The 57,671-nt window shown below is 52.0% G+C and carries 49 protein-coding genes and 2 pseudogenes (1 of these 51 cut by a window edge); 21 read left to right on the forward strand and 30 right to left on the reverse strand.

What is annotated here, in order from left to right; translation table 11 throughout:
• The 3 genes in view from ACGHM3_RS00520 to imuA are tightly spaced (at most 15 nt apart) and all read right to left on the reverse strand, a layout consistent with a single transcriptional unit that may run on beyond the window.
• Nucleotides 1–1,068: the 5' end (the start) of an error-prone DNA polymerase gene (locus tag ACGHM3_RS00520; protein WP_345416237.1), read on the reverse strand. It extends 2,418 nt beyond the left edge of the window; the window shows 1,068 of its 3,486 coding nt (coding positions 1–1,068); the start codon lies at nt 1,066–1,068; the stop codon falls past the left edge of the window.
• A gap of 15 nt (nt 1,069–1,083) precedes the next feature.
• The gene (locus ACGHM3_RS00525; RefSeq protein ID WP_345416234.1) at nt 1,084–2,892 is read right to left on the reverse strand and encodes a hypothetical protein; all 1,809 of its coding nucleotides are present in this window, start codon (nt 2,890–2,892) and stop codon (nt 1,084–1,086) included.
• A complete protein-coding gene (gene imuA / locus ACGHM3_RS00530; protein ID WP_345416231.1) occupies nt 2,892–3,761 on the reverse strand; it encodes a translesion DNA synthesis-associated protein ImuA in 870 nt (289 codons plus the stop codon). The genes ACGHM3_RS00525 and imuA overlap by 1 nt, the downstream gene beginning before the upstream one ends.
• A 605-nt stretch (nt 3,762–4,366) precedes the next feature.
• Between imuA and ACGHM3_RS00535 the strand changes: the two genes are divergently transcribed.
• A complete protein-coding gene (locus ACGHM3_RS00535) occupies nt 4,367–5,173 on the forward strand; it encodes an SIMPL domain-containing protein (protein ID WP_345416228.1) in 807 nt (268 codons plus the stop codon).
• A 125-nt stretch (nt 5,174–5,298) separates the two neighbouring features.
• Here the strand turns inward: ACGHM3_RS00535 and ACGHM3_RS00540 are convergent, their stop codons facing one another.
• Nucleotides 5,299–6,498 (reverse strand): type III PLP-dependent enzyme, encoded by a 1,200-nt coding sequence (locus ACGHM3_RS00540; protein WP_345416225.1) that lies wholly within the window; start codon nt 6,496–6,498, stop codon nt 5,299–5,301.
• A 253-nt stretch (nt 6,499–6,751) separates the two neighbouring features.
• On the reverse strand, nt 6,752–7,543 hold the full coding sequence (locus ACGHM3_RS00545; protein WP_345416222.1) for a metallophosphoesterase family protein: 792 nt from the start codon (nt 7,541–7,543) through the stop codon (nt 6,752–6,754).
• A gap of 55 nt (nt 7,544–7,598) precedes the next feature.
• Here ACGHM3_RS00545 and ACGHM3_RS00550 point away from each other — a divergent pair, with 55 nt between their 5' ends.
• A complete protein-coding gene (locus ACGHM3_RS00550) occupies nt 7,599–8,225 on the forward strand; it encodes a hypothetical protein (RefSeq protein WP_345416219.1) in 627 nt (208 codons plus the stop codon).
• Between the two features lie 71 nt (nt 8,226–8,296).
• Here the strand turns inward: ACGHM3_RS00550 and ACGHM3_RS00555 are convergent, their stop codons facing one another.
• The 4 genes from ACGHM3_RS00555 to ACGHM3_RS00570 form a co-directional block, all read right to left on the reverse strand.
• Complete coding sequence (locus ACGHM3_RS00555; protein WP_345416216.1) at nt 8,297–9,283, reverse strand: diguanylate cyclase; 987 nt, start codon at nt 9,281–9,283, stop codon at nt 8,297–8,299.
• Nucleotides 9,284–9,309: 26 nt separating this feature from the next.
• Nucleotides 9,310–10,350: a response regulator gene (locus ACGHM3_RS00560; RefSeq protein WP_345416213.1), complete on the reverse strand. Its 1,041-nt coding sequence runs from the start codon at nt 10,348–10,350 to the stop codon at nt 9,310–9,312.
• 517 nt (nt 10,351–10,867) lie between these two features.
• Nucleotides 10,868–11,698 (reverse strand): phytanoyl-CoA dioxygenase family protein, encoded by an 831-nt coding sequence (locus ACGHM3_RS00565; RefSeq protein ID WP_345416210.1) that lies wholly within the window; start codon nt 11,696–11,698, stop codon nt 10,868–10,870.
• Nucleotides 11,699–11,779: 81 nt separating this feature from the next.
• Nucleotides 11,780–12,661 (reverse strand): AraC family transcriptional regulator, encoded by an 882-nt coding sequence (locus ACGHM3_RS00570; protein WP_345416208.1) that lies wholly within the window; start codon nt 12,659–12,661, stop codon nt 11,780–11,782.
• A 122-nt stretch (nt 12,662–12,783) separates the two neighbouring features.
• Here ACGHM3_RS00570 and ACGHM3_RS00575 point away from each other — a divergent pair, with 122 nt between their 5' ends.
• Nucleotides 12,784–13,674 carry a LysR family transcriptional regulator gene (locus ACGHM3_RS00575; RefSeq protein ID WP_345416205.1) on the forward strand — a complete coding sequence of 297 codons (891 nt, stop codon included), beginning with the start codon at nt 12,784–12,786 and terminating at the stop codon, nt 13,672–13,674.
• A 78-nt stretch (nt 13,675–13,752) separates the two neighbouring features.
• On the opposite strand, the gene ACGHM3_RS00580 is transcribed toward ACGHM3_RS00575, so the two are convergent.
• The 4 genes from ACGHM3_RS00580 to ACGHM3_RS00595 form a co-directional block, all read right to left on the reverse strand.
• On the reverse strand, nt 13,753–14,247 hold the full coding sequence (locus ACGHM3_RS00580) for an Hsp20 family protein (RefSeq protein ID WP_345416202.1): 495 nt from the start codon (nt 14,245–14,247) through the stop codon (nt 13,753–13,755).
• A gap of 776 nt (nt 14,248–15,023) precedes the next feature.
• Nucleotides 15,024–15,419, reverse strand: coding sequence for an MOSC domain-containing protein (locus ACGHM3_RS00585; RefSeq protein WP_390518207.1), 396 nt, complete (start codon nt 15,417–15,419; stop codon nt 15,024–15,026).
• A 180-nt stretch (nt 15,420–15,599) separates the two neighbouring features.
• Entirely contained in the window at nt 15,600–15,833 is a 234-nt protein-coding gene (locus tag ACGHM3_RS00590; protein WP_345416196.1) for a hypothetical protein, read from the reverse strand.
• 29 nt (nt 15,834–15,862) lie between these two features.
• The gene (locus tag ACGHM3_RS00595; RefSeq protein WP_345416193.1) at nt 15,863–17,020 is read right to left on the reverse strand and encodes a Na/Pi symporter; all 1,158 of its coding nucleotides are present in this window, start codon (nt 17,018–17,020) and stop codon (nt 15,863–15,865) included.
• A gap of 350 nt (nt 17,021–17,370) precedes the next feature.
• Between ACGHM3_RS00595 and ACGHM3_RS00600 the strand changes: the two genes are divergently transcribed.
• From ACGHM3_RS00600 to ACGHM3_RS00610, 3 genes are all read left to right on the forward strand, one after another.
• Nucleotides 17,371–17,853 (forward strand): DUF4265 domain-containing protein, encoded by a 483-nt coding sequence (locus ACGHM3_RS00600; RefSeq protein WP_345416190.1) that lies wholly within the window; start codon nt 17,371–17,373, stop codon nt 17,851–17,853.
• A gap of 82 nt (nt 17,854–17,935) precedes the next feature.
• Nucleotides 17,936–18,712, forward strand: coding sequence for a peroxide stress protein YaaA (gene yaaA / locus ACGHM3_RS00605; RefSeq protein WP_345416187.1), 777 nt, complete (start codon nt 17,936–17,938; stop codon nt 18,710–18,712).
• A 20-nt stretch (nt 18,713–18,732) separates the two neighbouring features.
• Entirely contained in the window at nt 18,733–19,323 is a 591-nt protein-coding gene (locus tag ACGHM3_RS00610) for a DUF938 domain-containing protein (protein ID WP_345416184.1), read from the forward strand.
• On the opposite strand, the gene ACGHM3_RS00615 is transcribed toward ACGHM3_RS00610, so the two are convergent.
• Both ACGHM3_RS00615 and ACGHM3_RS00620 read right to left on the reverse strand, forming a co-directional pair.
• Nucleotides 19,315–20,964: a response regulator gene (locus ACGHM3_RS00615; protein ID WP_345416181.1), complete on the reverse strand. Its 1,650-nt coding sequence runs from the start codon at nt 20,962–20,964 to the stop codon at nt 19,315–19,317. The genes ACGHM3_RS00610 and ACGHM3_RS00615 overlap by 9 nt on opposite strands.
• A 119-nt stretch (nt 20,965–21,083) precedes the next feature.
• The gene (locus ACGHM3_RS00620; protein ID WP_345416178.1) at nt 21,084–22,229 is read right to left on the reverse strand and encodes a GNAT family N-acetyltransferase; all 1,146 of its coding nucleotides are present in this window, start codon (nt 22,227–22,229) and stop codon (nt 21,084–21,086) included.
• A gap of 146 nt (nt 22,230–22,375) precedes the next feature.
• Between ACGHM3_RS00620 and ACGHM3_RS00625 the strand changes: the two genes are divergently transcribed.
• Entirely contained in the window at nt 22,376–22,774 is a 399-nt protein-coding gene (locus ACGHM3_RS00625) for a hypothetical protein (RefSeq protein WP_345416175.1), read from the forward strand.
• Nucleotides 22,775–23,089: 315 nt separating this feature from the next.
• Here the strand turns inward: ACGHM3_RS00625 and phoR are convergent, their stop codons facing one another.
• The 3 genes from phoR to ubiA all read right to left on the reverse strand — a co-directional run bounded on the left by phoR (nt 23,090) and on the right by ubiA (nt 26,222).
• The gene (phoR, locus tag ACGHM3_RS00630; RefSeq protein ID WP_345416171.1) at nt 23,090–24,439 is read right to left on the reverse strand and encodes a phosphate regulon sensor histidine kinase PhoR; all 1,350 of its coding nucleotides are present in this window, start codon (nt 24,437–24,439) and stop codon (nt 23,090–23,092) included.
• 43 nt (nt 24,440–24,482) lie between these two features.
• Nucleotides 24,483–25,187 carry a phosphate regulon transcriptional regulator PhoB gene (phoB, locus tag ACGHM3_RS00635; protein WP_345416168.1) on the reverse strand — a complete coding sequence of 235 codons (705 nt, stop codon included), beginning with the start codon at nt 25,185–25,187 and terminating at the stop codon, nt 24,483–24,485.
• A gap of 141 nt (nt 25,188–25,328) precedes the next feature.
• Nucleotides 25,329–26,222, reverse strand: a complete 894-nt coding sequence (gene ubiA / locus ACGHM3_RS00640; RefSeq protein ID WP_345416165.1) for a 4-hydroxybenzoate octaprenyltransferase — start codon at nt 26,220–26,222, stop codon at nt 25,329–25,331.
• 133 nt (nt 26,223–26,355) lie between these two features.
• Between ubiA and ACGHM3_RS00645 the strand changes: the two genes are divergently transcribed.
• Nucleotides 26,356–26,631 carry an HU family DNA-binding protein gene (locus tag ACGHM3_RS00645; protein WP_345416162.1) on the forward strand — a complete coding sequence of 92 codons (276 nt, stop codon included), beginning with the start codon at nt 26,356–26,358 and terminating at the stop codon, nt 26,629–26,631.
• A 68-nt stretch (nt 26,632–26,699) separates the two neighbouring features.
• Here ACGHM3_RS00645 and ACGHM3_RS00650 read toward each other — a convergent pair whose 3' ends face one another.
• The 3 genes from ACGHM3_RS00650 to ACGHM3_RS00660 all read right to left on the reverse strand — a co-directional run bounded on the left by ACGHM3_RS00650 (nt 26,700) and on the right by ACGHM3_RS00660 (nt 31,435).
• The gene (locus ACGHM3_RS00650; protein WP_390517732.1) at nt 26,700–28,052 is read right to left on the reverse strand and encodes an HDOD domain-containing protein; all 1,353 of its coding nucleotides are present in this window, start codon (nt 28,050–28,052) and stop codon (nt 26,700–26,702) included.
• Nucleotides 28,053–28,357: 305 nt separating this feature from the next.
• Complete coding sequence (gene recG / locus ACGHM3_RS00655; RefSeq protein WP_345416158.1) at nt 28,358–30,439, reverse strand: ATP-dependent DNA helicase RecG; 2,082 nt, start codon at nt 30,437–30,439, stop codon at nt 28,358–28,360.
• 69 nt (nt 30,440–30,508) lie between these two features.
• Nucleotides 30,509–31,435: a hydrogen peroxide-inducible genes activator gene (locus tag ACGHM3_RS00660; protein ID WP_345416155.1), complete on the reverse strand. Its 927-nt coding sequence runs from the start codon at nt 31,433–31,435 to the stop codon at nt 30,509–30,511.
• A gap of 142 nt (nt 31,436–31,577) precedes the next feature.
• On the opposite strand from ACGHM3_RS00660, the gene ACGHM3_RS00665 reads away from it, so the two are divergent.
• The gene (locus tag ACGHM3_RS00665; RefSeq protein ID WP_345416152.1) at nt 31,578–32,456 is read left to right on the forward strand and encodes an NAD-dependent epimerase/dehydratase family protein; all 879 of its coding nucleotides are present in this window, start codon (nt 31,578–31,580) and stop codon (nt 32,454–32,456) included.
• Nucleotides 32,457–32,471: 15 nt separating this feature from the next.
• Here ACGHM3_RS00665 and ACGHM3_RS00670 read toward each other — a convergent pair whose 3' ends face one another.
• From ACGHM3_RS00670 to gmk, 4 genes are all read right to left on the reverse strand, one after another.
• Nucleotides 32,472–32,855: a RidA family protein gene (locus ACGHM3_RS00670; RefSeq protein ID WP_345416149.1), complete on the reverse strand. Its 384-nt coding sequence runs from the start codon at nt 32,853–32,855 to the stop codon at nt 32,472–32,474.
• Nucleotides 32,856–32,969: 114 nt separating this feature from the next.
• Nucleotides 32,970–35,096: a RelA/SpoT family protein gene (locus ACGHM3_RS00675; protein ID WP_390517733.1), complete on the reverse strand. Its 2,127-nt coding sequence runs from the start codon at nt 35,094–35,096 to the stop codon at nt 32,970–32,972.
• Between the two features lie 488 nt (nt 35,097–35,584).
• Nucleotides 35,585–35,839, reverse strand: a complete 255-nt coding sequence (rpoZ, locus tag ACGHM3_RS00680) for a DNA-directed RNA polymerase subunit omega (protein WP_345416147.1) — start codon at nt 35,837–35,839, stop codon at nt 35,585–35,587.
• 73 nt (nt 35,840–35,912) lie between these two features.
• A complete protein-coding gene (gmk, locus tag ACGHM3_RS00685) occupies nt 35,913–36,530 on the reverse strand; it encodes a guanylate kinase (RefSeq protein WP_345416145.1) in 618 nt (205 codons plus the stop codon).
• 289 nt (nt 36,531–36,819) lie between these two features.
• Between gmk and ACGHM3_RS00690 the strand changes: the two genes are divergently transcribed.
• From ACGHM3_RS00690 to ACGHM3_RS00710, 5 genes and pseudogenes are all read left to right on the forward strand, one after another.
• On the forward strand, nt 36,820–37,455 hold the full coding sequence (locus ACGHM3_RS00690) for a DUF502 domain-containing protein (protein ID WP_345416143.1): 636 nt from the start codon (nt 36,820–36,822) through the stop codon (nt 37,453–37,455).
• A gap of 180 nt (nt 37,456–37,635) precedes the next feature.
• Nucleotides 37,636–39,975: a TonB-dependent receptor domain-containing protein gene (locus tag ACGHM3_RS00695; RefSeq protein WP_345416141.1), complete on the forward strand. Its 2,340-nt coding sequence runs from the start codon at nt 37,636–37,638 to the stop codon at nt 39,973–39,975.
• 334 nt (nt 39,976–40,309) lie between these two features.
• Nucleotides 40,310–41,434 (forward strand): alkaline phosphatase family protein, encoded by a 1,125-nt coding sequence (locus tag ACGHM3_RS00700; protein ID WP_345416138.1) that lies wholly within the window; start codon nt 40,310–40,312, stop codon nt 41,432–41,434.
• Nucleotides 41,435–41,652: 218 nt separating this feature from the next.
• Nucleotides 41,653–44,157: an EAL domain-containing protein gene (locus tag ACGHM3_RS00705; RefSeq protein WP_345416135.1), complete on the forward strand. Its 2,505-nt coding sequence runs from the start codon at nt 41,653–41,655 to the stop codon at nt 44,155–44,157.
• A gap of 612 nt (nt 44,158–44,769) precedes the next feature.
• A pseudogene (locus ACGHM3_RS00710) lies at nt 44,770–45,246 on the forward strand (type II toxin-antitoxin system HipA family toxin); the annotation flags it as partial.
• Between the two features lie 712 nt (nt 45,247–45,958).
• Here the strand turns inward: ACGHM3_RS00710 and ACGHM3_RS00715 are convergent.
• Complete coding sequence (locus ACGHM3_RS00715; RefSeq protein WP_345416132.1) at nt 45,959–47,272, reverse strand: AAA family ATPase; 1,314 nt, start codon at nt 47,270–47,272, stop codon at nt 45,959–45,961.
• 318 nt (nt 47,273–47,590) lie between these two features.
• On the opposite strand from ACGHM3_RS00715, the gene ACGHM3_RS00720 reads away from it, so the two are divergent.
• The 4 genes and pseudogenes from ACGHM3_RS00720 to ACGHM3_RS00735 form a co-directional block, all read left to right on the forward strand.
• The gene (locus ACGHM3_RS00720; protein ID WP_036984862.1) at nt 47,591–47,896 is read left to right on the forward strand and encodes a helix-turn-helix domain-containing protein; all 306 of its coding nucleotides are present in this window, start codon (nt 47,591–47,593) and stop codon (nt 47,894–47,896) included.
• Complete coding sequence (locus tag ACGHM3_RS00725) at nt 47,893–49,143, forward strand: type II toxin-antitoxin system HipA family toxin (RefSeq protein ID WP_345416128.1); 1,251 nt, start codon at nt 47,893–47,895, stop codon at nt 49,141–49,143. Before ACGHM3_RS00720 ends, ACGHM3_RS00725 begins: the two co-directional genes overlap by 4 nt.
• 332 nt (nt 49,144–49,475) lie before the next feature.
• Complete coding sequence (locus ACGHM3_RS00730; protein WP_345416124.1) at nt 49,476–49,733, forward strand: AlpA family transcriptional regulator; 258 nt, start codon at nt 49,476–49,478, stop codon at nt 49,731–49,733.
• Nucleotides 49,720–51,161, forward strand: a pseudogene (locus ACGHM3_RS00735) (DUF927 domain-containing protein); the annotation flags it as partial. The gene ACGHM3_RS00730 and the pseudogene ACGHM3_RS00735, both read left to right, overlap by 14 nt.
• A gap of 275 nt (nt 51,162–51,436) precedes the next feature.
• On the opposite strand, the gene ACGHM3_RS00740 reads toward ACGHM3_RS00735, so the two are convergent.
• Nucleotides 51,437–52,300, reverse strand: coding sequence for a YicC/YloC family endoribonuclease (locus ACGHM3_RS00740; protein ID WP_345416120.1), 864 nt, complete (start codon nt 52,298–52,300; stop codon nt 51,437–51,439).
• Between the two features lie 243 nt (nt 52,301–52,543).
• Between ACGHM3_RS00740 and rph the strand changes: the two genes are divergently transcribed.
• Nucleotides 52,544–53,269, forward strand: a complete 726-nt coding sequence (gene rph / locus ACGHM3_RS00745) for a ribonuclease PH (protein ID WP_345416117.1) — start codon at nt 52,544–52,546, stop codon at nt 53,267–53,269.
• A gap of 79 nt (nt 53,270–53,348) precedes the next feature.
• Here rph and ACGHM3_RS00750 read toward each other — a convergent pair whose 3' ends face one another.
• The gene (locus ACGHM3_RS00750; RefSeq protein WP_345416112.1) at nt 53,349–54,119 is read right to left on the reverse strand and encodes an exodeoxyribonuclease III; all 771 of its coding nucleotides are present in this window, start codon (nt 54,117–54,119) and stop codon (nt 53,349–53,351) included.
• A 94-nt stretch (nt 54,120–54,213) separates the two neighbouring features.
• Between ACGHM3_RS00750 and pyrE the strand changes: the two genes are divergently transcribed.
• Both pyrE and ACGHM3_RS00760 read left to right on the forward strand, forming a co-directional pair.
• Entirely contained in the window at nt 54,214–54,861 is a 648-nt protein-coding gene (pyrE, locus tag ACGHM3_RS00755; RefSeq protein WP_345416109.1) for an orotate phosphoribosyltransferase, read from the forward strand.
• A 2-nt stretch (nt 54,862–54,863) separates the two neighbouring features.
• Nucleotides 54,864–55,511, forward strand: coding sequence for a hypothetical protein (locus ACGHM3_RS00760; RefSeq protein ID WP_345416106.1), 648 nt, complete (start codon nt 54,864–54,866; stop codon nt 55,509–55,511).
• A 128-nt stretch (nt 55,512–55,639) separates the two neighbouring features.
• On the opposite strand, the gene slmA is transcribed toward ACGHM3_RS00760, so the two are convergent.
• Both slmA and argB read right to left on the reverse strand, forming a co-directional pair.
• Nucleotides 55,640–56,254 carry a nucleoid occlusion factor SlmA gene (slmA, locus tag ACGHM3_RS00765; RefSeq protein ID WP_345416103.1) on the reverse strand — a complete coding sequence of 205 codons (615 nt, stop codon included), beginning with the start codon at nt 56,252–56,254 and terminating at the stop codon, nt 55,640–55,642.
• Nucleotides 56,255–56,545: 291 nt separating this feature from the next.
• The gene (gene argB / locus ACGHM3_RS00770; protein ID WP_345416100.1) at nt 56,546–57,451 is read right to left on the reverse strand and encodes an acetylglutamate kinase; all 906 of its coding nucleotides are present in this window, start codon (nt 57,449–57,451) and stop codon (nt 56,546–56,548) included.
• Nucleotides 57,452–57,671 lie beyond the last annotated feature (220 nt).

A 57,671-nucleotide genomic window follows, 5' to 3' on the forward strand; every position in this document is an offset into this window, starting at 1 on the left:
AAATAATACGTTGATTAAATCCGGCGAGACTTCGGTAACCCCCAAGCAATAACACACCACGGAGTTGGCAGCGGAGCCACGGCCCTGGCATAAAATATTGCGGCCCTTGGCAAAGGCCACTATGTCGTACACGGTTAAAAAATAGTATTCGTAGTTTAGCTCCTCTATTAACGTCATTTCGTGTTCGATAATGGCCCGCACTTTTTTACTTACGCCCTGGGGCCAACGCACGCGGGCGCCGGCCTCGGTTAATTGCCGCAGGTATTGAATGGGCGTAACGCCAGGGGGCACCAGCTCTTGCGGGTATTCGTAGCGCAGTTCATCCAAGCTGAAATGAAATTGCGCGGCAAAGTCGGCGGCGTTGTGGATGAGTTCTTCTGGGTAGCGTTGGTAGAAGGTATCCAGCGGTTTGATATAGCTTTCGGCGTTGGGCTCGGCTTGGTTGCCCAGTTGCTGCACGCTGCAACCTAAGCGAATGGCGGATAGAGTATCTTGCAGGCTTTTGCGCTCAGCCTCGTGCATAACAATGCGGTCGCTGGCAATCAGCGGAATATTGGCGTACTCGGCCAGTTGTTGTAGCTCGGCAAAGGCGTGTTGCTCGCCGGGTAAAAAGCTGTGGCTTACGCCCAGCCATAGGCGTTGCTTAAAAATACCGCTGAGCTTTTTGGCCAGCCATTGGTTGCTGCTGTGCCGGGGTGTGGCTTGCCAAATTACCAAGCATTTTTTTAACCGGAATTGTAAATCGTTAAATTCCAGTTGGTATTCGCCCTTGGGGCTGCGGCGGCGGGCCAGGGTAATTAACCCGCACAGTTCGGCGTAGGCGGCGCGATTGGGGGCGTACACCAATAACTGGCAGTGCTCGCCCATTTGAAAATAACTGCCAATGATTAATTGGATTTTATCGATTTTGGCCTGTACGTGGGCTTTTACAACGCCAGCTACCGAGCACTCATCGGTAATGGCCAGGCTGTGGTAGCCTTCAGCGGCGGCCGCGCTTACCAGCTCCTCTGGGTGCGAGGCGCCGGTTAAAAACGAAAAATTGCTGCGGCAAAACAGTAGCGTGCTCATGGTTTGGCCACACCATTACCCAAATACGCCTTGTAAAAACCACTGCTTTTGTTTTGCGTCGTGGTATACCCATACCCGGCGGTAGTCGTCTTGCTCGGCAATAAAGTAATCCCGGCATTGGTTATCGCCGGGTAGCCACCATTGGCCTTGTAGGCGCTCTGGCCCCAGTAATAATGTTAATGGGCCGCGCCAAAATAATTGGTGGCCGCGTTCTTTTAATGCTACCGGTGGGTTAATAAGCCAGCTGGGGCGCGGTGCCAGTGGGTTATCGTCGGCTTGGTATTGCGCCTGTGGTTCGGCCACTGCGGTTTTGTTTTTACCGTTTTTAATTTCACTGGTTTGCCAGTGGTTAAGTTGCTCTGGCCAGTGTTCCGGCAGAGGGTTGAGTTCTAGGGTGCTGCTGTTGCCCAGGCGGTTGTGCAGCCGGGTAAGCAATAATTGCCAGCGCCGCAGCACCTCTTGTTGGTTAAGGGCAAGCTCTGGGTCGGCGGCGAAGAGATCGCCGGTTTCTTGGTTAAAGTGCGAGTGCTGGGTGGCGACAAGCTCTACCGAATCGACTTCAAAATTAATGCTGAGGTGATCGAAATGAATGCTGGTTAATTGTTGCAGCAGTTGCCAATCGCTGTGCACCGGTTGGCACACCACGGGCACGGTTTTTTTTTCGCCGGTGGCCGAGAGCAATTGCCACTCTATGGCCTCGCACTGTTGTTGCTCCCGGCGTAAAAATTGGATGAGCTGTTGCAGCAAGCTGGTAACCACCGGTTGCAGTTGTGCCAGGTTGGTTACCGGGTGGTTTAATTGCACCCGCGAGCAAAACTCGCAGGCCTCGGCTTTACGCACCAGAGCGTTGTTGTGTTTGCCGGTTAGGGCGTGCAGGTAATGAATAAACGCCTCGCCAAAGCGGCGGCCCAATTCCACCATGGGCATGGCCAATACTTGCTGCAGTTGTGCCAGCCCCATTTTGCTTAATTGCGCAAAGGCCTCGGTAAAGCAATCTGTTTTATTTAAGTGGATATGGCCCAGGTGTTGTAAATAATCGTGCTCGCTGTAGTGGTCGCCGGGTAGATAGCGGCTGTGAGAAATCAACCAGGCACCCTCGGCGGTGGGGCCAATGCCAATTTGCACAAAGCACTGCCAGGGTTGCAGTTGTTGCTGCAGTAACTGGCACAGGCGGGCCAAGCCTTTAAACAGTTTTAAGCTGCCAGAGATCTCCAGCAGTAAGCCGGCATCGAGGGTGTGTGTGCCGGCTTTACTGTTGCCAGCCTGGCTTGGCCCCGGGGTAGCGCTGGATAGCGGTGGTGGGTTATGAATACTCACGTGGGGCGTAAAGTCGTAGCACACGGCGGCCAATTGTTGCAGTGCCACCCACTCGCGGCTGAGGTCGCGCTCAAAGCAGTGGTAGGGCGGGTTTGTTAACGTGGTTGCTGGGTGCTCAATCGAAGCCGGCTCGGATGGCTCGGTATTGAACTCGATTTGATGCTCGCTGTGCCGGCTAGCCTGTTCTTCCAATTGGGCTTGCAGTAGAGCCTCGGCGGTTACCAGGCTCATAGTTTTGCGCACGCCTAGGGCCTCGGCGGTATCGTTGCTGTGCAATACTTTTTTGCTGCCGCGCAGGTTGTGGTACACCAGCAGCGGTGGCTTACCGGCGGTGTTTTTTTTTACCGGGGTTGTGTTATCCCCTGGGGTTTCGTCGCTGCTCTCGCTCGTGGTTTCACCTGTGGCCTCATTATCGCCATTGCAATTGCAATTGCCATTGGCCTGGGCCAGCTCGGCGGTGAAGACATCCAGCGGCAGCTGTGGCAGCCGCAACGCTAGCCACAGCATTATTGGCCACCTTTATTGCCCGGGGCCGGTTTTATGGGCGGGCGGGCTTGGCCAAAGCGGTTAAAGGTGAGCACTTTGGCCAGCCCTTGGCTGGGCTCTATGTGGCCATTGATGCCGGAGTTAAAGCCGGTATTGAAACCGGTATTGAAACCGGTATTGAAACCTAGGTCTTTATGGTTGGGTGCCCACAGGCTGGGTGTTGGCAGGGTACACACCTGGGGTTGGTATTGGCCCCGTTGCTTTAGCAATTGCACTTGCAAGCCCTGCTGGGTGAGCTGGCCACGCACGCGCAGGGGCGCGGGGGATTGCACCCGGCCGGGCCGGTCTTTGCGCAGGCACAGGCATAGGCCGTGGCTGTTGCTGGCGGCCAGTTGCAGCTTGCGCAGCTCGGCGTAGCGCCAGTTAAAGTTGCCCTCCCAGGCCATTACTGCCAGGCAGCATTTGGCGTTGAGGGCATCCACCAGGGCGGCCAGCACGGCTTGCCGCTCTTGGCTTTGCACTACCCGCAGGGCGCGGTAGTTGATGCCTAGCTGGGCCAGGCCTGGGCCATAGGGCAGGGCCGGTGGGTTAAGCAATACCACTAGCCCTGCCTGTTGGCTAAGCCGGCCAATGGCGGGGCTAAACAGCTGCCATTCACCGTGGCCGTTATTGGCCTGGGAAACATCAATCAGCTCACCCACCGGCCAACCGCCGCCCTGCAGACGTTGGTTGAGTGGCTGAAAGCCGCTGTCTATCACCTCGCCCTGGCCGGTGGCATGGCCCCGCCACACATCTTTACGGCGCAGCAGTTGCTCCAGCACGGGGTTAAGTGCGCTGTTGCTGGCCGCCGTGGATGGCTGGGGGGCAGTGGTGCGAGTGTGATTAGTCATACTGTATTTATATACAGTATCCTTGGGGGCGTCAAGCAACGGGGCTAGATCAAATGCGCATAATCCTCGGTGGGCTTTACGGCCAAAATGGCACCTGCGCCAAGGTTTTGGCCGGTGGCTTCGTCTAAACTAGTGCCAGTGAACTTATACCCTAGGGCCTGTTGACACTAATCGGAGCCTCTGTTGAGTCAGGAAATAGCCCAATCTAGGCGCGAGCTGCGAAGTTTGGTGGGCCCAAATAAGCGGCGAGCAACAACGAGTGGGCTATTTCCTGGCTCAACCCGTAGGGCTGGGGCTGGGCGCCCCCGACCCGCTTCCCGCTCAACGTTGTTGCCAATCGTTCATGTAGGCCCACTACAATTCACTCATGGCGCCTAGTTGAACGGGAAGATGCTCGGGGCGCGTAGCTCGGGGCGCGTAGCCTCCAGCAGTGGTACCAAATTAGTGTCAACAGGCCCTAGCTTTATTGCCTTAGCTTCATCGCCCTTTAGGGGCTAATGAATAGATAATAGGGTTAACGAATAGATAGGCGCCCCGGTAGCAGGCCTTGTATAGCCGCTATGTAAAGCCAACCGGTAGGCGCCAATACAACACGGAGCAGCAACATGAACAGAGCAACCAAACCTTTTGCCAAACGCCACTTGTGGGTAGCCGCGATGATGGCGGTAGTGCCCGCCTGGGCTGTGGCGCAAACCGAACTCAAAGGCTCGCCGGAGGAGCTGCGTAACTTTTTACACCCCACGGAAAACATCGTTACCTTAACCGCCGAGGCTGAAGAAGTGGCCTACTCAGACCAAGCCATTGTTAGCCTGGTGGTAAAAACCGAAGACGACGAGCTGGCCGTGGCCATAGAAAAAAACAGCCAGCTGCGCAGCCAAATTCATACCGCGCTGTTAGATGCCGCCATTGAAAACAAACACATTAATAATTCTAAGTTTTCCAGCTCGCCGCAATACGGTTGGTTTGGTAAACAACCAGACAGCTACGAGGTGGTTAACCGCGTGGCCATTACCTTAAGCCAAGAGGAGCAGTTAAAAACCGTGGCCTCTCTGGTGGATAAATTCCCCGAGGTAAGCCTGGCCAGTACCGAATTTAGCCACACCAAAAAAGACGATTCCCTGGCCAAGGTAAAAGAGCAGGCATTGAGCAAAATTATGATGCAAAAAATGCTCTATGAAGACAGCCTAAACGTTACCCTGGTGCCGGTGAATTTTCGCGATCAACGTGTTCACTATGCCGCCACTCGGGGCGCCATTGCCTTGGAAGAAGCCGTGGTAAGTTCTGTGATGAGTAAGGCTGCCACGCGTGAGGCCGATGGCTACGCGGGCAGTGCACCTGCCGCCACCAGTTTTGATGAAACCAAATACACCGCCAATATTGCGGTAGACTTTAAAGTACAACCCAAGCAGTAAACCCGAAGCTAAATCCAAGGAAGCAAAAGTCAAAAAAAAGCCAGCGGCCCAATTTAAACACGTTTAAAAAGGGCAGCTGGCAAAACGCTTTTAGCGCCTACCAAAAGCGCACTGCTATTTTGGTTTTAGGCAATACTACTAACGCTGTCTGTATTGCTGGCCCCAAAAACCACAATTTTGGCCTTGGGGAAGAAGTTAAATTCGGTGGCGGTGGCCGAGGTGTAGGCTCCCATCACTTGGCTAACAATTAAGTCGCCGTTATTCAGCACGGGCAGTGCAATGTCTTCCGAGATCACATCAATGCTGTCGCAGGTTGGGCCTGCCAACACACAGCTTTGTACCTCACCGGTGCTAAACGGAGCACTGATTGGGTAGTGGCCGTGGTCAAAGGCAATACCACTAAACGAGCCGTATAAGCCGTCATCCAGGTAGTACCAGGTTTTGCCATCGCGCTGGGCTTGGCCCATTACCGAGGCTGCACCTGTCATGGCCTTGGCCACAATAAAACGGCCGGGCTCGGCAATCACGTGTACGGTTTCTGGCAGTTCATCCAGCGCCGCACGAATGGGTGCGCAAAACACATCAATGTTGGGCACCTCTTCGCAATAGCTCACCGGGAAACCACCACCAATATCCAAGGTAGAAATTGCCGGCAAACCTAAGGCTGCGGTGGAGCGAATAATGTCGTTACAGGCGCGGATGGCGGCCACGTATTTGTCTGCCGTTAGGGTTTGCGAACCCACATGGAAAGACAAACCTTTAACGTGAATGCCCCAATCCTTGGCCAGCTGCATCATTTCGATGGCTTGCTGTGGCGAGCAACCAAACTTTTTCGACAAATCCGATTTGGCTTGTGGGTTGCGGAAACTCAAGCGAATTAAGACATCGGCCTCGTCTTTGAAGGCGATGAATTTTTCCAGCTCGTTGGGGTTATCCACCACAAACACACTGCAGCCATAATCCAGCGCGTAGCGAATGTCGCTGGGGCGCTTAATGGGGTGGGTGTGTATGCAACGCTCCGGTGCCACATTGGCGGCACGCACTAAATCCACTTCACCGCTGGTGGCCAAATCGAAACTGGCACCTTCGTAGGCCAAGGTAGCTACCACCGCTGGGTGCGGTAATGGCTTAAGCGCGTAGTGCAAGGTTACATAGGGCAATGCCGCTTGCAGGGCGCGGTATTGTTCACGCACGGAGTCGCAATCCAACACCAATAACGGTGAGCCGTGTTGGGCCACCAGAGCAGGTAATTGGGCAATAGAAAACGATGGGGCGATGTCCGCTTGGGTGCGGAACGATTCAGTTGCAGGCACAGAGCGCAACATAGCAGCAATCCTTTTTGTAATCAGCAGTTGATGAGCGAACTAACCTAGCGGGCTAGCTCAAGGCAAAGTCAATGTGTGTTTACTAACACAGCACACTAAATTTGCTCTTGGATAGTTGCTCTGCTGCCTGGCCGAGCGCTTGCCTGTGTAAGGGGCTCGATGTACTTGGATTGGCTATCATCAAGAAGCGCGCGAATAATAAGGTAAACGCGCGGGGGCGCAACATTTTTTTAATAAATTGTTAAAAATTTTATTAGCAGGTTACCACCGCCCGGCCAGTCATTAGGGCGTAGGCCCAATCCGGGCGGTTGCGGCTGCGGGCCAGCTTGGCGGCCTCTAGGTGGGGGTAGGGTACTTGCTGTTGGCTCACTTGCCAGCCGTGTTGGGTTTTATCCAACAGGCAGTAGCGAGCGTGAGGGCTAAAGGTTTCCATGGCGTGGGGGTGGGGCAGATCATCTCGGTAGGCCGGTAAACCTACGCTGCCTGGGTTTACCACCAGTTGGTTGCTCTCCAACCAAATGGCCCGGGGCAGATGGCTGTGGCCGCACACAATCACCGGCTGGGTGGTGCCGGCCAGGTGTTGCTGGATGTTGGCGTCGCTGCGCGGATAGGGCAGGCCGGTGCTTACGTCCTCGGTTAAATACAAGCAATTATTGCCCGGTGCGCCGTGGCAGACGTAGACTTCCTCTAGTGTGATTTCATCGGGCAGCTCGGCCAGCCATTGCACGGCGCGGCTGGGCAGTTGCTCTAACACCCAGGCTAGGGTGGGGTTGGGTTGCGCGCTGCTTTGGCGGGCGGCGATAATAATGTCATCGTCTTGGTTGCCTTTAATGGTCAGGCAATTATTGGCCTCTAGGTATTCAAAAGTTTCCCTGGGTGAGATTGGCCCGTAGAGAATGTCACCAAGGTTAATAACAAGGTCGCAGCCCTGGTTATTAATGGCGTTTAACACTGCCTCTAGGGCAAAAACGTTGGCGTGAATGTCAGAAATTAAAGCAATACGCATAACGGCGCTCAGAAAAATAATAGAATTTTCTAAAAGCATAACACGATTTACCGGTCAGTTTTTAACACTCACACAGTTTAAAAAGGCGAAAGCTATGGAATTGTCGCGATTGGTATTGGAGTATATAAAGGTATTAATGTGGCCTGTGGTATTGGCTGCGGTGTTGTTAATGTACAGCGAAGAGGTGCTAAAAATCATCAGCACCCGTGAGGTTGACGCCTTTGGTTTAAAAATTGGCGGTAATTTGGAAAACCTAGCCGAAACCTACGAATCGGAAATTGCCGCTTTAAAAGATCAAATTGCTCAATTGCAAAGTGACGATAGCGGTGAAAAAACCCAACTGCTTACCAAGCTGAGCAATATCAGCAGTAATGTGCGGCAGGATTTAACGGCCCTGCGCACCCAGGTGGAGGCGCCGGCGGAGCAAACTACGGTCAATAAACAAGAGGCCATGGTGGCCGAAGAAGCCGGTTTTAACGCGTTAAAAAATAAAGACATTAAAACCGCTATTGAGCAGTTCTCTTTGGCGGAAGAAAAATGGCCGGCTTACCACAACGTGGCAGAAATTAACGCACTGTTAAAACGCTACCAATCTAACCTCACCGGGCCGGCGCAGTGGCAAAGCTTATACCAAACCTTATTAACCGATTATTCCTGGGGCATGCCCCAGGCGGTGCGCAGTGATTTATTGCGGGTAACCCCGGCGTTGCGAGGTGGGTAATGAAAGAAGGTTCTAAGCGGGATAGCCCCGTGTAGTGAGACTCAAGTAAAGCCAAAACCAAAGTAAAGGCGCTAGTGGCCTTCGTCTAGCTTCATATCCATGGTATAAGTAGAGGTTAAGTTGCGGCCACCTCGTTTGGAGGAATAGAGCGCGGCATCGGCGCATTGTAACCAGTGGGTGTGGCTTTTCATCTCCTTGGACATCTCGGCAATGCCTAGGCTGATGGTAAAGTTAATTTTGTGGCCGTCGGCTTCTACCACTAAGGCTTCCACTCGCTTGCGCAGGCGCTCGGCAAAAAAGCGGGTGCTGGCGGCGTCGGCGCCAATTAATATCACGCCAAACTCTTCACCACCGTAGCGGCCAGCGATGTCGGTTTCGCGTTTGGTTTCTAGTACGGTTTTCGCCACGGCCTTAATGACTAAGTCGCCTGGGTGGTGGCCGTAGGTGTCGTTGACCTTTTTAAAGTGGTCGATATCAAACATCACCAGGGATACAGGGTCGTGCCGGCGGTTGTAGCGCATGTATTCGTTGGTGAGTTGGTTTTCCCAATGTGCCCGGTTAAATAACTGGGTCATTTGATCGGTGATGCTCAGCGCTTCGAGGGCGGTGTTGGCATCCTTTAACGCCAGCCGGTTAACGGCGATGTCGGTTACATCGTAAATGACGATGGCCACATGGGAGGTTTCGTCGTCGGTGGATTTTAGTGGCAGCAGCGTGGTGTACTGGTACATAAAATCCGCCATGCTGGTGATGGGGCGGTAGTTTTTAAATTTAAACACGTAGGGCCGCTCTTCCCACAGGGTGTAGGAGCGGTTGCCCAGCAAAAATACCGAATCAATTTTGTGCTGAAACCATTCGCGCTGGATATCGGGGAAAATCTCAAATAAATTACTGCGGCTAGCCTCTTCTGGGCTAATGCCGCTGTGGTTTTCCATAAAGCTATTCCACACGCGCACATTGTATTCGCGATCCACCACCACCAAACCCACGTCGATGGTTTGCAGGATGTGCATCATCCAATGCCATTCGCCTAAATCCAGAGTATTTGTGCCGTTCATGCAGTGCTTATCCTTAGTGTGTTCGCTCAAAACTCATCGAGATCATAGAAGAAGGCCAACCGAGAGTTGATTGAGGCGATGGAGTCGTGCGTAAACAGCAGCAGTACATCGCACACAAGGTCGTAGTTTTCGATGGAATAGTTTACTTCGATGGTAAGGGTTTCTTCCCACTTATTGGTGTTGGCGCTGATGATACTGCTGATATTGGTGTGGTGGCCCAACACGGTGGGGTAGCCCTGGCTGAAATTTAAATCCAGTTGTTTGCCGAGGCCGTTGAGGATGGCACCTAGTAAAATGCCGGATAAATCCGCAAGTACCTCGGCTTGCTGGGCGGAGCGATCTTCGCGGTTAAGGCGCAGCAACTCTGCCATGCCGGCAAAAGAGGTATCGCTGAATAGCAGCAGCGCTTCGCCGGCGATGCCTTTACCAATAAACCCCTGGCACACCGCGGATACGCTTTCGTCGTTGGCAAAGGCCAGCGCCATTAATAATTCGCTGGGCTCCAACATAGCCACCTTGGGGATGGGCAGTTGGATAAATTCGCCGGTGAGCCTTGCCAACAGATCACCGGCGTGGCCTATGGCAACGTTGGTGATTTCTCGGTAGCAATCTATAAAGCTAATTTCACCCTGGTCATTGGTGGCTTCAATGCGTTCGATGCCGGCGGTTTCACGCGCCTCGGCCAGGCTCACCTCGCTTTTATAGGCACCTTGCTGGGAAAGGGTTTTGGCAATGGTGTCGGCGGAGGCGGGCTTCTCAATGAAGTCGATGGCACCCAGCGACAAAACCCGGCGGCGCGCTTCTTCTTGCACATCGCCGGATACCACAAATACGGAGGCCTTGAGGTTTAGGCGGCGGATCTCTTCCAGGGTTTCGTAACCATCCATCACCGGCATGGTGAGGTCGAGGAATATAACCTCGCCCAAACCCTGCTGTAGCGCGGCGATCGCTTCCTGGCCGTTACCCGCATAGGTAATCACCACCGGCCAATCAGGCGGTAGTGAGCGGGCTAGCTGCTTACGCGCCATGCCGGAGTCGTCGCAAATGATGACGTTAGTTGCTGCCATATTCTCTTAGGTGGTCAATGATGGGCTGAGCCCGCTTTAGTCGTTATAGAAGTTGTTGCGTCACAGCCGCTATGCAAGCTGCAGGCATTTAAATCATTTTAAGTTGAAATAAACAGGAACTACTTACCAAAGTTTAGACAAGGTTATTCTGTTTAACCAACGCAGCCTTACTAGGCTTATCGGCGGCAGCTTGGCAAACCTAAGCGGTTACGAATGTAAAAACAGATTTATGCTCGGATGCGAAATTGAGCGCAACTTCACGTAGGCTCGTGCGCCAACCTGGGCGGAAAACCTGGCCCTGCAGGCATGTTTAACCGTCGTTGCAACGGTTTTGATCAGGCTTGATCGGTTGCTACGAAATGGCGTAGTTTTTCTCCGTGTGAATGGCGCGCTAACTGCCTTGTGATGGGGGCTGGTTCACCTGATGGCAGACTCGCGCTGGCATTGCATGAGCAAACGTGGTTCTATTGCTTAAAACCATGAGCTTTGCTCATGCAATGCCGTGTTAACAAACGCGCTACTCGCCCAGGGCGCCCAGGTGAGTTTGCCAACTAACTTGGTCGTTGTGGGAGTGGGTAAAGCCGATGGAGCGCTCAAACTCAACGCAGTCTTTTTGTCGGAACGCCACAATGTAGGTTCGGCGCCAGCTGTCTGCAGATCGGTTACCGCCAGAGCCGTGCACAATGAATTCGTCGTGCACTGTAATATCACCACGGTTGAGCGGCAGTTCTACCACTTCATCACCGTCTTTGATTTCAACGCTGAGTATGTGTGACTCCTCTCGGTTATCGCCGTGCAAGGGCTGGTGGGGCCGCAAACCGCCCTTGTGAGAGCCTGGTACCACTTTTAGGCAGCCATTTTCGCTGTTGGCGTTATCCAGCGCCAATGAACAGGTGGCGGTGAGCGTGCTGGGCGAGCCGGTGGGCCAGTAGCCTAGGTCTTGGTGCATGGTGAACTGCGCATCGGGCTTGTTGGGGCGTTTGGCTAAAAATTGATCGTAATCTAGTGTGGCGCTATCACCCAATAGCTGGCGCGAAATCGACGCCGCTCGCAGCTCAAATACGTTGTCGCGGATGGTGGGCTGGTAGCGTCGAGGTAGCATAGCGTTAACCAGGGCAAAGTCATCGAATTCGCGGTCGTAGGGGCCGCTCATGTCGCAGAAATCGCGGCCCATATCAGGGACTTGGCCGGTAATAAATTGTTGAAACGTAGGCTCTATGGCTTGCAGTTCTTGTTCGGTTAGCACTCCGCGCAGAATAATGTAGCCATCCCGGTGGTAGGCTTCAATCTGTTCCGGGGTAAGAAGGTATTTATCGCCGTTACGGCCGTAGTGTGTGGCGTCTGTCATAGGTTTATCCTGCTGCTTATTGTGATGTGGCGGCACAATAGCTCCGGCGGTAGCCGCCGGATACAGCAAAATTTCTGGCAATTAGCGCAAATTTTCCGCCGTGTGTTTGCCCTGGCGAAACTCAATGGGTGAGCAGCCTTTAAGCTCTTTAAAGTGCTGGTCAAAGTGGGAGGTGTGTTGATAGCCGCAGTTGAGGGCGATATCGGTAATTCGTTGGTCCGTGGTTAGCAACAGTTTACTGGCTTCGTTAATGCGCAGCAGTTTTACCAAACTCATAAAGGTTTGGCCGGTGGCGGCGCGAAAAAATTTACTAAAGGCCGAGGCGCTCATGCCCAACTGCTGGGCGATGTCCGCCTGGGTAATGGAAGTGGCCAAATGGCTGCTGATGTAATCGTGGATAATGGCCAGCCGTTGCAGGTGGGTGCCGTCCAGGTGGTTGGCTTTAAAATACCCCAGGCTTGCCAGTTGTTGCCCACCGTTTTGGGCTAGGGTATCGAGCAACTGCAGTAAATGAATAAACCGCTGTAGACCGCTGGTTTGGGCTGTGGCGGTGAGCACCGGGGCCAATTGCTGGCACAGCGCGGTGGGGAATACCAAGCCCTGCTGGGCGTTGTCCAACAGCCGCACTAAGGGTTCGGTTTCCGGCAGGGTGGCCAGCATTGGCTGCAGCATGGGTTGAGCAAACTGAATGGTAATCCACTCGGGGTTATGGGTGTTGTCACCCAGCTGGTTGCGCCAGCAATGGGGCAGGTTTGCGCCACACAATACCAAATCGCCAGGGCCGTAGTAGTCAACGTGGTCGCCCACGTAGCGCACGCCCTGGCTGCGAATAATCCACGTCAGTTCCAACTGCTGATGGCAATGCCAGGCGTGCTCGCTGGCAAAATCCGCGCACTGGCGATGAGCCGCGTGAAACGAGCTGTATTGATTATTAACAATGTGTTCAACAATGGCACTTTGCATGGTGGTCTCGGCCGTTAATCACAATTTGGCTTTTCTATCTTAAGGTTTTCTTAGATTTTCTTAGGTTTTATTGTTAGCTGCCTGTAACGACTATAGTTACAGCGTGCAGTAAGGTTACCCAAATGTTAGAGCTATTTCATCTTAAAGTAATTCGTGCGGTGCAGCAGCGTGGCACCTTAACGCTGGCGGCTGAAGAACTTCACCTCACGCAATCGGCGCTGAGCCATGCGGTAAAAAAGCTAGAGCAGCAACTGGGCACGGCCATTTGGCTGCGAGAGGGGCGCACCCTGCGGCTAACCGCTGCAGGCCGCTATTTGTTATCCGTGGCCGAGCGTATTGTGCCGCAAATGCAGCAGGCCGAACAAACCGTACAAGACATGGCCGAGGGTAGCCGGGGCAACTTGCGCGTGGGTATGGAATGCCACCCTTGTTATCAATGGTTGTTAAAAGTGGTGGGGCCGTTTTTAAAGCAGTGGCCGGATGTGGATATCGATGTAAAGCAACAATTTCAATTTGGTGGTGTGGGTGCACTGTACAACCATGAAATTGATTTATTGGTCACGCCAGATCCTATTAATAGTAACGGGCTGGAATTTACGCCGGTGTTTGGTTACGAACAAAAGTTGGCGTTGGCCAGCCAGCATGCATTGGCCAGTAAATCGTTTATTGAGCCTCAGGATTTAACCCGGGAAACCTTAATTACCTACCCAGTGGAAGCCAGTCGGTTGGATATTTACAGCCAGTTTTTATTGCCTGCCGGCTGCGCGCCGCGGGTGCAAAAGCACATCGAAACCACAGAAATTATGTTGCAGATGGTGGCAGCCCAGCGAGGGGTGGCAGCGTTGCCGGGTTGGTTGATAGAACAATTCCAAAGCAGCTTCGATATTGTTGCCAAGCCTTTGGGTAAAAAGGGCGTGCCTAAACGAATATTTTTGGGGGTGCGTAAATCCGATGCCGGTATCGATTATTTGGCCAGTTTTATTCAGTCTGCTAACAGCTTGCAGCACCCGTAAAATTGCCACAAAAAAACCGGCGCATAAGCGCCGGATTTTAATAACAGCTCTAACCAAGCAATCACATAAGCAAAAGCATTAGGCGATTTTTTGGTCAGCGGCCGCCACACTTTGGTTGGCGCTGTCTTGGCTGCGAGACTCTATGGCCATTGCGCTGCCAGTGCCGATGTTAATAGTGCGTGGTTTCATGGCCTCGGGTATTTCGCGTACCAAAGATACCGTGAGCAAACCGTTGGTGAGATCTGCACCTTTCACTTCTACGTGGTCTGCCAGGTTAAACTTGCGCTCAAAGGAGCGGTTGGCTATGCCTTGGTGCAAAAACTGTTTCTCTTCTCGGTTTTCTTTTTTACCACGCACGGTAAGAATATTTTTTTCAATGTTGATGTCTAGCTCCGATTGCTCAAAACCGGCCACAGATAAAGTAATGGCGTATTTGTTTTCGCCGAGTACTTCAATATTGTAGGGCGGGTAGCTTGAGCCTACATCGGAACGCATGGCGTTGTTTAAAATAGACGCCAAGTGATCGAAGCCAACGCTGTTGCGGTAAAGGGGAGTTAGGTCAAAATTTTTCATGGTTTATTCTCCATAGGAAGCAATAAAAAAATCACCCGTAACACTCTTTGAGTCGCTCGGGCTCGTAAATAGATATGGCGCTGGGTAAAGCGAATTCAAGGCGGAAAATGAAAGTATTTTAATAAATATTTTTTCTAAGCTGATTCGTTTTTAAAATTTTGCTGGATAAATAATGGAAGGAGTAGGGGGGGGCAGTTGGTAGCTGGTAGCTGGTAGTTAGAGGGAAGAGATATGGGTGCGTAAGGATTAGTGCAAGTGCATATTGATACGGCGAGCAAAACCAAAAGCAATACAAAAGAATTGCGGCGTGAGCATTAAAACAAAAAAGTTAAAACGCGAGAGTTGCTACACAACGCTCAAGCAAGGCCGTTTTTTGGCTGCGCCTTTCAATAAGCGAAGGGCCGCAATAGCCAGCGGGTGCAAGAGCTAAAAAAATTAACAGCTACGATAATAAAAAGCTAAAAGAAAAACTCACAAAAAACGCAATCAAAAACAATGCCCGATTAGGCTTTACCGAAAGGTGTTGCCAACAGCTGCGCCGGGCGCAGTTAGGCTCGCTTTTTTGAGCTGATTGTTACCGCGATTGTTAAACCACATTTGTTAAGCCAAGCTACTGTGGCTAGTCAACATAAAGATGGTGGTGTATTTAAACATTTCAAGTGCACAGGCTAACAATTTTTAGTTAGCCGCCAATGCAATCACATGCCTGTCCAGAGACAGAGTGCGTTAAAACGAGAGAGCGCAGAAACGAATCGGTACCCGGGGAGGGGGCTTTACTACGCAGTGACGGTAATGGCGTCACCCAGACGCACGGTGCCGTCTTCGATCACTCGGCAACAAACACCACCACGCCAATCGGGGGTAAGGGCCTGTTTAAGGCCGGGGGCTTGTTCGTCCATACGGTGGCAGGGGTCGGTTTCCCGGGTGATTTGCATGCGCAGTTTGCCAACTTCAACAATGGCGCCCACATCTTCTGGGCCGAATTCGAGCCCTTCGATAAGCAGGTTGGCCCGGCGAGTGGTCCAGGGTAGGCCCTCGCGGTCTAGCTCTTGGCAGGCGGTGCGCCAAGCCGGGCGGCTAAGCAAGGTAACCTGGCGCTTGCCGGGTTTGCCGCGTAAATCACGTTCTAGGCCGCTGCTGCGGGTCACCTGGCAACTGCTGATCAGCTCCATGGGCGCGCGGCTTGCGCTTCGTCTGGCTATGCCGGCTACTACGCCGGTTTTTGGCTTACTCACTTACCTCACACCCTCAACACGCCAATCGGTACAAACAACACAGGCTTAAAAGCCTATGTTGCTTGGCGTGAAGGACTACGTCAATGAATTTAGCCGTATTGGTTAGATAAATAACGGCTATCTGTGCAGGCCGAACAGGCGCCTGGTATCAGAAAGGAGTAGTTGTCCGAAATCTCTTAGGTTGGAGAAACGGTGATCTACTTCGTCAAGGCAGTCTTCTAAATGGTCGATGGCTTGGTGTTGCTCGTCTTCTTCGACTTCGTGCAGCCGTACCTTAAGCGAGGCTAGGGCATGCTCCATTTCGTGAATTTGATATTCGAGCTCCAAGCGCTGAGTATTCACTCTGTGCATAGCGGATTGCTCCCTGTTTGATAATACGCTTATCCAAAAATATGGCTCAGCAGGATAAGCACTGCTGGTATTATCAAAAATATAGCAAACAGATATACAATTACAACTAATTTATTTTTCATGGCCGAATCGGCCAACCATTCGGCGCATTTGATGGGTAAATTGCGTAAAAAGGGTATGGAATAGATGAAGATCACGCCAAGAAGGTTATAAGTGAAGTGTATTAAGGCGATTTCCATGGCCAAAACGGCCTTTGGGCCACTAATAGCCGTAGCCGCCAGTATGCCGGTGATGCAGGTGCCGATGTTGGCCCCCAGGGTAAATGGGTAGATTTGTCGTAGGGTAAACACGCCGCTGCCGGCTAATGGCACAATTAAGCTGGTGGTGGTGGAGGACGACTGCACCAATATGGTGATAATGGTGCCCGAGCTAATACCGGCCACAGGGCCTCGGCCAATAGCGTGGTGCAGCATGTCCTTGGCCTTGCCCACCATCAATATGCGCAAAATTTTGCCAATAAAGGTGATGGATAGAAAGATACACACCACGCCAACGATGATCAGCAGTACACCGGCGGCGACATTAGGTAGGGTGCCATCGAGCACGCCCTGCATGGCCTTCACCGGTGGCGATACGATAGCCTTAACCACGTTGAAGTCTTTCATTGACACAGATCCGCCGCCCACCAATAGGTTGGCCATGGCGCCACCGATTTTATCCAGCAGGCCGAATGCCATTTCCAGCGGTAGGAAAATCGCTACGGCCAATAGATTGAAGAAGTCATGGATGGTGGCGGCCGCAAAGGCGCGGCGAAACTCTTCGCCCTGGCGCACATGGCCCAGGCTAACAATGGTGTTGGTAATGGTGGTGCCGATATTGGCGCCCATCACCATGGGGATGGCGATGGAAATGGGCAAACCGCCAGCCACCAGGCCCACAATGATTGAGGTTACCGTGCTGGAAGATTGAATCAGTGCGGTGGCCAGGGTACCGATCACCAAGCCGGTAATAGGGTTGCTGGCAAAGGCGAACAGCTCTTTGGCGCTGTCGCCGGCGGCCATTTTGAAGCCGCCGCTGATCATGGACACGGCCACAAGCAGCAGATACACCAAGCCGGCGACGAACAGCCAGTTGATCCAGTTAGGTTTATTGGCCATTTCGGCGGAGGCGGTGGACTCGGTATTCATACGCTAAACGCCAGAAAAAGCAGCTGCCCTGGCGGTGTTACTCCTTGCGGGTTACGTGGCAATCTCGTCGTTGCTGAATGGTAACTCAGACTGCTCACACGATGTATAAGAGGTGCTATTTTGTGGCTCTAATGTGAAACATTTATGACATTTGGCGTCGCGTTAATCGCCCTGGTGCCTGCTTTGTTAGAGCGCCTGGAGGGTAGACTTTTTACCGCTTAAATACCAGCACCGATGTGCGCAAAGGCAGGCAGTTGGTAATTACACAGTAACCGCGTGCTGGGCGGCCCTGAGAATCCTGAGCAAAGTGCGTATAATGCCGCGTTTTGAACACAATTGGCATTTAACCCATGCAAGCATTACAAGTGATTGAATTGTTCGCCGGCACCCGCCCGGACGGCCAAGCTGTGGTGGAGCAACTGCGCGTAAAAGAGAACGCCGACAACACCTTTACCCTGGTGACCTCGCCGGCGTTTGTACAAGGTATAGCGCGTGGCGATACCATTAGCAAAGAAGAAAAAAGCAAAGAGTTTAATTTGGTGCAGCGCGGCGGCAATTTGTGCATCCGCGTGTACAGCCGAGACAACACCGAGGCATTATGCGAAGCCATTACCCCGGCGTTGGAAAAACTCGGCGGTGACCTCGACGTAGAAACCGATCGCCTGCTGGTTTACAGCATTCACGTCTCTTGCGGCTTTACCGCCATAGAAGACGTGCTCAATAAAGCCATGGCCAAATTTACGCAAGCCGCTTGGGTGTATGGCAACGTATACGACCCCGCCGATGGCACCACGCCATTGAACTGGTGGCAGGCCATTCTAGCTCCGGAATAATGTATTCCTCCGATATTTCTCTCTGCGCAGAACCATTTAAGGCGCCGGTCATTTAAGGCAATATTTATTTAAGGCATAGCTCATGTTGATGGTGATTTCCCCGGCTAAAACCCTGGACTACGATACCAAGCCCAGCACAAAAACAGCAACCCAGCCGGATTTTTTGCAAGACTCACAAATTTTAATCGATGAACTTAAACAACTCTCGCCCCACGATATCAGTGGCTTAATGAGCATTAGCGATCAACTGGGGGTATTAAATTACGACCGCTTTCAGGAGTGGTCGCAACCGTTTGATGCCGATAACGCCAAGCAGGCGGTGTTGGCGTTTAAAGGCGACGTGTACACCGGGTTGGAGGCAGAAAACTTTAACCGCAGCGAGTATAGCTTTGCGCAAAAGCATTTGCGCATTTTATCCGGCTTGTATGGCCTGCTGCGGCCATTGGATTTAATGCAAGCCTATCGTTTGGAAATGGGTACCAAATTCGCCAACAGCCGTGGCAAAGATTTGTATCAGTTTTGGGGCGATAAGGTCACCGATGCCTTAAACGAACAACTTAAAAAATTGAAAACCGATACCCTTGTGAATCTGGCTTCCAATGAATATTTTAAGGTGGTGAATAAAAAGCGCTTAAACGCCGAAATCATCACCCCGGTATTTAAAGATTTGAAAAACGACCAGTACAAAATTATCAGCTTCTACGCCAAAAAAGCTCGCGGCATGATGGCCGCTTGGGTCATTGAAAATGGTGTTACCGAGGTGGACGGTATTGTGGATTTTAACCGCGCCGGTTATCAATACAACGAAGCCATGAGCGACGCAAAGCAGTGGGTTTTTACCCGTGACGAAGCGCAATAACGTAATAGAGGTTACACGCGGTGGAAAAACCCTACTCGCAAGCGTGCGAAAATAATAAGCTGCCCATTTTGGCGGTGCTGCGGCAGGCTTTTAGGGAGGCGCGCCAGGTGTTGGAGGTGGGCTCTGGTACCGGCCAGCATGCAGTGTACTTTGCCGGCGAAATGCCCCATCTAAGCTGGCAGTGTTCTGATCTACGCGCCAACCATGCCGGCATAAATGCTTGGTTGGCCGACTACCCCGGCAGCAACCTGTTGCCGCCGGTGGAGTTGGACGTGGCTGGTACCTGGCCCACGCAACTATTTGATGCCGTGTACACAGCCAATACGCTGCACATTATGAGCTGGCCCCATGTGCAAAGTTTTTTTCAAAACCTGGGTGCGGTGTTAGCCAGTGGTGCGGTGCTTGCGGTGTACGGCCCGTTTAATTATCAGGGCCAATTCACCAGTGCCAGTAATGCGCAGTTTAACGAATGGTTAAAAGAAGCAGATCCAGCCCGCGGCATCCGCGATTTTGAAGCGGTGAATCAGCTGGCCGAGAACGCGGGCCTGCAGTTACTTGCCGACCACGCAATGCCGGCCAATAACCGTTTGTTGCTGTGGCAATTAGTCTGAGGTCTTTTGGGCCTTTTCAAACTGACCTTTTAGAGCCTGGGCTCGGCCATATTGGCTGTTGTCTTTGCCAATATCTTTTACCCGTTCAAAGCAGCGCTTAATTTGGCCGCTGTCTTTTTCTGGCAGCGCCTGCTCGTTACATTCTAGTAATACCTGTACCAAGTTGAGGTTCAAACCCACGTGGTTGGGAAACAAGCCCAGGGCCTCTTTAAAGATACGGCTGGCTTCGTTGTACTCCTTGTTTTTGTAGGCAGCAATGCCGGATTTGGTAAGGCGTGCTACATTGGCGCGGGCGTTGGCCGATAGAGGCTCGGCGCTTAGCCGCTCTAGTTTGCGCATAAAGTTGGCGTCTTTGCTGTGCTTTTCGGCCAGGGATTGTAATTCGGTTTGGGCTTTTTCCTGGTCGCCGGTGGTCTGCAGCAAGCGCACGTAATCCAGGTGGGTTTCGCCGTCTTCGGCTTCTTTTTCTTCAAACTGATATTTGGCCTGGTGGCAGGCGTCGTCGGCCTCGGGCAGGTTAAAGGTTTTTAAAATATTGGCTTCGACGAGGCTGGCTTGTAAATCCAGCTCTGGTTCTTCACTAAACAATTCACGGGCTTTACGCACCTGACGCAGGGCTTGGTTGCCGTCGTCTTTATTTTTGTGGCCGTCGGATTGGGCCTTTTCCACCACTTTGCGGGCGTAGTTTAAATAATCCGCGCCGCATTCGTGCACGCTGTTGGCGCCCCAGCGAATGGCCTGGCGGTAGGATTGTGTGCTAGTGTCTACGTCGTCGTTGAGCTCGGCAAGGTTGGCTAGGCGGCGGTGGCGGGGTACGGATTTGGGCGAAAGATCGCAGGCCAGTTGGGTGTGTTCTTGGGCTTTTTCAAGTTCCGCGCGCTGCTCGTGAATGCGGGTTAATAAATCGTGGGCTTCCACATAGCGATGATCCATCTTCAACACGCGGTGCAACATTTTCTCGGCTTGCTCTAAAGCGCCTAGCTCCACCAAGGTTTCTGCCAAGCCCAGCATGGCCCAGGGTACCGGTTTTTGCTCAATAATTTTCTCATAGTGCTCACGGGATTTATGCAATTCACCCAACAAAAATAAAATTCGGCCACGCAGCCGTTCGGCTTCGGTGGTGAAGCGCCCACCGCGTTCAATCATGGCGTTAACGGCGGTTAGCGCCTCTTGGTACTTGCCCTCGGCAAACAGCTTTTTAATGGGTAATAGCACCAGGTGTTTAATCATTACCCGGTCTAGACGTTTGCAAAACTCTCTGGGGGTAAAGGGTTTGGCAATGTAATCATCGGGCTGCAGTTCGATGGCGCCCAGCACCATCTCGCGTGAGGTTTCGCCGGTGATCATTAAAAACAAGCTGGTGGGGCTCACCAGTTTTTTCTGGCGTAGGTTTTCCAACAGCTGTTGACCGTCTTGGCTTTGGCCTAGGTTGTAATCGCACAGCACCATATCGTAGCTGCGGTTATTGCAGCACTGCACGGCATCCACGGCGGTGGCGGCGGTATCAACTCGCTTCATGCCTTGGTTATCGATAACGCGTTTGATCATGCCGCGCATGCCGGGCAAATCATCAACGATCAGGCAGTTGAGAGCGGCATACTGCTTAAGAAGGTCGATTTTTTTGGGCATTTCGTCAATCAAAACAAGTACCTTTGGCGCGAGTGTTATCGGTTGCCCGGCAATCTACGATGGACTGCTGGCCTTGGCGCACCCCAAAACGGGGCGGGCCTATGGGGTTGTCGGCATTGTGATTGAAACGTTTAGGGTTCTTGTTTAAACGGCAACAGCGTTGCGGCCTCCGCCATGTAGGCTTCAATGGAGGGTTGTTCGCGGCGGGTGAAGTCTTCGATGGCGGTGTGGAAGCGCGGCTCGGCCATCCAGTGGTTAGACCAGGTGGCGGTGGGGGTGAATCCGCGTTGGATTTTATGTTCGCCCTGAGCTCCAGGGTCAAAGCACTGCAAGCCTTGTGCAATGGCGTATTCGATACCTTGGTAGTAACAGGCCTCAAAGTGCAGGCCGTCAAACTCCTCCAGGCAGCCCCAGTAGCGGCCATAAAGGTGGGTGTCACTTTTAAAGAACAGCGCCGCGGCCACCATTTCATCGCCGGCGTAGGCCTGAGCCATCATTAGGGCATCGCCTAGGTTGCGGCCAATCAGCTCAAAGAACTGTTGGTTGAGGTAGCCGTCGTGGCCGCTACGTTTTAGGTAAGTGAGCTGGTAAAACTGGTAGAAGCGTTGCCAGTCTTCGGCGCTGACATCGGTGCCCTCCACCCGGCGCAGTTCAATACCCTGTTGGCCGATTTTCTGCCGCTCTTTGCGCAGATTTTTGCGCTTGCGGCTGCTGAACGTGGCCAGAAAGTCATCGAAGTGGGTGAAGTCTTGGTTAAACCAGTGAAATTGGCAGGCTTGGCGCAGGCTTAAGCCCAGTTTGTTGAACTGCTGGGCCACCTCGAGCTGGGGGAATAGGCAGTGCCAGGAGGAAGCCTTGGTCTGCTTGGCCAGTTGTTGGACGGCGGCAAAAAACTGCGCGGCTACCGCGTGCTCATCCAAACTGCTGTCGCTGGCAATGCACAGGCGTGGCCCGGTGGCTGGGGTAAACGGCGTGGCCGTGACCAGCTTGGGGTAATAAGGAAAGCCCGCACGGTGGTAGGCATCGGCCCAGGACCAATCAAACACGTATTCGCCGTAGGAGTGATCCTTGATAAACAGCGGCATTAACGCTTGGGGTTGGTCGTCAATGTAGGCCACCAAGTGGCAAGGCTGCCAGCCGCTGTCGGTACAAGTGGCTTGGCTTTCTTCCAAGGCCTGTAGAAATTCATAACGTAAAAAAGGGTAGCCGCCACCGACTAGGGCATTCCAGGTACTGCAGCCGAGGGTTGTTACGCTGTCGATGGTTTTGATGTGCATAGATGACTGCTCTACTTTGCTACCAGGGTTAATTTAGCCTGTTTCAACGCTATGATAAAGGTACTAGGACTCTCGGGTATGACTATAAGATCATCTCTTCTGTGGTCATTGTTATCCGACACCTCGAAACTTGCGTGTTCTGCTCAATGAAAAAAATCGTATTTTTGTTAACGTCTTTTCAATTGCTTACTGGTCTATTGCTCACTGGCTGTGTTGCCGGGGGTGAAAACGCTCGGGCGCCCGTGGTTGTGGTGTTAAGTTATGAAGATTTTGGGCCGCAAGTAATGGCTCACGAAGCGCTTGGTATGCAGTGGTGGCAATGGCAGACTCACGGAGACTCCAGGCCAACAGAATACGATATTAAAGTCGCGGTTTTTCAGGGCAGCGGAGATGAGGTGAAAAGCCTGTACCCGGTTGTCGAACACAAAACGCAAGACTACCGCTATATAACCTATCAGAACGCTATAAATTACTTAGACTCTGCCATTGTTGAGAACGCACTGCCAATTGTTACAGAGCGTTTAATGGATACAAGGGCCTGTTGAGACTAATTAGGTACCACTGCTGGAGGTCAGCTTCCCGTTCAACTAGGCGCCAAGAGTGATATGTAGTGGGCCTACATGAGCGATTGGCAACAACGTTGAGCGGGAAGCTGGCCCCAGCCCTTCGGGTTGAGCCAGGAAATAGCCCACTCGTTGTTGCTCACCGCTTATTTGGGCCCACCAAACTTCGCGGCTCGCGCCTAGATTGGACTATTTCCTGACTCAACAGAGGCTCCGAATTAGTGTCAACAGGCCCTGGAACAGCGTTGAACAAGGCGTTTTACCCTGACGAGAGGTAAAATTCGCCGGCAGTGACAGCTAGTCTGATGAGTCAATTGTATTTAACTCAGCTTCAGTACCCGGCAACGAAGATGCGGTGGAGTCTACAATCCGGCTAATGGGAAACACACAGGCAAAGGTGCTGCCCTGGTTTATGCGGCTTTCTATCCGCAGTTGGCCTTGGTGGTGGGCCAGCACGTGTTTTACGATGGCGAGTCCCAGGCCGGTGCCGCCGGTGTCTAAGCTGCGGCTTTTTTCCACGCGGTAAAAGCGCTCGGTTAGGCGGGGAATGTGGTGGGCATCAATGCCAATGCCGTGGTCTTGGACTTCTATGATGGCTTCTTCATCGGTGATGCGTGCGCGCAAAATAATATCACTGCCCGGAGGTGAGTAGCGGATGGCGTTAAAGGCCAGGTTGGATAGGCAGCTACGCAGTTCTTCGTACACGCCTTTTAAGGTAATGGGGTGCTGAATATCCACCACAACCTGGTGGCCATCTTCGCCGCTTAAACCGGTGGCATCGGTTTTGATAAGATTCAGTAGCGCGGTTACATCAACGTCGGTTTGTTTGTAATCGGTGTCTTCGGTTTCCAATCTGGTGAGGGTTAACAGATCCTCGATCAGCAGCGTCATGCGCTTGGATTGGCTTTCCATTTGGCCGATGGCTTTTTGCCATACCGGCGGCAGGCTGTCGCTGTTATCGGACATGGTCTCCAAATAGCCACGCACCACGGTTAATGGTGTGCGCAATTCGTGGGAGACGTTGCCGATAAAATCTTTGCGCATTTGCTCCAGCTTCTGCACTCGCGACACATCCCGTACCACCACCAAGTACTCACCCTGGCCGAATTGACTCACCTGATAATTTAAAAATAAGTCGGCGTCTACGGAGGAGGCCAGTACCAATGGTTCGGTGAATTGGCCCTTTTCGAGGTAGCGCACAAATTTGGGTGAGCGGATGTAATTAAACACCGGTTTGCCGTTGTCTTCGTTGCGCAGGCCCAGCAGTTGATGGGCGCTTTGGTTCCACCACTGAATGGTGTAATCACTGTGCAGCAAAATGACGGCGTCGCGCTGGGCGGCGGTGGTTTGTTGTACTCGGGTGATCATGCCTTGCAGGCGGCGCCGCTCTTTGGCTTGGCGGGCATGTTGCTGCTGAATTTGGTGGGCGTATTCGTCCCATACGCCGTGCAGGTTAACGGGCGGAGGTTGGCCCTGCTGGCTCAACCAAATACCAAACAAGCGCATCTGCCATAGATGCCAAGCCATAAACGCGACGCACCCTAATAGCAGGCCGGGAATAAGCAATTGCAGGATGGCGCCAGCCAAGGCGCAGATAACCAAAAAGCCGGCCAGCCGGCGCAGTTCGGAGTAGAAGCCTCGAGCCAAAGCTAACCTCTTTCTGTCTAACCAAAAGTGGAATGCTATCGGTTTAGGCTTTTTCCGTCACCTTAATAGAAAAACGGTAACCGGTGCCGCGCACGGTTTGCACAAAACGGTCGTGGTCATCCAAGGACAGCGCCTTTCGTAATCGACGAATGTGGACATCTACCGTACGTTCTTCCACATAGACGTTGCCGCCCCAGACGTGATCCAGCAATTGGCCGCGGGTGTAGACGCGCTCTTGGTGGGTAAGGAAAAACTCCAGCAAGCGGTATTCGGTAGGACCCATTTCCACTGGCCTTTCGTTGATGGTTACGCGGTGGCTAACGGGGTCGAGCAACAGGCCTTCTACGGCGATGGGCTCGGTAACGTGGTGGTTTTCGGTGCGGCGCAGTACGGCCTTTAGCCGGGCCACCAGCTCACGGGGTGAAAACGGCTTGGTGATATAGTCATCGGCACCGGTTTCCAAGCCTTGCACTTTGTTATCTTCCTCGCCTTTGGCGGTGAGCATAATGATGGGAATGCCCGAGGTGACTTCATCGCGCTTAATGCGGCGTGCTAGCTCTAGGCCGCTGGTGCCTGGCATCATCCAATCCAGCAGGATGAGGTCGGGTTTCTCGTCGACAATTAAGGTGTGTGCTTGCTGCGCGTCGGAGGCCTCTAGGCAGTTGTAGTCTGCCATCTCCAGGGCTACGCGCAGCATATCCCGGATGGGTTGTTCATCGTCAACAATTAAAATGGTTCGTTCAGCCATGGTCTGCTACGCCGCTATCGATACAGGGTAAATTTTCACCCGAGCATTTAATAAAGCTTTTGTTACTCTTTTATGACAACCCTAGCAGAAAAGGGCGCAACCCACCCTAAATGTTGGCGGGTTAGTACGGTTTGGCACTCTTTACAGTAAAAAATCCATGGCCAAGCCGATAAATACGACAAACCCCACCCACTGATTATTTAAGAAAGCGGTAAAACAGGCGTCTCGATCTCGGTTTCTGATTAGCCACTGCTGGTAAGCGAATAGCCCTGCTGCGGCAACAACGCCAACATAGTACAAAGCGCCCAGCTCAAATTTGCCACCCATCATGAACAGGCCAACGATGGTTAGGCCTTGCAGCAATCCGGTGAAGGCTTTGTCCATTTCACCGAACAGTACGGCGGTGGATTTGACGCCGATCTTGAGGTCGTCTTCGCGGTCCACCATGGCGTAGAAAGTGTCGTAAACCACAACCCACATCAGGTTAGTGATGTATATCAGCCACAGGTTAGGCGGCAGTGAATTGGTTTCTGCGCTAAACGCCATGGGAATGGACCAAGAGTAGGCGGCACCCAAAACAATTTGCGCCAAGTGGGTATGACGCTTGGCAAAGGGATAGAGCGAGGCCAGGGCGGCGGCCACAGCCGCCATGGCGATGGTGAGCAGGTTGGTGAACAGCACCAGCACCAAACCAATGGCCAGTAACAGGCCAAAAACAAACAGAGCGTTGGCTTCTGAGAGGCGGCCGTCGGCCAGGGGGCGGTGGCGAGTGCGTTTAACATGGCCGTCGAAATGGCGGTCGGCATAGTCGTTTATGGCGCAGCCGGCGGAGCGCATAACAAACACGCCCAGAGTGAAGATAAGGAGGTTTTTTAGGCTAGGCTGGCCGTCACTGGCAATTAACAAAGCCCATAAAGTGGGCCACAAAAGCAACAAACTGCCAATTGGGCGGTCTACACGCAGCAATAGCAAATAATCGCGCCAATTGCCCGATTGGGGAAACACGGTTTTTGCCAGGGGGTTATCCTGCTTCACAGTGGCCTCTTACACTAGGGCGTCATCATAAAAAGCTGCACCTTACGTGGCAGCTTTATTAAGCACAACAATTTAAGCACAATATTGTGTTGCGCTAATACTCACTACCCATAAACAGAAGATTCACACCACTATGCACAAAACAGAACTTGTAGATGCCGTGGCCGAAGCGGCCGATCTTTCTAAAGCTGAGGCTCAGGAGGCGGTGAACGCCATTTTTGATGAGATCACCAACGCCCTTAGCCGCAAGGATTCGGTGAGTTTGGTCGGTTTTGGCAGCTTTGTATGCCGCGATCGTGCCGCCCGTACCGGCCGTAGCCCGGCCACCGGCGAGCCCATTGAAATTGCCGCCAGCACATCGGTGGGTTTTAAGCCCGGCAAAGCACTGAAAGACGCGGTAAATGGTTAACTCGCTTTCGTTGTGCAACGGCGGGATGTCCCGCCGTCCAGCCTCGCTGCTCTATCTAAAAAACTGCCTTAACCCGCTAGGTCGTTGGCAATGTTTTCCAGCTCTGCAGCAGAATTGGAAATAGTCTCAATGGTTTCATCCAGCGCGTCGCGCTCGATGTGGACCCGTGCCAGCAGCTCATCTTCCAAACCCAGGTTTGGTCCGCGGTTTAACTGCCGTTGGCGCATGAGCTGGTGTGCGATATACAACAAGTTGGCGTATACAGCGTGCTCGCCATCGTAGTTGGGGTCGTTTTGATAGCGCAGGGCGGTGATGATTTCCTCTGGCATGTTCCAGGTTTCCATCAGCCAAGCCACCAACTGGGTGCGGCTTACGCCAAGAATGTGTTGCTCTACCACCGTGCTGCTGACGTGGGGATTGGCGTCCCAGGCGCTGCACAGGCGATCAAAATGCGGTGGGAACACATCGGCTAAAATCAGGTAGCCGAAGTTGTGCAGCAGGCCGCTAAGGTAAGCCATGCCGAAGCCTGGGCGATGCTGTCGGGGAATGGCGGTAACCAGGCCTTCCATGGTGGCGGCGGCGTACACCGCAGTGCGCCAGTAAGGCTGCACACCGTAGGGGCCTTTCGCTGGAATATCCAAGGTGCGGCTAAGGGCGATACCCAAGGCCAAATTGAGCACCATGTCAAAGCCTAACACGCGCACAATGGCGTCGTGAATGGAGCGAATTTTACCCGGCGCCGAGTAGTAGGGAGACGATGCCCAGCTAACTACCTGGGCGGCTAGGCTGGGGTCGGTTTCAACGATATTGGACAAATCGCTGATGTCGGCGTTGCTGTCCACCCGCAATTGAATGATACGCTGGGCGGTTTGTGGCAGTGGCGGCAGCTCTAGGGTGTCTTCCAAACGCTGCTTGATGCGCAGGCTGGTGAAGTTGTTTACGGCGTCGCAAATGCTCTGGTAATCCTGGCTTTTATCTTGGGCGCTGGTTTCAATCTCGGCAATGGGCAGGGCGATATCCAGGCTGACGGCCTTCTCGGCCATCAGTTTGCTCAAGCCGTCGGCATCCACCTCCAGCATGTGCGGCGAGCGCCCAGCATCCAACAGAACCGATTTGCCGGCTTCCATCAGGCGTTTGTCGATGATGGTGTTCAGGCCGCTCAAATTGGGGATGGCAGGAATGTCATCTAGGTTTTTGCTGGCGGTGAACTTCTCAATCTCACGCGGGTTTACGGCGTGCAGATTGCGCTGGGTAAGTTGGCAGATGCGCTGCAAATCCAGCATGCAATCGGCCGGTATCAGTGCCAGCAACTTGCCTTGGTCGTCCTCAAGCAAAATGGATCGAGCGACTGATTGGTCGCGTAGAAACTTATCGCGGAACGCAATTGCCTCTGGCTCCTGCCCGCCACCGTAAATGGTCATGTTGTACGCTATCTGCTTTTCATCTAAAAGTTTTCTAACATTACTCGGAAATTGCACCGACATAACTTCAGCCTTACCTAATCCCAGCGGGAAATCATTTACGCTTCGGTCAACGTTGGGCCTTTAAAAACGCACATTTTAGGGTGGTTTAAGCAGCCCACTGGGGTGACCTCTTCAAATCCAAGTGTAGTTCAGGGGGGCGGCTTCGAAAGGCAAATTGCAGAAAATTCTTAACAAGTAGCAGATTATGGCTAAACGGTAACCATGGCCTTGATTGATGGCTTTATATGCAATGTGGTTGTGTGTTAGGCGTCAGCGTAGGACTCTTTGCCCGCCAGCCAGCGCTCTATGAGCGGCTCTAACAGGTGTGGGTAGTCGGCCGCCAGGGCTTGCCCCAGGGGCTCTACGTGGTGCAGCAAATGCTGGTGTTCGTGTAGGTCGGCGACGCGAAAATTAATATCTCCGGTTTGCCGCGTGCCCAGCACCTCGCCGGGCCCGCGCAGCTTCAAATCCTCTTCCGCAATCAAAAACCCGTCGGTGGTGTGTTTCATCACATCCAAGCGTTTGCGGGCCGTTTTGCCCAGGGGCTTTTGGTACAGCAACACGCAGTGGCTTTCGGCTTGGCCTCTGCCCACTCGGCCACGCAGCTGGTGTAGTTGGGCGAGGCCCAAACGCTCCGGGTTCTCAATGATCATAACGCTGGCGTTGGGGACATCCACGCCCACCTCAATTACCGTGGTGGCTACTAGCAGCTGTAACTCGCCGGCTTTAAAGCGCGCCATTTGCTGTTCTTTGTCGGCATTGCTCATACGGCCGTGAATCAACCCCACGCGGGTGTTGGGTAGGGCATGTTGCAGGTCCTGGCTGAGCTCTTCCGCGGCCTGGGCCTGTAGGGTTTCGGATTCTTCAATCAGCGTGCACACCCAATAGGCCTGGCGGCCTTGATCGCAGGCCTGGCCCACCCGGGCAATGACTTGCTCACGCCGTTGGCTATTAATGGTTACGGTGTCGATGGGGGTGCGGCCCGGCGGCAGCTCATCAATCACCGAGATATCTAGGTTGGCGTACAGACTCATGGCTAGAGTACGAGGGATGGGGGTGGCGGTAAGCAACAGTAGATGGGGCTTGGCGTGTTGGTTTTTTTGCTGCAGCGCCAACCGCTGGAATACGCCAAAGCGGTGTTGCTCGTCGATGATACACAGCGCCAAATCGGCGAATTGCACGCTGTCTTGGAACAGGGCCTGGGTGCCCACAATTACTTGGGTTTGGCCATCGTTGATGCCCGCCAGTGCCTGGCGGCGCTCCTTGGCGGTTTGTTTACCCAGCAAAAATCCCACACCAATGCCCAGGGGGCTTAACCAGTGGCTGAAGTTATCAAAATGTTGCTCGGCCAAGATCTCGGTGGGCGCCATGATGGCGACCTGTTTACCGGCGGCGATGGCGGGTAGTGCCGCCATGGCGGCGACCAGGGTTTTGCCACTGCCCACATCGCCCTGCACCAACCGACGCATGGGTGTGGCCTGGGCTAAATCACCGGCCACCTCCAGCACTACCCGTTGCTGTGCGTTGGTGGGCTGAAACGGCAATTGCTGTAAAAAATCCTGCTGCAACTGCTCGGCGGCGGGTAGGGCGTAGGCTCCACCGGCACTCTTCCAGCGCTGCTGTTTAAGGCTGAGGTGGTGGGCCAGGAGTTCTTCCAAGGCCAGCCTTTGTTGTAGCGGATGGCTGCGGTTGCACAGCGCCTCGGCATCCACCCCTTTGGCTGGGCGGTGCAGAAATGCCAGGGTATGGGCCAGGGTGTCATTGGCCGGCAGAGGTTGCAAAGAACTGGGGATTAACTCGGCGATGGGGGTGGCTTGGCAGCGTTGTAATATCTGATCGGTAAGCTGGAGCCACTTTTTTTGGCTGATGCCGTCGGTGCTGGGGTAGATGGGCGTGAGCTCATTGGGCATCGGCGTGGTGTCGTCCACCAGGGTGGTTTCTGGGTGGTACAGCTCCAGGCCGGTACTGCCCCGGCGGGCCTCGCCAAACACCCGTAACAGTGCGCCTTGGGCAAGCCGATCTTTTTGTGCGGCGGTAAAGTGAAAAAACCGCATCATGATGCTGCCGCTGTCGTCTTCAATTTTGCAGGCAAGACTACGCCGCCGGCCAAACTGGACATGGGTGTTCACAATAGTGGCTTGGATCACCGCGTATTGCCCTGGGCGAAGCTGGCCAATGGGTGTAATGCGGGTTTGGTCGATATAGCGGCTGGGAAGGTGGAACAACAGATCACGAAACTGGGTAATGCCCAGTTTTTGGAGCTTGGCGGCCAGCTGGGGGCCAACACCTTTGAGTTCGGTGATGGCACTGTGCTCTACGGATAGGGTGACGGGATTGCCTGCCAACTGGGGTGTCTCTTGCGATGGATTGATGCCTATTCTATCCCAATAAGAGGCGCCCCAATTAGCGGTGCCTTAATTGGCGTGTTCTAACTGGCACTGGTTGATGGCCTGACGCAACACATCGATGGCTTTGTGGCGTGGAAAGCTGGCGCGCCAAGCCAGAGCTACGGTGCGGCTGGGTGGGTTCTCGGCAAATGGTCGGGTGACCAGTTGATCGCTATTGTAAAACGAGCTGGTGGCGGCGGAGGCCGGTAAAATGGTGATACCCAGGCCGGAGGCCACCATGTGGCGCAGGGTTTCCAGTGAGCTGCCTTCGGCGGCGGTGTGGATTTTGGCATTGCTGTGATCGCTTTCGGCGGAGGGCCGCAGATTTGGGCAGGCCTCAAACACCTGGTCGCGGAAGCAGTGGCCTTCGCCCAGCAGCAGAATATTGTGCTGTTCTAGGTCACGGGTATGGACGGCCTCTTGTTCTGCCAGCGGGTGGCCTTTGGGCAGCAACACCACAAAGGGTTCGTCGTACAGCGATTGTGTAACCACATCCGCTTCGGTAAACGGCAGGGCGACGATAATCACATCCAGCTCACCGTTGCGCAGGCGCTGGCGTAGGGTGGCGGTAAAACCTTCCTCTACATACAGCGGCATATCCGGGGCGCGTTTTTGCAGCTCGGGGATAAAATGCGGGAATAAATAGGGCCCGATGGTAAAGATGGCGCCTACCTGCAGAGGGCTGCGCAGCTGATCTTTGCCGGCGGTGGCCAAATCTTTGATGGCTGAGGTTTGCTCCAGCACCAATTGCGCTTGCTTAACGATGCTCTCGCCCAGCGGGGTGGGTTTTACCCGTGTTTTAGAGCGTTCAAATAACGCTACACCGAGCTCGTCTTCCAGCTTTTTGACGGCGATGCTTAGGGTTGGCTGGGAGACAAAGCATTTTTCGGCAGCGCGGCCGAAGTGTTGCTCTTGTGCCAAAGTTACGATGTAGCGAAGTTCTGTTAGAGTCATGTTGTTTTTTGTAGGTAAAAGTAAGCAGGTACAGAGCGTACTAAAGCCTAGGGGTTTTGGCTATCAGGTATAGCCTCTTAATATATTTTATTAAATTATAAGCTGAATAGTTTTTTTCAATGAGACGGTATAAATAAAGACTATGGTGGAGGAAATCAATAAACCCGTATCGCCTGGTGGGCGCTTATTGTGGTTGGGAGCGGGCAGCCTAGCGCACGGCTTTGCGCAGTTAGCCGAGGCCGGGCAGTGGCGGGAAATTATTGCCGCTCGGCGCAACATCGAGCGGTTGGGCCCGGGCTTCACTGTCTGTGCCATGGACTTTTTGAGTGACAGCGATGGCCGGCGGCTGGCAGCCATGGCGGCGGATGCCGTCGTGGTGTCGCTGACGCCACCGGCTCGCAGTGATGACGGTTATCGCCAGGGTTACGTAGAAACCAGCCGCAATATTATTTCGGCGTTACAGCAGTGGCAGCAACCGCCCGGGCGGGTGGTGTGGGTATCCAGCACCAGTGTGTACGGCCAAAACAGCGGTGAAAGTGTGGATGAAACCAGCCCAACCCAGACTACGGGTTTTAGCGGTAAGCGCCTTTTGGAAGCCGAAGCTCTGTGGCAGGCCAGCGGTTTGCCGGTGAGTGTCGTGCGCTTTTCAGGCATCTACGGGCCCGGCCGTAACCGATTATTGCAGCAGGTTGAGAAAGGTAATTTGGGTGGTGAAATCCCGACCTATACCAATCGAATTCACCAAACAGATTGCGCCAGAGTGATCGCTCACTTACTGGATGATAAGCATGATGCGGGGGTTTATATAGGCACAGACGACGAAAGCGTGCTGGATTGGACGGTAAAATCTTGGCTGGCGCAACAATTGGGGGTGGCCCACCAAGTGCCGGCCTTACCCACCACCGTGGCAGGTAAGCGGCTGAGTAATCACAAGCTCAAGGGCCAAGGCTTTAGCTTTGCCTATCCCAGCTACCGCCATGGCTACCCCGAGATTATCAAGGCCTACCGGCAGCGGGTGTGATTTCTTGGAGTTACATCAAATAACCACAACACCATCGGCTTCGATAAGGGAATCCTTGGGCAGTTGGCTGATACCAATGGCTGCGCGGGCCGGGTAGGGCTGGCTGAAATACTGCGACATAACCTCATTCACCAACGGAAAGTTGTTTAAATCCGTGAGGTAGATATTCAGCTTTACGATGTCTTTCAGCTCGCCGCCGGCGGCGTTTACTACAGCCGCTAGGTTTTTAAACACTTGGTGTGCTTGCTCGGTGAAATCCTCTGATACCAGCGTCATGGTCTCTGGGTCCAGTGGAATTTGGCCGGATAGGTAAACGGTATTGTTAACTTTTACCGCTTGGGAATAGGTGCCAATGGCGGCCGGTGCAGCGTCGGTATGAATCGTGGCTTTGTTGGTCATTATTGCCTCCCGCAGGCTGGGTGCCGAGAATCGGAGGCCTAATTACCGCTGCCGCCCCGGCGATGCTTCAAAAAGAAAAGCCGCTTAGTATAGATGGCTGGGGCGGGCAGGCAATCAGTTTTTGCTGCGGGTAACGCGGATAACGGGGCTCATCACCCGAATGCGGCGCATGATATTGGCCAAATGTTTACGGTTGCTGACAGTTAGGGTGATTAAAATCACCATGTTTTGGGCATCGCGTTCATTGACTTGTAGCTTCTCTATGCCAGCACCTTGTTCCGAAACTCGGGTGGCGATATTGGCAATGATGCCGCGTTCCGAGGCCACTTCCACGCGTAAACCCACCACGTATTCGCCAGAGACATGCTCGGCCCAACTGATGGGGCTGATGGATTCCGGTTTGCTGTTACGGATTTCGGTTAGGTTGCGGCAGGATTCCTGGTGCACTACCAAGCCCTTTCCGGCGCTGGTATGGGCGGCAATGGTGTCACCGGGGATGGGCCGGCAACAGCGGGCAAAGGTAATGACAACCGCATCCGGTGAGTCGATAACCAAGGGCGCGGTATTGTGGTGGGCGTTTGCGCCCTCGCTGGCGGCCAACATTTGGGCGATGGTATGGGGCGGGCGTTGGCCCAGGCCGATCTCTTCCAGCAGGCCTTCAAGGGTATCCAACTTACAGGCCGCTAACAGACCATCCACCTGCTCGGTAGACAGCGAATCTAAGCTTAGAGTGTAGGGCTCTAGCGATTGGTCCAACATCCGTGCACCCAACTCCACCGATTGATTGTGGCGTTGGTTTTTCAAAAAGTGGCGGATGGCGCTGCGTGCTTTTCCGGAGACTACGAACTTCAGCCAATTGGGATTGGGCTGCGCCGCCTCGGAGGTGATAATGGCCACCCGCTCGCCGCTTTGCAGCTGACGAGATAACGGTGCCAGGCGATCGTTCACCCGGCAGGCAATGCAGTGGTTGCCGATATCGGTGTGCACGGCGTAGGCAAAATCCACCGCCGTGGCACCGGCGGGCAGTTCGACAATTTTGCCCTTGGGGCTAAATACGTAGACTTCATCAGGGAACAGGTCGATCTTGGCGTTCTCGATAAATTCCAGGGAGTTGCCGGCCTGTTGTTGAATTTCCAGTAGGCCGCTCACCCATTTTCGGGCGCGGGCGTGGCCGACGTAATCTTGGTCGTCGGATTTGTACAACCAATGAGCGGCGATGCCTTGGTTGGCCAGAGCGTTCATATCCTGGGTGCGGATCTGCACTTCTATGGGTTGGCCGTGTAATCCCACCAACACCGTGTGCAGGCTCTGGTAGCCATTGGCCTTGGGAATGGCGATGTAATCTTTAAATTCACCGGGGATGGGCTTGTACAAATTGTGAATGGAACCCAGCGCTCGGTAGCATTCGTCCACGCTGTCTACCACAATGCGGAAGGCGTGCACGTCCATAATTTCTTTGAAAGATTTCTTTTTGCTGCGCATCTTAGAGTAGATGCTAAACAGGTGTTTCTCCCGGCCGGTAACGTTGGCGGTGATGTTATCGCGTTCCAACCGGCTACTGATATCACTGCGGATGGTTTCAACCAGCTCTTTGCGGTGACCGCGCACGGATTTTAGAGCCGCCTCCAGGCGCCGTGCCCGCATGGGGTAGATGGCCTGAAAACACAAATCCTCAAATTCGATACGAATATCGTTCATGCCCAAGCGGGCCGCAATGGGGGCGTAGATCTCTAGGGTTTGTTTGGCGATGCGGCGTTTTTTCTCGGGTCGCAGGGCGCCCAAGGTGCGCATATTGTGCAGGCGGTCGGACAACTTCACCAAAATCACGCGGATGTCTTTGGCCATGGCCAAGGTCATTTTACGGAAGTTCTCGGCTTCTTTTTCGGCCTGGGATTCAAACTCCATTTGCGTGAGCTTACTCACGCCGTCTACTAGGTCGGCCACGGTATCGCCGAACTGTGCCGCCAGTGCCATCTTGTTAATGGCGGTATCTTCAATGACATCGTGCAGCATGGCCGCCATCAGGCTTTGGTGATCCATGTACATTTCAGACAGGATGTTGGCAACGTGCAGGGGATGGGTTACGTAGGGTTCCCCGGACGAGCGGCGCTGGCCCTCGTGGGCTTGTTCGGCGTAAAAATAGGATCGACGCACCAAGTTAACTTGGTCTGCATCCAGGTAGCTGGCCAGATGATGGCTGAAGCGCTCTAAATTAACCGCGACGGGCATAATAACGGGCATTGCCTCTCTTTAATGCTGCTCCCAATCCCTCTCAGCTTTTTTGCTGAGCCTGCCGTCTGCGGCTAATTAGCCGAGGCTTACCAATTATGTCCTTATAAAAGCGGCTATTCGCTGCAGGGTATGATTGGTGTTTGTTTGATTTTTATCCTAAAACGGGGCTTATGCCGTTTCGGTCACTTTGGTTAAACAGTATCACTTTTTACTCAACGACCACGCAATTACCTAACTCGTCGAATCCAGTGGCCTATGTTGAGCTGTTCAAAGCACCTGAGGGCCTAGCTGATCAATTTTGCTGGCAATCGTGATAGTTGTCTCTTTATCAGAGTGTAGTAAAAAGATCTGAATAACAGGTAAACGAATGTGAAAACACGCGCCTCATTCTAAAAATGCGCGGTTAATTATAATAGCGGCAAAGATCGGGGGAGATTGAGTGATGGTTTCGCGATTGCGAAGCGGCCACCGCAGGAGCGGCGGCTACTGGAAGAGTGTTACTCGTCTAGCATCAACGGTGCGCTAGGCATGTACTCGTCTTCGGCTTCGTCTTTTTCGTCCAGAATGCTGGCGTCGATAAAACCTTGTTCGATTTCGCGCAGGGCGATAACCGTGGGCTTGTCATTTTCTTCGGCAACCATTGGGTCGCGGCCACCGACGGCGATTTGGCGAGCGCGCTTGCTACCTACTAATACCAACTCGAAGCGGTTATCGACGTGATCTAAGCAATCTTCTACAGTAATGCGGGCCATAGTGGGTTCCGTTGTTGTGTTCAGTCAGCTCGGTATAACACCAAGGACGCGGGATTGTATGCAAAATAAGCGCCTAGGACAACAGCTTTTCTAGGCGGCTGCCGTGGCGTGCCTGCTGGTTATCCAGCGTTAGACGTTGGGCGCGCATAACGGCTTTGAAGTCTTCTAAGGCGTCGTCGAAGTCTTCGTTAATAATAATGTAGTCGGCTTCCACGTAATGTGACATCTCATTGATGGCTTTTTGCATGCGCCCGGCTATGATGTCGGCATCGTCTTGGCCACGATTGGTTAGGCGCTGCTCTAATGCCTCTCGCGAGGGCGGCAATATAAAGATGCCAACCGTATCTGGTAGCAGGCGTCGAATTTGGTCGGCGCCCTGCCAGTCTATCTCTAAGATCACATCCATACCGTTATTGAGCGTGTCTTCAACCCACTGCTGTGCGGTGCCGTAGCAGTTACCGAACACCTCGGCGTATTCCAAAAATTCACTGCGAGCCACCATAGCGTGGAAGGTCTCGGGCGTAACGAAGTGGTAGTTAACGCCTTCTTCCTCTCCCGGACGTTTGGGCCGGGTGGTGTGAGAGATGGAAACCAGGATGTTGCTCATACTACCGACTAAGGCTTCAACCAAGCTGGTTTTACCCGCACCCGAAGGGGCTGAAACGGTGAATAAAGTGCCTCGACTGCTCATGTGCTCGCTCGTTGGCTCGTAAGTGAATAACTGGAGGGCCGCTACAGCCCCGGGTGGATAGGAAACCGCGCATCCTAACGGCTGGGCAGCAAAACTACAACTGTGCTGCCGTGCGGGCAAAGCCTGGGTGGTGTTCGCTGGGCTTATAGTTACTTTTTATACAGTGTAGTCGATGCGCTGGATGATTGTGCTGGTTGGCGGTGCTAAGCGGTGACTAAAGAACCGGCACGAATTGTGTTAGCTTAACTGGGTACATGGAAATGGGGAAAGCAGATTGAAGACGAGCACGATGAGAAGGATACGCCCAAAAAGAATTTTTTCGCTGGTGGTAAAAGGGCTACTTACCTTGCTACCACTGGCCATTACACTGTACGCCGTTATTTGGTTGGCCAGCACGTTAGAGGTAGTGTGCCGTAAATTGTTAATATTTCTGTTACCGAATTTCTGGTACTTCCCCGGCATGGGGCTGATGACCGCCATTGCATTATTAGTATTGGTTGGCTTGGTGATGAATTTGTACGGCATGCGCTATCTGGTGGGGTGGGGCAATCGTCTGGTACAAAAAATACCGCTGATCAGCTCAGTGTATTCGGCCATTAGCGACATTATTACGGTGTTTAATATCGGCAAAAACAGCGAACTCAGCGCGGTGGTCAGCGTCGATAGTGGCAACGGCTTCCGCCAAATTGGATTCGTCACGGGTGAAAACGCCGGTGAGCGTTTATTCCCAGGCCAGAATAGGGTGGGGGTGTATTTGCCCATGAGTTATCAGATTGGGGGCTTTACCATGTACGTGCAACGCGAACATCTGGAGCCACTGGATATCAGTATCGAAGAGGCCATGCGCATCGCACTCACCGGCGGTGCCCAGGATGAATCTATGTTAGGCAAGGACCAAAAAACCTTGGAAGAGGCCATCCCTTAACTGTGTAAATATGACAATTGGCGAGCCTGGAAATGCAAACCGTACCCGGGCTCTTATTCGGCTTATTATTCGGCACTGCCCATTTTGCGGTCATATTAGTGTCACGCAATTTAAAATAATTTGTAATACCGTCTACCTACACTCGCGCCCAGAACAACCACATCACATGGGGACTGGGATATGCACACTCAAAAACTACTCGTCAGTGCCGTGGCATTAGCTTCTACCGCTTTTGCTTGGGCCCAAGAAGACACCGCCGAAAACCAAAACCAGGTCATTGAAGAACTACTGATTATTGGCCAGCAAAAATCCTACGGTAACAATGCTGTAACGCAATCCATGATGGATCAACATTCCTCACTTACCAGCGTGGTGGATGTCATAGACAACATCCCCGGAGTGTTGGTTACTGAGGGTGACAGCTTTGGCGCCGATGATTGGTCCACCACCGTCAGTATCCGCGGCTTTCAATTAAACCTAGATCAACAACAAATCGGCATGACCATCGATGGCGTGCCTAACGGTAACTCCAACTACGGTGGCGGGTCCAAGGCCAACCGGTTTATCGATTCGGAAGATTTGGCCGGCGTGGAGGTTTCCCAAGGTACGGCGGATATTTCGTCCCGTTCCCACGAAGCCCTGGGCGGCACCCTGAACTATTTAACCAGTAACCCCGCAGATGAGTTTGGCTTTACCCTGAGCACTGCCGTTGGTGAGTACGATGCAAAGAAAGTTTACGCCCGTTTGGACACCGGTGAGTTTGCGCCCAACACCTCGGCTTGGATCAGTGTGTCCAAATCTGAAAGCTCAGATTTTATGGAAGGCTCCGCTGAAAACGAGCGCGAGCATGTATCCGCAAAAATCGTCAGCGCGCAAGAGTTTGTCACCGTCACAGGTTTTGTTTCCTACGACGATGCCCATGAAGACAACTACCAACGTATTACCGTTGCCGAGTTCGACGTTAACGAAAAGTCCGACCGCTTAATCGGCACCTGGACAGGCATACCTTATGTTGACCAAGTGTATCGCAAGGGCTGGTCTACACTGCGCGAAAATACCTTGGGTTATTTGAAAGTAGAATTTGAAAACGACGGCTTCAGCGCCAATGCCACTGGCTATTACCACCACAACAATGGCCGAGGCGATTGGTTGCCGCCCTACGTGGTTGCTGCGGATGGTAGCCTAGTAACCTACGTCGACAACACTGGCGCGCCTATTTCCTACTTTGCTGCCGATGGCACAGAGGTAGTTTCCATCCCCGGCTGTGAATCAACGTTGACCTTTCCCTACGGCGGTGGCAGCGCGGCCTTTGACCCAAGTTGCCAGGACACCAGCAACGGCGCCATTCCGGTGGGTTCCTACCGTCACACGCACTACACCAAAACTCGCACCGGCTTAACCGCAGACATCGCCTGGGCGGCGCAATTTGGTGAGGTCGCCAATACCTTGCGTGGTGGCTTGTGGTATGAAGATTACCTGCGCGAAGAATCTCGCAACTGGCACCAAATTACGGATTCCCGCCTCGGCTATTCCTTTGAGGGCAGCCCTTACTGGTTACAATACGATAACGAGTTCCCGGTCACCACGGCGATGTACTACCTGGAAGACAGTATCGAAATGGCAGGCGTAACGGTTCGCTTGGGCGCAAAAAAATTCTTCGTTGAATTGGATAAAGACAACGAGCTAACCGGCGCCGGCGGCCCGGAAGTGGATTCCGATTCCGATGTGTTGCCGTCTTTTGGTGTGGTTTACAACACGCCGGTGGATGGCTTGGAAGTATTTTTTGGTTATGCCGAGAACTTTGCTGCCATCAAAGACGTGGTACTGGAGTCCGCCGATGCGGTGGCAAACGTCGAAGCCGAAACCGCTAAAAATACCGACGTGGGTATTCGTTTCCAGAACGATAAATTCCAAGTCAGTGCCGTGTATTACGACATCGAATTCGATAATCGCATCCAATTTGTGGATGGTGGCAACGATGTCGTTTCCGGTGGTTCGGACTACCTTGGTGAAGTGGCTGGCCAGTACATTAACCAAGGCGGCATTGAGTCCAACGGTTTGGAGTTAGCGTTTAGCTACAACATTAACGAAAACTTCTCGTTTTATTCTGCCTACACCTATAACGACTCCACCTACCTAGGCACCGGTGATTCCGCTGTAGATACGGCCCTGGGCATTAACCCAGGTAATACCGTTATTGGTTCGCCGGACAACATGTTGGTGTTGTCTTTGGATTTTACCATGAGCAATTACTACGCCGGCGTTAGCCAAAAATGGGTGGACGAACGTTTTGTCACCGCGGATAACAGCTCGGCCAATATTGCGCCGGATTATTCCTTGTTTGATGTCTATGCCGGCACTGACATCGCGCTTAATTCCAGCTTTATCGAAAGCCTGAATGTGCATCTCACCGTGAATAACTTGCTGGATGAAAATTACCTATCCGGTATCTCCGGTGATTGGGGCGCCTGGGTAGGCGCACCGCGCACAGCGGTGTTGGGTTTGACGGCCAAGTTCTAACAAGGATTGGAGGAAGCTCTGATTAGCCTCGGTTGCTTCTGCGCGAGCCCTCAAAGCTCAGCTGGCAAGGCGACTTTCGCAGTTAATGGCCTTAGTCCTTAGCAAGAAAGTCAACGCTGTCAGATGGGCTTTGAGGCCGCGCCCTTTGGGGCCGCCAGAGCTTCCCGATATCCTTGTTAGTGTTTTTTGACCGGGGCGCGCAGCCGTACGGCCAGTATGCCTGCAAAACACTGCCGCGATCTCGGAAAGCTCTGACTGCCAGAAGTCAGCCGAGGTTAGTCAGAGTTTCCTAGGTTTTTTCGGGGCTTCGGCCCCGTTTTTTTGGAGCGGTATTATGCGGGTTTTGGTTATGTGTTTATTGGCAGTGCTGTGCTGCCAAAAGAGTTGGGCTGCGGACCACCTGGTGTTGATTACGTTGGATGGTCTGCGATGGCAGGAGCTGTTTCGCGGCTATGAAGACGCGTTACTGGAAAGTGAAGACTTTACCAAGCGGCCCGAGGACTTGAAAGTAATGTTCGATGGCGAAAGCACCGAGCAAAAACGCGAAAAGCTGATGCCATTTATGTGGCAAACCGTTGCCAAGCAGGGCGTTCTTATTGGCAACCAAGATAAACAGTCATCCATGCTGCTAACCAACACCTGGTGGTTTTCATATCCCGGTTACAATGAAATACTCACCGGCAAGGCCGACCCGAGCATAAACTCCAATGAAGCGGTGCCAAACAAAAATGTAACCATCCTAGAGTGGGTTAATCAACATAAAGACAACAAATCCAAAGTGGCCGCGTTTACCGGCTGGGACGCCTTCCCGGCGATTATTAACGAACAACGCAGTGGTGTTATGGTCAATGCCGCTTTCGAAAATGCGCAATGGAACAAGCTTTCTGATCGGGCCAAGGTGATTAATGAGTTGCAACACAGCACACCCAGCCCCTGGCACAATGTGCGCTTCGATGCCTTCACCTATGGCTTGGCGAAAGAATATTTGTTGGCCGAACAGCCTAAGTTAATGTACATCGCCTTGGGCGAAACCGATGACTTTGCCCACCAGGAAGAATACGACCAATACATTAAGTCGGCCCACCGTTCAGATCAGTTTATTGCCGACCTTTGGCAAACCATTCAAACTACCAAGGGTTTAAAAGGCAACACCAATATCGTTATCGCGGTAGACCACGGCCGGGGAGTTACCGCACAAACCTGGCCCCACCACGCCAGTGCCAAAGCGCTAAAGCAGTATTTTAAAATGGAGCAGCAACCGAAAGAGGGAATCGTAGGCTCCAATGCCGTTTGGTTAGCGGCGATTGGTCCAGACATTCGCGCGCTGGGCGAATTAACCGCTGCCCAACCTATGTATCAAAACCAAATTGCTGCCACGGTGCTCTCTCTGTTGGGCTATCAATTCACCGATTATGCCACGGACATTGGCAAGCCTCTCACCACAATAATTGAGCCATAAAAATGCCGGTGCCGAGCCAGCCTCGGCACTACTGTTTTAACGCCGAGTCAACAGTACTTTAACGCTGGTTCAAAAGCTAATCTGCGTTTCGCCACCGCTTATCCTTCCGGCACACCAGCCTCGCTTACTCGGTAGCCAGTTTCCCCTGACCAACGGCACTGAATACCACGTTTACTCACCTATACTGGTTGAACACAAAAATTTTATCTTGGTTATAAATGGATTTCTGGCGACTCTTAAGCCCTGCAGCAGCGGATGGCACATTGCTAATCGGCCACCACAACCCCTGGGTTGGCGGTGCGGCGTTCTTTTTGGCAGTGGTGGGTGCCTCTGTGTTGGTGCCGGCGGTAAATCGTTATCGCGGCCATCAGCATCGCTACGTTTGGTTACTGGGAGGCGCGTTGACAATGGGCCTGGGCTTTTGGGGTATGCATTTCGCCTCCATGCTGGCCTACCATCTGCCTGTTATCCACGGTTACGATCGAACACACAGCTTGCTGTCCATGGTGCCGGTGATCGTCGCCTGTGGTTTGTGCATCTTTTTATGTTCTTTTAACCGTAGTCCCCCCTACCATGTTGTTTTAGCCGCTTTGGTGTTAGGGATTGGTATTGCTGGTACGCACTTTTGGGGCATGGAGGCCATGCGGCTGCCGGTGGCCATGCATTACAAACCCGGGCTTTTCTTTGTTTCTTTACTTGCGGCATTTGTGTTGCCTCTGGGCGCGTTACTGAGTGTGCATTGGTTGAGAAAGAAGGTTTCTCATCACTCAAACGCACTGCCTTTGGTGGCCACATTGGCGGTGGGTTTGTCGGTGTGCGCTTTCCATATTTTGGCCATGAGTGCCACCTACTTTGTGGTGACAGACCCCTCTGTATTGGTGACGACCCACCCCGTGCCCAGGGGATTGATGGCGGCCATCGTATTGGTTGCGATATTGGTAGTGTTGTTACTCATCGGTCTGCTGCTGGATCGCCGCTGGGTGGATTTAAGCCAATCCTTAGCGCGCAGTGAACAACGTTTTACGCGTATGGCGCAAAACAGTGGCGTAGCAATATTCACCTACAACCAAAACGGTGTGGTGTACGCAAACCCTGCGTTATCGACGATTTTAGGCTACGACAAAAAAGAGATTGAAACCCTGCCCCTAGCCGAAGTTTTAGGTCAGGACTGCGCAGACTTTGCCCTCGGGGCCATCAATGGTAAGCCCGTAGAGGGTGAAAATTTTCAAAGCCAGTTTGAAGTAACCACCAAAAGTGGCCACGTACGTTGGATTTATTTGAGCATCAGCGTTGAGCGAAAGTGCCAGGCGTTGATTGGCCTAGCCAGCAGTTTTGATATTACTAGCCAGAAACTGGCTGAGTCTAATTACCGCAAATTGGCCTATAAAGATTCCTTAACCCGGTTGGCCAACCGAGCTATGTTTATCGACCGGGTAGAGCATCACCTGGCGTTGTTAAACCGACGCGGCGGCAACATTACCTCGTGCATTTTATTAATCGATTTGGATAAGTTTAAGGTCACCAACGATACCCTTGGCCACGCCCATGGCGATCAACTGCTGCAAGCGGTGGGCGAGCGTTTGTTGGCCTGTTCTCGCAGTAGCGATACCGTGGCGCGATTGGGGGGTGATGAGTTTGTGATTCTGGCCGAGGGTGCCGATGATATTTACGACATCCAAGCCATCGCTGAAAAAATCATTGAGGAATTTAAAACGCCTCTGAATATTGGTGTGCAGCAGGTGCAAGTAGAGATCAGTATGGGAGCGCTGCCCATTGTGCCCAAAGCCTACAATAGCTCTGACGACATACTGCGTGATGCCGATATTGCCATGTACCGGGCTAAAAAAGTGAATGGTTCCTACTGGGTGATATTTAATGAAGAGTTGGATGCCTCTGCTCGCCGTATGCGGCAACTGCAAATTGAATTAAAGCAAACCATCGAGCAGGGCAGCTTGCAGTTTTTTTATCAGCCCATTATCGATATCGCAGAACAGCGGGTGGTGGGTTTTGAATCCTTGGCCCGTTGGCAAAGAGAAACCGGCGAATGGGTCTCACCGGCGGAATTTATTCCTCTGGCGGAGCGCTCTGGCAGTGTGTCGGATATTGGTTTGTGGGCACTTAAACGGGCGGCGCAGCAGGTGGCGCAGTGGAGCGCTCGGTTTAATCGTCGGGATATCTACATCAGTATTAATATCGCGGCGGTGTCGTTTGGTGACGAGCGCTTTTACCAATTGCTGGATGACATGTTTGCACAATACGATTTGGCACCGGGGCAAATTCGTATTGAGCTGACTGAACGTATTTTAATGGAAAACGCCGACATGGTGTTGCCCAAGCTGGAAAAATTATTGCAAATGGGCTGTAACCTGATGCTCGACGATTTCGGCACCGGCTATTCTTCGCTCAGTTATTTACACCGTTTACCCATCAATACCGTGAAAATAGACCGTAGCTTTATCGAAAGCCTCAACCAAGATCAACAAGCCCCGGCCATTGTAAAATCCATTGTGGGCCTGGCTGAGAATTTAAATATGTCGGTCATTTCTGAAGGCGTAGAAACGCCCCAGCAATCGGCGCAGTTACTGGATTTGGGTTGCCAAGTGGTGCAGGGGTTTTTATATTCTAAGCCCATGCCACCAGAAGCCGCTGAGGCGTATTATGAGCAATACAACAGCACGGGTAATATCGTCAGCGACGACTCCCTGGCCGCGAACATGATGTAATGCTTGGCGGGCAAATCCCTAGGTGTTGCGCATTTGTGTTTAAACTGTTTCTGTTTACGACCCTGGTGTTTGTTGCCATCGTGACCCTGGTGATTACCCTAGAAAACCGCATCTGAAAACGCCGCGCAGCGTTTATCGATGCCTACGCCTTTCCTGTCAAAGTCGAACTACAACTCGCTAAGCCGTACTCTAGTCTAAGCCAGGCCCAGCGCAGCCATGTACTAGCGGCGTTAAGAGAGTATTTTCACCTTTGTAGTGAAGCCGGTGGCATTCCGGTGGCTAAGCCGACCCAGGCTGTGGACGTTGCCTGGCACGAATTTATTCTGCACACACGCGTTTATAAGGGATTCTGTAAATAGGTATTGGGTCGAATTTTACATCACACACCTGCCGAAGCCATGGTGACACCCATCCACTCGTCACAAGGGGCCCAAGAGGACATCCGCGTGGCCTGGCGTCTGTCCTGTATGCGCGAGGGCATCGATCCCCAATCCCCGTCGGCGCTGCCCACCCTGTTCGCGTTAGATTCTGACTTGAATATCCCGGATGGCTCACCTACGAGCTCGACTGCGTAGCAAGTCTCAACCAAAACGGCTACTGCGCCAGTCATTTCGGCTGCACTTCTCATCGGCCATGACACAGCTAGAGTAATACGACGGTGAACAATCACAGAGTGCGAGCTACTTGGAGATCGCTGAGTTTCTTTCCACTCAAGGAGCGAACACGGCAGCTGATTTATCGCAGTTGTGGCGTCGTATCATATTCAATATAGCCGTATCTAACACAGATGATCATCTGCGCAATCATGGCTTTTTACTGGTAAAGAATGGTTGGAAATTATCTCCTGCGTACGACTTAAGCCCCATCGTTGGGAAGCGCGGATTACATCTGAATATTACGGATTCGGACAACGCTTTAGACTACCAATTAGCCTTTGACGTAAAAGATTTCTTTCGGCTTTCTAGAGTCCAAGCCGATAAAATTTATGATGAAGTCCTGTACGCGGTTAGACAATGGCGGGCCGTTGCTAAGCGGCTAGGTGTTAGCCGCGCGGAGCAAGCCATGAGTGAGTCGGCGTTTAACGTTTGATACGTTGGACGAAATTTGCTGGTTTAGCCTTGGGGAAATTAGACCTTAACATCTAGGCAAGCTCGATTCTTACTATGCTACAGATCTTAGATCGTCTTTTGGGCTTTAAGGATGTTTTTATGGATGTCTCAAATGGTTGTCACTAAACAGTGCGCTTTGTTTATATGCAAGCCGGCTGTCAAGATAAAAAAGTCCTGCATTTAACAATAAATAGCAGGGCTTTTTAGTAAGCAAGGTGGCAAAAACTATTCGATATTCTGCACCTGCTTATTGAGCAGCGGCCTAGACCTTAGTGAAATCAACGAGTTATCGAAAATAAACCGATCAAAAATGCCTGTTTGCCCACCAAACTGCCCACCACTTGCCTATGGTTTTTACTAAATCTTAGTGGTTAGCAATGGAAAAACAGTGCCGTTTTTATGCTGCTGTTAGAGCTAAAACATAGCAGTTTTGAAGGGCTTTATCGAGCAAGATTTCCGTCAACATAGCTTTGCCATTTTTTCACTGGTTCTACGCGATAGTAATGAGTCAGCAGAAAGCTCACCTAGCCTGAAATGGACATTATGGTGTCCATTTTAATAGAAATAAGCTCAATATGGATACTATGGTATCCAAGAGAGATAAGACTGAGTGTCGAATGGTAGGCATCAGGTCTACAAATTGTTATCCCTAAGGTAACTTTGTGTAGACCTCGGGGCTAAGCAACGCGCCTTTACCATCTCTGAGGTAAATACTGCGTGAAATACAAAGGCATCACGATATTGGTTTGTTCTAACGCTGAAGAGCCTTGTGTACCCGTTAACTTAAAGGTTTTACTTGGAGTACATTTTTCAACGTAGGATGCCAACGATTTTGCTCTTGTACGTTTACCACTTTTGACTTCCACAGGGACGATATCGCCTTCATCGGTCGCCAAAATAAATTCGATTTCGGCGCGGGCGTCATTCCATGAATAACTTGGGTCAACGCCAATAGCTGTGAGCTCTTGTTGCACAAAGTTTTCAGCCAGATAACCTTTGTATTCATAGTTTTGTTGCTTAATCTCTTTATAACTGCTGCCTAGTATATGATTGAGCAGGCCTACATCAAACAGAAACAGTTTCACCATATTTTCTTTTTTATAGGCCGCCAACGGAGATTTCGGCAATCCTTCAATAGGGTAGTTTGGCAAAGCTAAGCGACAGCAGTTAAGCCAATGGATCGCGGTTTCAAAATCGCTATAACGAGATTTACGCTCATGCACATGCTTAAATTTAAAGCGTTTAACCGACTCATCGCTGACAAGTGATAGCTGAGCAGGAATACTGTTAAACACCGATTCAATCAGTGTGGCGCCAACCTTGCCTGCGTACTTACCAAAATCGCGGCGATAACCTTCAACTAAATCGGCATGAATTTTTGTGACTTTTTCTACACGTTCTAGAATGCTTGAATCCTTATACTGATACCAAGCAGAAACGGCTTCCGGCATACCACCGATAAAAAAATAGTCGATTAGTTTATCCATCAATTTAGTGTGCACCGCCGGTGTGCTTGCTTGACTATCAAATGCTTTGATCAGTGCTTGCTCGTTGGATGCGTAAATAAATTCTTGGAAGGTCAGTGGTCGTAAATTGTATTGTTCTACCTTGCCTACAGGGAAGGTATTGAGCAAACCAATGTTAGAACCGCTGGCTGCGACAAAATAGGACGGTGCTTTTTCGGCAAAATACTTCAACGAAGTAACGGCTCGTTCACATTCGCCAATTTCATCTAATATCAGCAAGTCGGTTTCTGGATTGAACGCTTGGCTGGTTAACAACTCAATGTTCATTACTAGCTCGTCAGGTGACAATGAGCCATCGAACGCCTCTTTGTAGGCAGGGTTTTCAAGGAAGTCGATACGAAGGATGTTGGCAAAGGTGTTTCCAAACAACTCTTGCAGCAGATAGGTTTTACCAGTTTGTCTTGCACCATCGATCAATAATGGCTTGCGCACAGGTTGATTTTTCCATGCTATGAGGGCGTTGAGTAAGTTGCGCTGCATTGTCATTTCCCGCAAATTAAGACTGTTAACTGCCTGTAGTATAGCTCAGTCCACACTTTTACGCGCAGAAAAGTGCGTAATATTACATTTTTATGCGCATAAAAGTGTAATTTGATGGCCTTTGGCATTCAGGGATTCACATCATCGCCTTGGCCAACGCGCAAGCTAAACCTAAAGGTGGGATATAAATCCAATTATATTGAGTAAAGTGGGAATATAGTCCCATATTTTACTTGTTGACGTTGCTTGAATTTAAAAGTTGGACTATATTCCCATTAACGGTTAAATAGTGGGAATATAGTCCCTTTGGTTGGTGATATGGCTAAGCGTGACTTACACAATGTACTGTTTCCGAAGCAGCGCAAAATCCTGACGCATTTTGGTGAAGACTTGCTGTTGGCGATGAAACGACGTGGTTTTACAAAAAAGCTACTGTGTGAACGTACTGGTTTTGATCATAAAACCGTGAATAAAGTCTTCGCCGGTGATCCGGGCGTTGCCATAGGCACTTACTTAAAAGTGATGGCCGTTCTTGGCATGGAAAGCAACTTTGCAGAAATGGCCGCTCATGATGAAGTGGGCATCAAGCTGCAAAACATAAAATTACTGGAAGGTTCAAAATGAGCCGTGAAATCGTCGAAGTCTATGCCGACTGGCAGCCAATTGAAGCGCCTTTGCTAATTGGGCTGCTTGCTTACAGTGATTCAAGCCGAGGTGGCGTATTTAGTTTTGCCTACGATAAAGCATTTTTAACCTCAGCCTATCGCTTGCAAATTGATCCAATCCTAACTCTTCACTCCGGTGAACTCTATAACGATGAAGCCGATAAAAACTTTCGCGCATTTCTTGATTCATCGCCTGATAGATGGGGGCGTATTTTAATGCAGCGGCGTGCGGCGATTGAGGCGCGCAAAGGCATTCGAGCAACAAGTCGATTAAACGAATTGGATTACCTGCTGGGCGTACATGACTCTTATCGGATGGGGGGGATTCGATTTAAGCGAGTAGGCTCGGATGCTTTTTTGGACGACAACTCTGAGTTTGCTGCGCCGCCAATGGCTTCTTTGCGAGAGCTAGAGCACGCAGCAATGCAGATTGAAAAAGACGATAACATCGACAGTGACGAGTATTACCGCTGGTTGAAAATGCTGATTTCTCCAGGCTCATCATTAGGTGGTGCAAGGCCCAAGGCTTGTGTCACAGATGAACAAGGCCACTTGTGGATTGCCAAGTTTCCCAACTTAAATGATACCCATGACGTGGGGGCGTGGGAGATGGTCTGTTATGAATTGGCGTTGGCGGCAGGTATTGACATGTTTCCAAGTGAGATTAGGCTGTTTTCCTCTGGGTATCATACCTTTTTAACAAAACGGTTTGATCGCGACGGTGAAAAGCGGCTGCATTTTTCATCGGCTATGACACAGCTTCAATACTATGATGGTGAACAATCTCAAGGTGCCAGCTACTTAGAGATTGCTGAATTTATTTCCAATTCTGGTGCACAAACCACAGCCGATTTAGCTCAGTTATGGCGACGTATCGTGTTTAATATTGCGGTGTCCAACACGGATGATCACCTGCGTAACCATGGGTTTTTATTAACAAAGAATGGCTGGAAGTTATCACCCGCTTATGATTTAAACCCGATAGTGGGTAAGTATGGCCTGCATCTGAATATTACCGATGCAGACAACGCTTTAGACTACCAATTAGCCTTTGACGTAAAAGATTTCTTCCGACTATCTCAGACCCAAGCCACGCAAATTTACGATGAAGTATTAATGGCGGTGAAGCAATGGCAAATCGTTGCTAAGCAACTAGGGATCAGCCGAGCCGAGCAAGCCATGAAAGAATCGGCGTTTAACGTTTAATGAGTAAGTGAAACACTATGTTCATTTTTGGTTGGAAAATGAAGCTATAGTTTCACTTTTATTCTTTGTCTCACACTCCATGTGTTGTAACACGCCACTTACCTCTTGGGCTTTTGGGGCAGTATGGGCAAAGCCTTAATTCATGCCATTTAGCCACAAACCAACCCTGCCCCACAGCGCATTTATTGTTTTGGGCACTATCTACAAACTGGGGCAAGTAGCGACCTGTACCCTCAGAAAGCTGCACGATCTGGGCATTTATCTGCCTACTGCGTCCGATTAGTACTGGCAAACTCCTAACTGAACTTAACAGATCAGTGAGGAAGCAAACGATGAACCCAACCACACAATTACCCACAAACTCAGTACACCCAGCGCGTCAGCAGCGGATTTTGCGATTACCCGAGGTAAAGGCCAAAACTGGCTTTGGCCGCAGTACCATTTATGCCCCTATTTATATACAGAGAGGGGCCAACGGGGAATTTCCCCGATCCATTCGTATTGGTGCGCGTGCCGTGGGCTGGTTAGAAAGCGATATCGACCAGTGGATTGAAACCCGCCGTATCGGTGCTGCTTATGGCCGTGGATAAACCATCAGCATCAAACCAATTACCTGCCAGTGATATGCATAGCAACGAGCCAAAATTACCAGCTGGTTTTGCCTATAACGCGCAAAACTGGCTGGTGATGCAATCGGCTGGGCAAGATAGCCCTGTCAAAATTTGTTCTTGGCTGCAAGTAGCTGCTCGTACTCGCGATCCGCAAGGGGACACTTCTCTATATAAACAAAAAGGGGCTATTTATTGCACTGGTTAGACGATGACAATCGCCATCGCTATTGGGCCATGCCAGCAGAACTATTGGCCGGAGACGGCAGCGAGTACCGCCGAATCCTACTCAGCCGAGGTATGCGGCTAAGCAACAGTGTCAAAGCGCGGCAGTTGCTCTCGTTGTTTATTCAACAAATGGGCGAGCTGGCCAAGCAAAAGGCCATTAGCGTGAACTGTATTGGTTGGCATCACCACGCTTATGCGCATCCGCGCCTCACCTTTTACCCAAGCGAACACAGCAACAACCCACGCATGGTGCTGCAAACCATGCACCCGATAGAAGGCTTTATTCAACAAGGTAGTAGCGACAGTTGGCGGCAGCACGTTGGCCGTTATTGTCTGGATAACCCGCTATTGATTGTTGGTGTCTGCGCTGCACTGGCTGCGCCTTTGTTGCACTTGTGTGGGGTGGATGGTTTTGGTTTACACCTCTATGGTGCCAGCAGTACTGGTAAAACCGCAGCGCTGTATCCAGCATTATCGGTGTGGGGCGAGCCTAATCAACTGCGCCACAGTTGGCGTGCCACGGCCAACGGTTTAGAAGGCACAGCATTAGCGCATAACGATGCCTTGCTGGCGCTCAATGAAATGGGCGAAGTTGACCCAAAAGAGGCAGGCGATGTCGCTTATATGCTTGCCAATGGCCAAGGTAAAACCCGTGCAGGCAAATACGGTGAAATGCGCTTACCCGCGCGTTGGCGTTAGGTGTTTTTATCTACTGGTGAAGTGACACTCGAAAGCCATCTTGCCAGTATCGGCAAGCGCGTGAAAGCGGGGCAGCAAGTGCGCGTGATTGATCTCAGTGCCGATGCCGGAGCGCAAATGGGCGTGTTTAACCAGAGTCATGGTATGAACGCCGCCGATTTAGCCGATCACCTAAAACAGCAAAGCTGCCAACATTACGGCAGCTTGGCCTTGGACTGGTTACGGTATTTAACGAAGCACAGTGCGCAGGTGCGACCCGTTTTCCAAAACGTACGCCAACGCTTTTTAACCAGCTTGTCACCTGAAGCAGACGGCCAAGTGCGCCGAGTTGCCGAAAAATTTGCCTTACTGGCTAGCGCCGGGTTGTTAGCCATTCAAGCCAAAGTACTTGATTGGCCAGCTCAAAGTGTCGAAGCCGCCTGTTTAAGCCAGCTTAACCAATGGATACTTGCTCGCGGTGGTGTAGCCGCCAATGAAGATCAATGGCGGCCCACCACCGATTTGCTTATTGAATCAGCAGCTAACCTGTTGTGGTGGCGAGTTAAATGCGAAAATCAGGCAACTTACTGCCCACCAATTTGCTCACCGCAAAATGCTTATTGAGCAAAAATGAGGGGACTGCCCACCATTCTGCCCACCACTAAACAGGTAGTTGGTAACGGACATCTGCAAACCGATTTGGACGGGAAAAATAAAAAAGCCCTATATTTACAAGCAAATAACAGGGCTTTTAAGACATTCTTGGACGGGTAAAAAAACTATTCGATATTCTGCACCTGTTCGCGCATTTGCTCGATCAGTACTTTTAAATCCACCGCTATTTGAGTAGTGTCGCTGACGGTGGATTTGGAAGACAAGGTATTGGCTTCGCGATTGAGTTCCTGCATTAAAAAATCTAGGCGGCGACCGATGGGATTTTTTTGTTTAAAGCAGTGTTTGACTTCCGCCACGTGGGTTTCCAAGCGGTCCATTTCTTCGTCTACATCGGATTTTTGCGCTAAATAAACCAGCTCTTGCTCTAAGCGGCTTTGGTCTATTTCCACTTGCAATGCGTTTATTTTCTCTAAAATCTTCTGCTTTTGGTTGGCTAAAATATCGGGCATTAAGGTGCGAACTTTAGCCACTAATTCTACGATGGTATCCAGCCGCGTTTCGATCAGGTTTTGCAGCTCGGTGCCTTCTCGGGTACGCTGATCAATAAGCTGGGTTAGCGCTTGATCAAACCCCGACAACGCATCGCTTTGCATTTGTTCAAAATCCAGTGGCGCGGTTTGAATAATACCGGGCCAGCGCATAACTTCTAGCGGGTTGAGCGGCGCGGCATTGGTTAGGCCCTGAGCTACGCAATCTACAGCTTGGCTGAGCTTGGCCAGAAAGTCTGTGTTTAATTCCAGTTGCTGATTTTTTTCACCAGCTTGATATTGCAAGTTAACTTCCACCTTACCGCGTCCCAGGCGCTTGCGCAGTTGATCGCGTAATTGGGGTTCCAGGGCTTTGAGGTTTTCTGGCAGGCGAAAATGGGGCTCTAGATAGCGGTGATTTACTGAGCGAATTTCCCAGGCAACATTGCCCCAATCAAAACTGCATTCGTGGCGGGCAAAGCCGGTCATACTGCGTGTCATAAGATTTACCTTGTTGTTGCGGCGCTGGCTCAATTATTTTTGTGCGCGTGTTTTTGTTGGTTTGCGTTCTACACCGGCGCTGCGTGATCAATTTTTGGCCGGTGGACGGCATCAAAGGATGAGCCTTGTGCGCTTTTTGGATTGCGATTGTGGCCCCCAGATAGCCCCAATCCCATCGAGCCTGGTTATAATGCAGTTTATTCTATAAAGCAGCAAGCCAAGGCCACAGCCCGGAGAAGCATTATGACAAGACCCAGCGGTCGAGAACTCAACCAACTGCGCAGCGTGCGCTTCCATCGCCACTACACCAAACACGCCGAAGGCTCGGTATTGGTGGAATTTGGCGATACCAAAGTGCTGTGCACGGCAACAGTGGAGGAGGGCGTGCCTCGCTTTATGCGCGGTGAAGGCCGCGGTTGGGTTACGGCGGAATACGGCATGTTGCCGCGCTCCACCGGCACCCGTATGGACCGCGAAGCGGCCCGTGGCAAGCAGGGCGGGCGCACGGTGGAGATTCAGCGTTTGATTGGCCGCTCGTTGCGCGCGGCCATCAACCTAGGGGCTCTGGGTGAGAACACCATTAAGGTTGATTGCGATGTTATCCAGGCCGATGGCGGCACCCGCACAGCGGCCATCAGCGGTAGCGGCGTGGCCATTGCCGACGCCCTAAGCGTGATGCAGGAGCGAGGCCTACTGGCCGCCGGCGCCGAGCCCATGCCCAATCTGGTGGCAGCGGTATCGGTGGGTATTTATCAAAATCAGGTGGTACTGGATTTGGATTACCCCGAAGACAGCAACGCCGAGGCCGATATGAACATTGTTATGTGCGAAGGTGGCGGCTTAATTGAGGTACAGGGTACCGCCGAGGCCGACCCATTCAGTGAGGCTCAGTTCACCGAAATGCTGGCCAGTGCGAAAGCTGGGCTGGCCGAGATTCATCAATTGCAGCGCCAAGCCCTGGCCGACTAGGCCAAACCAAAACAGCCGCTCATGGAGCGGCTGTTTTGAAGTGTGAAGCGGGGCAGGCGGCTACGAAGTTGCTGGTAGATTATATTTCGATGTCGTAATCCATAATTACCGGTAGGTGGGACGAGAACGCTTTGTTCTTGTAGATTACGCCGTATTCCACGCGGCTTTTCAGGTTGTTGGAAATCACCTGTAAATCCATACGCCAACCATCCCCCTCGCCAACCACGCCGCTGGGCCAGCTGGTGTATTCGTCGCAATCGCGGTTTACGCAACGGAAGGCATCGGTATAACCAATCTGGCGATACAGTTGGTCCATCCACTGGCGTTCCATGGGCAAGTAACCAGAATTGCCTTCATTGTTGCGGTCGTTTTGCACATCAGCGGGCTTGTGCGCCATTTGCCAGTTACCGCAAAAGATGTAATCCCGGCGTTTGCGGGTAATCTTGTGCAAGTGCGCCTGGAAATCATCAAAGAACTTAGCCTTTACATCGGCGGATTCCAATTCAGAGCTGGCGCTCGGGGCTAATAATGAGCCGATGCTGATATGTTCGAAGTCGGCCTGCAGATAGCGGCCCTCCATATCCACACCACTGCTGAAGCCCAAGCCGTAGATTAGGGCTTTAGGTTGATAGCGGCTGTAGATGGCAACACCGTTATAATGCTTCACACCAGAGTCGAAAAAGTAGGCAAAGTAGCCCTCTGGGTGAAAAATGTCGTGGTCTAATTCATACTCCAGAGCACGTAGGTCCTGTAGGCATACGATATCCGCATCTTGCTCGGACAACCACTCGTATAGACCTCGCTGGGCGGCCTGATGAATGCCGTCCACGCTCAAACTGATAATTCGCATATTCGCCCCTTGATTACGAACGTGTATGATACCGGCGTTTTAACTATTTTGTTAGACAGTTACAGTTTATTCCTGATTTTGCAGAGTATTTACTATGCTTGAGTACCAAAAAGCGTTCATCAAATTGGCCATTGATCAGCAAGTGCTCACCTTTGGCCAGTTCACCTTGAAGTCGGGCCGCCAGAGTCCATACTTTTTCAATGCTGGGCGCTTCCAAACCGGCGCTGCTTTGGCAAAGTTGGGGCGTTGCTATGCCGAGGCCATTGTCCGCTCCGGTGTTGCCATCGATATGATTTTCGGCCCAGCCTATAAAGGTATACCGCTGGCAGCCACCACGGCTATTGCGTTGAGTGATCATCATCAAAAAGACATGCCCTATTGTTTCAATCGCAAGGAAGCCAAAGATCACGGAGAAGGTGGTATATTGGTGGGCGCGCCGCTGACCGGCCGAGTGGCCATTATCGATGACGTGATCACCGCAGGCACCGCCGTGCGTGAAGTGATGACAATCGTGAACCAAGCCGGCGCAACGCCCGCAGCCGTGTTGATTGGCCTAAATCGCCAGGAGCGGGGCCAGGGTGAGCTCAGTGCCATCCAAGAAGTGGAGCGCGAGTTTAATATTCCTGTGATCAGTATCGTCAACCTCAATGATATTATCGACTATCTGAAAACAGAAACCGAAGGTCAGGAGCAATTGATTGCCCAGGTGCAAGCCTACCGACAGGAATACGGAGTAGAGTAACCTTGCTGAGCAGCTTTTTATCATCTGTCTTTCCGCGTTTTGGCAGCAACTTATTGATCGCTTCGCTGTGCTGGTCCGTGGCCGGAGATCTGCAAGCTGCTGAACGGCGGGAAATGTACCGCTACACCAACAAAGACGGCGTTAAAGTACTCAATTCCACCATCCCGCCGGAGTATGTGCAGGGCGGCTATGAGGTGGTCAATATGCACGGCGATGTGATCCGTGTGGTCGACCCAGGCTTGGATGCCGCCGGGGTAGAGGAGCTCAAGCGGCTAACCGAAGAAAAAGAAGCGGAAATCAAATGGGACCGCGAGCTGCTCAAACGCTACAGCACTGCAGCGGATGTTGAGTCTGCCAAATCTCGGCGCTTGGCCGAAATCAACACCAGCCTGGCGATTTTGCGCGGTAATATCGTCAGTTTGGATTCACAAATCGCCCGCGAGCAAGCCAAAGCCGCGGATCGCGAGCGCCGTGGCCAGGATGTACCTGAGGCCATTCTCACCAACATCAAAAACTTCAAGCTAGAGCGTGCCGCCGCCGAACGTATGATCGAAAATCGTTTGGCAGACTACGACGAAGTTGCCAGCCGATTCGACCGAGATATAGACCGCTTTTTAAAAATACAACAACGTTTAGACGAGCGTCGTTAGTCCGGTCCCGGAAATCCTTTTGCCTCAAAGATAGGCCTAAAATCCCTCTCAGATCGGTTACTACCGTGAAACGGCAGGTCTGCCGCTTCAGGGTTGCCGAGTGCCCGTGGTGTTAAATTCCTACGGTGTTAAGGCGCGGTGGCCAACGCTGGCCGAAAAAACTGGCTGGTGATAAGTTGCCATTGATCCGCCCAGTGGTCGCTAGGGGAGCGTTTAAATCCGCTTCTTACGTACTGGGCAATGCGTCCCTCAACCACGGCAATCAGCACGTTTGCTCCGGCGGTGACGCCAATTTCGGGGCGAATGCCCTCGCGCACTTCGGCCTCGCGGATAATCTGCTTAATTTGGGTTTCCAGGCGGTCGTAGAATTGCACCACCCGATTCTGTAAGCGTTCGTTTTCGCCGGTGAGAGCATCGCCGGTTAGGATGCGCGTGATGCCAGGGTTGCGTTCGGTGAAGGTGAGCAGCAGCACCATAATTTGTTCCAAACGCGGTAACGCCATTTCCTCTTCGCTCAAAATCAGATTAATGCGCGTAAACACCGTTTCTTCGATAAACTCGATCAGGCCTTCAAACATTTTTGATTTGCTGGGGAAGTGGCGGTAAAGAGCTGCTTCAGAAAAGCCCACTTGTTGGGCAAGTTTGGCGGTGGTAATTCGGTCGCCTGCAGACACTTCCAGCATGTGAGCAAGCGCTTGCAGTATCTCCTGTTTGCGAGAGATTTTTTGTTCTGATTTGGTCATAGCGGGGGACTTATAAGTCTAGTGGCCGTCAGCCATCTTTTGTTAAGGCCGATTCGATGGCCCACTCCATTGATAGCCTACCGAGCCGATCAATCTTAACGCAGCCAGTGGAACACCGGCTGCCTTAAATAATACTAGACATCAGTCACAGTTCTAGTACTTGGTGGTAAATAAGGTAGTGTTTTTTAGCAAAAATCGTGCTGGTGAGTATTGACTTACCTGCCCACACACAAAAACGGTTTTGCCAATTGTGTTAAAAAATGACCAAATTAAAAAAGCTTAACCCAATGATCAGTGCTGGCTACGGTTTGTGATGAGTGTGCCCACCCCGGCATCGGTGAAAATTTCCAGCAATACAGCATGGTCGACACGTCCATCAATGATGTGCGCCGAGTTCACGCCGCTTTTAACGGCATCCAACGCGCATTGAATTTTGGGCAGCATGCCGCCGTAAATGGTGCCATCGGCAATGAGGTTATCCACCTGCTCTGTGCTTAAACCGGTAAGTACTTCACCATTTTTACTTTGCAAACCGGCGACGTTGGTTAATAGCATGAGCTTCTCCGCTTGTACGACCTCGGCGATTTTTCCGGCCACTAGGTCGGCGTTGATGTTGTAAGAAGAGCCGTCCTCGCCCACGCCAATGGGCGCAATCACCGGGATAAAATGGCTGTTAATCAGCATGTCGATAACGCTGGTATTGATAGAGCGCACCTCGCCCACATGGCCGATATCGACGATCTCCGTCGCGCTGACTTCAGGGGTTTTGCGCTTCACGGACAGCTTTTTGGCACGAATCAACTGGCCATCTTTACCGGTGACACCGATGGCTTGGCCGCCGTTATTGTTAATTAAACTCACAATCTGCTTATTCACCGTGGCGCCTAGCACCATTTCAACCACGTCCATGGTGGCGCTGTCGGTGACGCGCATGCCGTCTACGAATTCGGATTGGATATTGAGCTTCTCCAGCAACTGGCCAATTTGAGGGCCGCCACCGTGCACGACTATGGGGTTCATGCCCACGGCTTTCATCAACACCACATCCCGCGCAAAGCTATTTTGCAAGGCCACATCCACCATAGCGTTGCCGCCAAATTTAACGACGATGGTTTTACCCGTGAAGCGCTGAATGTAAGGCAGGGCTTCGGTGAGTACCTCGGCGATGTTCATAGCGGCGGTACGGTCCAATGACATGATGATGTAACCTCTAGCAGTTGATTGGGTAAATATGGTGGCAAACCCGGGCCCTCGTTGGCCCTGGGGTTAGACTAATGGTGCTTGTGCGCCAATAATTTAGGGAGTGTCTGATTAATTACCTGCGTTGCCATCGCTGCGTTAAAAATAACCTCAAAATGATCATTTTGATCCCATAAACTTCGCTTTCTCGGTCATTTCGCCTGCGCCGGCTGCCTCG

The organism is Halioxenophilus aromaticivorans, assembly GCF_042850945.1.
Taxonomy (GTDB): domain Bacteria; phylum Pseudomonadota; class Gammaproteobacteria; order Pseudomonadales; family Cellvibrionaceae; genus Halioxenophilus; species Halioxenophilus aromaticivorans.

Coding starts and splice junctions, on each gene's coding strand:
- ACGHM3_RS00750 (WP_345416112.1), bottom strand. CDS start 54,119: ATGCGAATTATCAGTTTGAGCGTGGACGGCATTCATCAGGCCGCCCAG.
- ACGHM3_RS00585 (WP_390518207.1), bottom strand. CDS start 15,419: ATGGAGCTGATCAGCAGTTGCCAGGTGACCCGCAGCAGCGGCCTAGAA.
- argB (WP_345416100.1), bottom strand. CDS start 57,451: ATGTCATTGGACCGTACCGCCGCTATGAACATCGCCGAGGTACTCACC.
- ACGHM3_RS00560 (WP_345416213.1), bottom strand. CDS start 10,350: ATGGCAGCAACTAACGTCATCATTTGCGACGACTCCGGCATGGCGCGT.
- ACGHM3_RS00725 (WP_345416128.1), top strand. CDS start 47,893: ATGAGCCGTGAAATCGTCGAAGTCTATGCCGACTGGCAGCCAATTGAA.
- ACGHM3_RS00705 (WP_345416135.1), top strand. CDS start 41,653: ATGGATTTCTGGCGACTCTTAAGCCCTGCAGCAGCGGATGGCACATTG.
- ACGHM3_RS00625 (WP_345416175.1), top strand. CDS start 22,376: ATGAAAAAAATCGTATTTTTGTTAACGTCTTTTCAATTGCTTACTGGT.
- slmA (WP_345416103.1), bottom strand. CDS start 56,254: ATGACCAAATCAGAACAAAAAATCTCTCGCAAACAGGAGATACTGCAA.
- ACGHM3_RS00645 (WP_345416162.1), top strand. CDS start 26,356: ATGCACAAAACAGAACTTGTAGATGCCGTGGCCGAAGCGGCCGATCTT.
- ACGHM3_RS00740 (WP_345416120.1), bottom strand. CDS start 52,300: ATGACACGCAGTATGACCGGCTTTGCCCGCCACGAATGCAGTTTTGAT.
- ACGHM3_RS00650 (WP_390517732.1), bottom strand. CDS start 28,052: ATGACCATTTACGGTGGCGGGCAGGAGCCAGAGGCAATTGCGTTCCGC.
- ACGHM3_RS00690 (WP_345416143.1), top strand. CDS start 36,820: ATGAGAAGGATACGCCCAAAAAGAATTTTTTCGCTGGTGGTAAAAGGG.
- ACGHM3_RS00600 (WP_345416190.1), top strand. CDS start 17,371: ATGCAAGCATTACAAGTGATTGAATTGTTCGCCGGCACCCGCCCGGAC.
- ACGHM3_RS00540 (WP_345416225.1), bottom strand. CDS start 6,498: ATGTTGCGCTCTGTGCCTGCAACTGAATCGTTCCGCACCCAAGCGGAC.
- ACGHM3_RS00545 (WP_345416222.1), bottom strand. CDS start 7,543: ATGCTTTTAGAAAATTCTATTATTTTTCTGAGCGCCGTTATGCGTATT.
- ACGHM3_RS00555 (WP_345416216.1), bottom strand. CDS start 9,283: ATGAACGGCACAAATACTCTGGATTTAGGCGAATGGCATTGGATGATG.
- pyrE (WP_345416109.1), top strand. CDS start 54,214: ATGCTTGAGTACCAAAAAGCGTTCATCAAATTGGCCATTGATCAGCAA.
- ACGHM3_RS00590 (WP_345416196.1), bottom strand. CDS start 15,833: ATGCACAGAGTGAATACTCAGCGCTTGGAGCTCGAATATCAAATTCAC.
- phoB (WP_345416168.1), bottom strand. CDS start 25,187: ATGGCTGAACGAACCATTTTAATTGTTGACGATGAACAACCCATCCGG.
- ACGHM3_RS00575 (WP_345416205.1), top strand. CDS start 12,784: ATGTTAGAGCTATTTCATCTTAAAGTAATTCGTGCGGTGCAGCAGCGT.
- ACGHM3_RS00620 (WP_345416178.1), bottom strand. CDS start 22,229: ATGCACATCAAAACCATCGACAGCGTAACAACCCTCGGCTGCAGTACC.
- ACGHM3_RS00565 (WP_345416210.1), bottom strand. CDS start 11,698: ATGACAGACGCCACACACTACGGCCGTAACGGCGATAAATACCTTCTT.
- ACGHM3_RS00665 (WP_345416152.1), top strand. CDS start 31,578: ATGGTGGAGGAAATCAATAAACCCGTATCGCCTGGTGGGCGCTTATTG.
- imuA (WP_345416231.1), bottom strand. CDS start 3,761: ATGACTAATCACACTCGCACCACTGCCCCCCAGCCATCCACGGCGGCC.
- yaaA (WP_345416187.1), top strand. CDS start 17,936: ATGTTGATGGTGATTTCCCCGGCTAAAACCCTGGACTACGATACCAAG.
- ACGHM3_RS00700 (WP_345416138.1), top strand. CDS start 40,310: ATGCGGGTTTTGGTTATGTGTTTATTGGCAGTGCTGTGCTGCCAAAAG.
- rph (WP_345416117.1), top strand. CDS start 52,544: ATGACAAGACCCAGCGGTCGAGAACTCAACCAACTGCGCAGCGTGCGC.
- ACGHM3_RS00660 (WP_345416155.1), bottom strand. CDS start 31,435: ATGACTCTAACAGAACTTCGCTACATCGTAACTTTGGCACAAGAGCAA.
- gmk (WP_345416145.1), bottom strand. CDS start 36,530: ATGAGCAGTCGAGGCACTTTATTCACCGTTTCAGCCCCTTCGGGTGCG.
- ACGHM3_RS00580 (WP_345416202.1), bottom strand. CDS start 14,247: ATGAAAAATTTTGACCTAACTCCCCTTTACCGCAACAGCGTTGGCTTC.
- ACGHM3_RS00720 (WP_036984862.1), top strand. CDS start 47,591: ATGGCTAAGCGTGACTTACACAATGTACTGTTTCCGAAGCAGCGCAAA.
- ACGHM3_RS00670 (WP_345416149.1), bottom strand. CDS start 32,855: ATGACCAACAAAGCCACGATTCATACCGACGCTGCACCGGCCGCCATT.
- ACGHM3_RS00595 (WP_345416193.1), bottom strand. CDS start 17,020: ATGAATACCGAGTCCACCGCCTCCGCCGAAATGGCCAATAAACCTAAC.
- ACGHM3_RS00535 (WP_345416228.1), top strand. CDS start 4,367: ATGAACAGAGCAACCAAACCTTTTGCCAAACGCCACTTGTGGGTAGCC.
- ACGHM3_RS00675 (WP_390517733.1), bottom strand. CDS start 35,096: ATGCCCGTTATTATGCCCGTCGCGGTTAATTTAGAGCGCTTCAGCCAT.
- rpoZ (WP_345416147.1), bottom strand. CDS start 35,839: ATGGCCCGCATTACTGTAGAAGATTGCTTAGATCACGTCGATAACCGC.
- ACGHM3_RS00695 (WP_345416141.1), top strand. CDS start 37,636: ATGCACACTCAAAAACTACTCGTCAGTGCCGTGGCATTAGCTTCTACC.
- ACGHM3_RS00730 (WP_345416124.1), top strand. CDS start 49,476: ATGAACCCAACCACACAATTACCCACAAACTCAGTACACCCAGCGCGT.
- ACGHM3_RS00715 (WP_345416132.1), bottom strand. CDS start 47,272: ATGCAGCGCAACTTACTCAACGCCCTCATAGCATGGAAAAATCAACCT.
- ACGHM3_RS00525 (WP_345416234.1), bottom strand. CDS start 2,892: ATGCTGTGGCTAGCGTTGCGGCTGCCACAGCTGCCGCTGGATGTCTTC.
- ACGHM3_RS00570 (WP_345416208.1), bottom strand. CDS start 12,661: ATGCAAAGTGCCATTGTTGAACACATTGTTAATAATCAATACAGCTCG.
- ACGHM3_RS00550 (WP_345416219.1), top strand. CDS start 7,599: ATGGAATTGTCGCGATTGGTATTGGAGTATATAAAGGTATTAATGTGG.